The organism is Polyangium jinanense (assembly GCF_028435265.1).
Taxonomy (GTDB): Bacteria; Myxococcota_A; Polyangia; order Polyangiales; family Polyangiaceae; genus Polyangium; species Polyangium jinanense.
This window is the reverse complement of sequence record NZ_JAGTJK010000010.1, coordinates 115,343-173,013: the sequence shown is the minus strand read 5'-3', so window position 1 is coordinate 173,013 and position 57,671 is coordinate 115,343. Positions and strand designations below refer to the sequence as shown.

Annotated in this window: 43 protein-coding genes (1 of these 43 cut by a window edge); 26 read left to right on the top strand and 17 right to left on the bottom strand. The window is 68.6% G+C overall.

Features of this window, described 5'->3' with window-relative positions; all coding sequences use genetic code 11:
* Nucleotides 1-92: 92 nt before the first annotated feature.
* Nucleotides 93-1,238 (bottom strand): chorismate synthase, encoded by a 1,146-nt coding sequence (aroC, locus tag KEG38_RS21065; protein ID WP_272421534.1) that lies wholly within the window; start codon nt 1,236-1,238, stop codon nt 93-95.
* A 126-nt stretch (nt 1,239-1,364) separates the two neighbouring features.
* Between aroC and KEG38_RS21060 the strand changes: the two genes are divergently transcribed.
* Genes KEG38_RS21060 through KEG38_RS21045 form a run of 4 tightly spaced genes read left to right on the top strand, consistent with a single transcriptional unit; the run spans nt 1,365 to nt 5,766 of the window.
* On the top strand, nt 1,365-1,700 hold the full coding sequence (locus KEG38_RS21060) for a DUF167 domain-containing protein (RefSeq protein WP_272421532.1): 336 nt from the start codon (nt 1,365-1,367) through the stop codon (nt 1,698-1,700).
* Nucleotides 1,697-2,554 (top strand): diaminopimelate epimerase, encoded by an 858-nt coding sequence (gene dapF, locus KEG38_RS21055; RefSeq protein WP_272421531.1) that lies wholly within the window; start codon nt 1,697-1,699, stop codon nt 2,552-2,554. The genes KEG38_RS21060 and dapF overlap by 4 nt, the downstream gene beginning before the upstream one ends.
* Nucleotides 2,551-4,350, top strand: coding sequence for a GGDEF domain-containing response regulator (locus tag KEG38_RS21050; RefSeq protein WP_272421530.1), 1,800 nt, complete (start codon nt 2,551-2,553; stop codon nt 4,348-4,350). The genes dapF and KEG38_RS21050 overlap by 4 nt, the downstream gene beginning before the upstream one ends.
* Before the next feature lie 9 nt (nt 4,351-4,359).
* The gene (locus KEG38_RS21045; protein ID WP_272421529.1) at nt 4,360-5,766 is read left to right on the top strand and encodes a DUF4388 domain-containing protein; all 1,407 of its coding nucleotides are present in this window, start codon (nt 4,360-4,362) and stop codon (nt 5,764-5,766) included.
* Nucleotides 5,767-5,772: 6 nt separating this feature from the next.
* On the opposite strand, the gene KEG38_RS21040 is transcribed toward KEG38_RS21045, so the two are convergent.
* Nucleotides 5,773-6,681, bottom strand: a complete 909-nt coding sequence (locus tag KEG38_RS21040) for a hypothetical protein (protein ID WP_272421528.1) — start codon at nt 6,679-6,681, stop codon at nt 5,773-5,775.
* 61 nt (nt 6,682-6,742) lie between these two features.
* Here KEG38_RS21040 and KEG38_RS21035 point away from each other — a divergent pair, with 61 nt between their 5' ends.
* The 5 genes from KEG38_RS21035 to KEG38_RS21015 all read left to right on the top strand — a co-directional run bounded on the left by KEG38_RS21035 (nt 6,743) and on the right by KEG38_RS21015 (nt 12,552).
* The gene (locus tag KEG38_RS21035) at nt 6,743-8,377 is read left to right on the top strand and encodes a DUF1592 domain-containing protein (RefSeq protein WP_272421527.1); all 1,635 of its coding nucleotides are present in this window, start codon (nt 6,743-6,745) and stop codon (nt 8,375-8,377) included.
* Entirely contained in the window at nt 8,374-9,732 is a 1,359-nt protein-coding gene (locus KEG38_RS21030) for a DUF1552 domain-containing protein (protein WP_272421526.1), read from the top strand. Before KEG38_RS21035 ends, KEG38_RS21030 begins: the two co-directional genes overlap by 4 nt.
* Nucleotides 9,733-9,893: 161 nt before the next feature.
* Nucleotides 9,894-11,006, top strand: coding sequence for an alanine dehydrogenase (gene ald / locus KEG38_RS21025; protein ID WP_272421525.1), 1,113 nt, complete (start codon nt 9,894-9,896; stop codon nt 11,004-11,006).
* A gap of 127 nt (nt 11,007-11,133) precedes the next feature.
* Nucleotides 11,134-12,213 (top strand): isocitrate/isopropylmalate dehydrogenase family protein, encoded by a 1,080-nt coding sequence (locus KEG38_RS21020; RefSeq protein WP_272421524.1) that lies wholly within the window; start codon nt 11,134-11,136, stop codon nt 12,211-12,213.
* A gap of 6 nt (nt 12,214-12,219) precedes the next feature.
* Nucleotides 12,220-12,552, top strand: a complete 333-nt coding sequence (locus tag KEG38_RS21015; protein WP_272421523.1) for an antibiotic biosynthesis monooxygenase — start codon at nt 12,220-12,222, stop codon at nt 12,550-12,552.
* A 6-nt stretch (nt 12,553-12,558) separates the two neighbouring features.
* Here the strand turns inward: KEG38_RS21015 and KEG38_RS21010 are convergent, their stop codons facing one another.
* The 6 genes from KEG38_RS21010 to KEG38_RS20985 all read right to left on the bottom strand — a co-directional run bounded on the left by KEG38_RS21010 (nt 12,559) and on the right by KEG38_RS20985 (nt 18,187).
* Nucleotides 12,559-13,596 (bottom strand): trypsin-like serine peptidase, encoded by a 1,038-nt coding sequence (locus KEG38_RS21010; protein WP_272421522.1) that lies wholly within the window; start codon nt 13,594-13,596, stop codon nt 12,559-12,561.
* Between the two features lie 20 nt (nt 13,597-13,616).
* Nucleotides 13,617-14,714 (bottom strand): SAVED domain-containing protein, encoded by a 1,098-nt coding sequence (locus KEG38_RS21005; protein ID WP_272421521.1) that lies wholly within the window; start codon nt 14,712-14,714, stop codon nt 13,617-13,619.
* Entirely contained in the window at nt 14,707-15,612 is a 906-nt protein-coding gene (locus tag KEG38_RS21000; protein WP_272421520.1) for an ATP-binding protein, read from the bottom strand. Before KEG38_RS21000 ends, KEG38_RS21005 begins: the two co-directional genes overlap by 8 nt.
* A complete protein-coding gene (locus tag KEG38_RS20995) occupies nt 15,609-16,103 on the bottom strand; it encodes an HORMA-1 domain-containing protein (RefSeq protein ID WP_272421519.1) in 495 nt (164 codons plus the stop codon). Before KEG38_RS20995 ends, KEG38_RS21000 begins: the two co-directional genes overlap by 4 nt.
* On the bottom strand, nt 16,100-17,131 hold the full coding sequence (locus KEG38_RS20990) for a CBASS oligonucleotide cyclase (protein WP_272421518.1): 1,032 nt from the start codon (nt 17,129-17,131) through the stop codon (nt 16,100-16,102). Before KEG38_RS20990 ends, KEG38_RS20995 begins: the two co-directional genes overlap by 4 nt.
* 117 nt (nt 17,132-17,248) lie before the next feature.
* A complete protein-coding gene (locus tag KEG38_RS20985) occupies nt 17,249-18,187 on the bottom strand; it encodes an FHA domain-containing protein (protein WP_272421517.1) in 939 nt (312 codons plus the stop codon).
* Nucleotides 18,188-18,225: 38 nt separating this feature from the next.
* Here KEG38_RS20985 and KEG38_RS20980 point away from each other — a divergent pair, with 38 nt between their 5' ends.
* Nucleotides 18,226-20,811, top strand: a complete 2,586-nt coding sequence (locus tag KEG38_RS20980; protein ID WP_272421516.1) for a bifunctional serine/threonine-protein kinase/formylglycine-generating enzyme family protein — start codon at nt 18,226-18,228, stop codon at nt 20,809-20,811.
* Here the strand turns inward: KEG38_RS20980 and KEG38_RS20975 are convergent.
* Complete coding sequence (locus KEG38_RS20975) at nt 20,801-21,442, bottom strand: hypothetical protein (protein WP_272421515.1); 642 nt, start codon at nt 21,440-21,442, stop codon at nt 20,801-20,803. The two genes, KEG38_RS20980 and KEG38_RS20975, sit on opposite strands and share 11 nt — an antisense overlap.
* Before the next feature lie 216 nt (nt 21,443-21,658).
* Here KEG38_RS20975 and KEG38_RS20970 point away from each other — a divergent pair, with 216 nt between their 5' ends.
* Nucleotides 21,659-22,252 carry a Uma2 family endonuclease gene (locus KEG38_RS20970; protein WP_272421514.1) on the top strand — a complete coding sequence of 198 codons (594 nt, stop codon included), beginning with the start codon at nt 21,659-21,661 and terminating at the stop codon, nt 22,250-22,252.
* Between the two features lie 4 nt (nt 22,253-22,256).
* Here the strand turns inward: KEG38_RS20970 and KEG38_RS20965 are convergent, their stop codons facing one another.
* Entirely contained in the window at nt 22,257-22,892 is a 636-nt protein-coding gene (locus KEG38_RS20965; RefSeq protein ID WP_272421513.1) for a Uma2 family endonuclease, read from the bottom strand.
* Nucleotides 22,893-23,077: 185 nt separating this feature from the next.
* On the opposite strand from KEG38_RS20965, the gene KEG38_RS20960 reads away from it, so the two are divergent.
* The 6 genes from KEG38_RS20960 (at nt 23,078) to KEG38_RS20935 (ending at nt 35,154) form a co-directional block, all read left to right on the top strand.
* Nucleotides 23,078-26,584 (top strand): response regulator, encoded by a 3,507-nt coding sequence (locus KEG38_RS20960; RefSeq protein WP_272421512.1) that lies wholly within the window; start codon nt 23,078-23,080, stop codon nt 26,582-26,584.
* 423 nt (nt 26,585-27,007) lie between these two features.
* Nucleotides 27,008-29,290 carry a sulfatase-like hydrolase/transferase gene (locus KEG38_RS20955; protein WP_272421511.1) on the top strand — a complete coding sequence of 761 codons (2,283 nt, stop codon included), beginning with the start codon at nt 27,008-27,010 and terminating at the stop codon, nt 29,288-29,290.
* Nucleotides 29,291-29,390: 100 nt separating this feature from the next.
* Complete coding sequence (locus tag KEG38_RS20950; RefSeq protein WP_272421510.1) at nt 29,391-32,048, top strand: TonB-dependent receptor domain-containing protein; 2,658 nt, start codon at nt 29,391-29,393, stop codon at nt 32,046-32,048.
* 14 nt (nt 32,049-32,062) lie between these two features.
* Entirely contained in the window at nt 32,063-32,797 is a 735-nt protein-coding gene (locus KEG38_RS20945) for a hypothetical protein (RefSeq protein WP_272421509.1), read from the top strand.
* A gap of 395 nt (nt 32,798-33,192) precedes the next feature.
* Nucleotides 33,193-34,104, top strand: a complete 912-nt coding sequence (locus KEG38_RS20940) for a hemerythrin domain-containing protein (RefSeq protein WP_272421508.1) — start codon at nt 33,193-33,195, stop codon at nt 34,102-34,104.
* A gap of 363 nt (nt 34,105-34,467) precedes the next feature.
* Complete coding sequence (locus tag KEG38_RS20935; RefSeq protein ID WP_272421507.1) at nt 34,468-35,154, top strand: hypothetical protein; 687 nt, start codon at nt 34,468-34,470, stop codon at nt 35,152-35,154.
* Here KEG38_RS20935 and KEG38_RS20930 read toward each other — a convergent pair.
* Nucleotides 35,151-36,335: an acyl-CoA dehydrogenase family protein gene (locus KEG38_RS20930; RefSeq protein WP_272421506.1), complete on the bottom strand. Its 1,185-nt coding sequence runs from the start codon at nt 36,333-36,335 to the stop codon at nt 35,151-35,153. The two genes, KEG38_RS20935 and KEG38_RS20930, sit on opposite strands and share 4 nt — an antisense overlap.
* Nucleotides 36,336-36,470: 135 nt before the next feature.
* Here KEG38_RS20930 and KEG38_RS20925 point away from each other — a divergent pair, with 135 nt between their 5' ends.
* The 6 genes from KEG38_RS20925 to KEG38_RS20900 all read left to right on the top strand — a co-directional run bounded on the left by KEG38_RS20925 (nt 36,471) and on the right by KEG38_RS20900 (nt 43,012).
* Nucleotides 36,471-37,112 carry a TetR/AcrR family transcriptional regulator gene (locus KEG38_RS20925; protein WP_272421505.1) on the top strand — a complete coding sequence of 214 codons (642 nt, stop codon included), beginning with the start codon at nt 36,471-36,473 and terminating at the stop codon, nt 37,110-37,112.
* Between the two features lie 87 nt (nt 37,113-37,199).
* On the top strand, nt 37,200-37,631 hold the full coding sequence (locus tag KEG38_RS20920; protein ID WP_272421504.1) for a hypothetical protein: 432 nt from the start codon (nt 37,200-37,202) through the stop codon (nt 37,629-37,631).
* A gap of 189 nt (nt 37,632-37,820) precedes the next feature.
* Entirely contained in the window at nt 37,821-38,543 is a 723-nt protein-coding gene (locus KEG38_RS20915; protein ID WP_272421503.1) for a hypothetical protein, read from the top strand.
* A 200-nt stretch (nt 38,544-38,743) separates the two neighbouring features.
* On the top strand, nt 38,744-41,509 hold the full coding sequence (acnA, locus tag KEG38_RS20910) for an aconitate hydratase AcnA (protein ID WP_272421502.1): 2,766 nt from the start codon (nt 38,744-38,746) through the stop codon (nt 41,507-41,509).
* A gap of 11 nt (nt 41,510-41,520) precedes the next feature.
* Nucleotides 41,521-42,519 carry a WD40/YVTN/BNR-like repeat-containing protein gene (locus tag KEG38_RS20905; RefSeq protein WP_272421501.1) on the top strand — a complete coding sequence of 333 codons (999 nt, stop codon included), beginning with the start codon at nt 41,521-41,523 and terminating at the stop codon, nt 42,517-42,519.
* A 181-nt stretch (nt 42,520-42,700) separates the two neighbouring features.
* The gene (locus tag KEG38_RS20900) at nt 42,701-43,012 is read left to right on the top strand and encodes a hypothetical protein (protein ID WP_272421500.1); all 312 of its coding nucleotides are present in this window, start codon (nt 42,701-42,703) and stop codon (nt 43,010-43,012) included.
* A 6-nt stretch (nt 43,013-43,018) separates the two neighbouring features.
* On the opposite strand, the gene KEG38_RS20895 is transcribed toward KEG38_RS20900, so the two are convergent.
* From KEG38_RS20895 to KEG38_RS20870, 6 genes are all read right to left on the bottom strand, one after another.
* A complete protein-coding gene (locus KEG38_RS20895; protein WP_272421499.1) occupies nt 43,019-44,266 on the bottom strand; it encodes a CinA family nicotinamide mononucleotide deamidase-related protein in 1,248 nt (415 codons plus the stop codon).
* Nucleotides 44,267-44,333: 67 nt separating this feature from the next.
* Nucleotides 44,334-45,266, bottom strand: coding sequence for a formylglycine-generating enzyme family protein (locus KEG38_RS20890; RefSeq protein ID WP_272421498.1), 933 nt, complete (start codon nt 45,264-45,266; stop codon nt 44,334-44,336).
* Nucleotides 45,253-46,857: a carboxypeptidase-like regulatory domain-containing protein gene (locus tag KEG38_RS20885; RefSeq protein ID WP_272421497.1), complete on the bottom strand. Its 1,605-nt coding sequence runs from the start codon at nt 46,855-46,857 to the stop codon at nt 45,253-45,255. The genes KEG38_RS20890 and KEG38_RS20885 overlap by 14 nt, the downstream gene beginning before the upstream one ends.
* On the bottom strand, nt 46,854-47,690 hold the full coding sequence (locus KEG38_RS20880) for a zinc ribbon domain-containing protein (protein WP_272421496.1): 837 nt from the start codon (nt 47,688-47,690) through the stop codon (nt 46,854-46,856). Before KEG38_RS20880 ends, KEG38_RS20885 begins: the two co-directional genes overlap by 4 nt.
* Nucleotides 47,687-48,235, bottom strand: coding sequence for a cytochrome c-type biogenesis protein (locus KEG38_RS20875; RefSeq protein ID WP_272421495.1), 549 nt, complete (start codon nt 48,233-48,235; stop codon nt 47,687-47,689). Before KEG38_RS20875 ends, KEG38_RS20880 begins: the two co-directional genes overlap by 4 nt.
* A gap of 6 nt (nt 48,236-48,241) precedes the next feature.
* A complete protein-coding gene (locus KEG38_RS20870) occupies nt 48,242-50,470 on the bottom strand; it encodes a heme lyase CcmF/NrfE family subunit (RefSeq protein WP_272421494.1) in 2,229 nt (742 codons plus the stop codon).
* Nucleotides 50,471-50,635: 165 nt separating this feature from the next.
* On the opposite strand from KEG38_RS20870, the gene KEG38_RS20865 reads away from it, so the two are divergent.
* The 3 genes from KEG38_RS20865 to KEG38_RS20855 form a co-directional block, all read left to right on the top strand.
* Nucleotides 50,636-51,895 (top strand): LeuA family protein, encoded by a 1,260-nt coding sequence (locus tag KEG38_RS20865; RefSeq protein WP_272421492.1) that lies wholly within the window; start codon nt 50,636-50,638, stop codon nt 51,893-51,895.
* Between the two features lie 35 nt (nt 51,896-51,930).
* Entirely contained in the window at nt 51,931-53,358 is a 1,428-nt protein-coding gene (locus KEG38_RS20860) for a hypothetical protein (RefSeq protein WP_272421491.1), read from the top strand.
* A 365-nt stretch (nt 53,359-53,723) separates the two neighbouring features.
* Nucleotides 53,724-57,671: the 5' portion of an SIR2 family NAD-dependent protein deacylase gene (locus tag KEG38_RS20855; RefSeq protein ID WP_272421490.1), read on the top strand. The gene runs 576 nt beyond the window's last position; the window shows 3,948 of its 4,524 coding nt (coding positions 1-3,948); the start codon lies at nt 53,724-53,726; the stop codon falls past the right edge of the window.

Sequence of the window (57,671 nt, the reverse complement as noted above, 5' to 3'; positions counted from 1 at the left end):
AGCGCCTCCCAAGATGAGACCAATGCTCAGCCCGGAGGGGCGAGGGAGCCTCAGGGACGAGCAGGCTCAATGTTTCACGTGAAACGTCCCGGTCAGTACGCCGCGAGCTGAGCGCGGTACGTCTCCAGGTTGCGTTGGAGCTCGCCGAGGCTGTCGCCTCCGAACTTCTCGAGGACGGCGTCCGCGAGGGTGATGGCGACCATGGCCTCGCCGACGACCGAGGCGGCGGAGACGGCGCAGATGTCGCTGCGCTCGTGGGCGGCGTCGAAGGGTTCCTTGGTGAGGACGTCGACCGAGGGGAGGGCCGTCTTGAGGGTGGCGATGGGCTTCATGGCGGCGCGGCACGTGAGGGGCATGCCGTTGGTGATGCCGCCTTCGAGGCCGCCGGCGCGGTTGGTGGGGCGGTCGAAGTGGTGGGCAGGGTCGTAGGTGATGGGGTCGTGGACCTGGGAGCCGCGAAGGGTGGCGGCCGTGAAGCCGATGCCAAGCTCGACGCCTTTGATGGCGTGGATGCTCATGAGGGCCTGGGCGAGGCGGCCGTCGAGCTTGCGGTCCCACTGGACGTGGCTGCCGAGGCCCGGAGGGAGGCCGGTGGCGATGACCTCGAAGACGCCGCCGAGGGTGTCGCCCGCATGGGAGGCTTCGTGGATGGCCTTGCGCATGGCGGCCTCGGCGTCGGGGTCGACGCAGGCGAGGTCGGAGGCGCGGGCGCGGGTCCGGAGCTCGGAGAGGGGGAGGTCCGGGAGGGTGGCTGTGACCGGGCCGATGGAGACGACGTGGGCGAAGATGTCGATGTTGAGGAGGGAGAGGAGTTTGCGGCAGACGGCGCCGACGCCGACGCGGGAGGCGGTTTCGCGAGCGCTGGCTCGTTCGAGGATGTCGCGGAGGTCTTTGCGGTCGTACTTGAGGCCGCCCGCGAGGTCGGCGTGGCCGGGGCGGGGGCGGGTGAGGGGTTCGGGGGGCGAGGGGAAGGGGTCGGGGCCCATGCGGCCCGCCCAGTTGGCGTGGTCGCGGTTGTCGATGCGAAGGGCGATGGGTCCGCCGAGGGTCTCGCCGCCCCGGACGCCTCCGACGAGCTGGGCCTTGTCGGTCTCGATTTTCATGCGGCCGCCGCGGCCGTAGCCGCGTTGGCGTCGGCCGAGGTCGTGGTCGACATCCTCTGAGAGGAGGGGCATCCCGGCTGGGATGCCTTCGACGATGGCCACCAGGGAAGGGCCGTGAGATTCACCCGCCGTCATCCAACGAAGTCGCGACATGCCCCCACGCTAGTACAGGAAGGCAGGACCCAAAAGGATCGGGTGAAAGATCGAATTCAAGAACGGTATGGACGTCTCGGTTTGCGCTAGGATGCGCCCTACCGCGCGATGTCGAAAGCAACGAACCAGATTCCCGGGGAATGGGCGCGGCTCGAGATGAGCGAGCGCGCCGGCGCCGTGCGTTTCTCCGTGCACGTGCGACCGCGATCGTCCCGCTGTTCGATCCTCGGGGTCCGCGACGGCGCGCTCGACGTCGCGCTGACCGCGCCGCCCGCCGAAGGAGCCGCAAACGAGGAGCTGCGCAAGCTCTTGTCACGCGTGCTCGAAGTGCGACGCGCCGACGTGAACATCCTCGTGGGCGTGAGCAGTCGGAGCAAGCTCCTCGAGGTCAACGGCACGAGCTCGTCCACGGTGCGCGAGCAATTCAGCAAGGCAAAGCGATGAGCGGTATGCTCGCGTTCGAGAAGTGGGAAGGGCTCGGCAACGATTTTGTCGTCCTCGACGCAAGCTCGGAGGATGCGATCACGCCCGAGCAAGCACGCGCGCTCTGCGATCGACATCGCGGCATCGGCGGCGACGGCGTGCTGCTCGTGATCGGCGGAGCGACGCCGCGCATGGTCGTGCTGAACGCAGACGGGTCGCGGCCAGAGATGTGCGGGAACGGGCTCCGGTGCGTGGCCGCATTCCTCGCCGATCGAACGGGCGCCGAGGGGTTGTCGATGGTGATCGCGACGGACGCGGGTGATAAACCGTGCGCCATCGAGCGAAGGGGCGCGGGGTTTTACGACGTGACCGTGGACATGGGTCACGCGACAATGGGGCCGAGGCTCGAGGTGGAAGCCGAGGAGCGGCGGCACGGGTTCACGACGGTCGATGTGGGTAACCCACACGCGATCACGTTCGAGCCGTATACAGAGGGGGAGATCGATCGGGTGGGGCCGACGGTGGCAACGTCGCCGGCGGGAGGGATCAACGTGGAGTTCTGCCGGATGCTCGGGGAAGGGGAGCGGACCCGGATCGCGGTGACGGTCTGGGAGCGCGGTGTGGGGCGGACGCTCGCCTGCGGGACGGGCGCGTGCGCGGTGGCGGCGGCGGCGTGTGAGCAGGGTCGGGCCCGGAGGGGCGCGCCGATCGAGGTGCATCTGCCCGGCGGGCCGCTCGAGATCACGGTGGACGAGGCGCGGGCGCTCCGTATGAAGGGGCCGGCGCGGCGGGTGTTCCGCGGGACGTGGGAAACGAGCTTGGACCTTGGCCCGGGCCCTGCGGCTCCTCCATCGTGGGACGCGTCGAAGCCATGATGAACTCGATGCCGCCGATCCCCGCGTCGCGCCGAAGGCCGCTCGATCGGGCCGGCGCGCCCGCGCTCACCGTGCTGTGCATCGCGCAGGACGCCCCCGTACGCGAGCTGCTCCCGCGCGTCTTGCGCTTCGACAAGGTGCTCGTGACGGCCGATTTCTCCGAGGCGTTCATGATGGCGACCGCGGAGGCGCCGGACATCGCCTTCGTGGAGCTCGGCATCGGCGACGGGGCAGGCCTGAGCCTGGTGCACCACCTGAAGGCGCTCGTGCCGGACATCAGCGTGGTCACGCTGGCGACGAAGAAAAACCTCGACGCCGCGGCGAGCGCAGTCTCCCTCGGCGCGACGGGGCTGCTCTTGATGCCGCTCTCGGGCGACGATGTCCTGAGCTCGGTCTGGGGGATCAAGCAACGGCTCGTCGAGCGCGCCGAGCGGGATCGATTGGAGCGCGCCGCCGCCGTGAGCGCGCGCGCGACGGGGTGGATCGCCCGGATCGCCGAGATTGCGGAGGCGCCGGATCGGACGAGCGCGGCCCGGGAGCTCGTGGAGATCCTCATCGAGGTGACGGGCGCGAAGGGCGCCGCCGTGTACCTCGCCAGCGACACGGTGCCGCAAGAGCTCGTGCTCGGCGCCGCGAGCCCCGGGCTCGACAAGGCGCCCGAGGTCGGCACCGAAAAACACATCCTCGATACGTTCGCCACGCCGCGCCGTCTGCTCGCCGTGCCGCTCGGCTCGCGCAACGTCGCCGCCGGGTACGTGCTGCTCGACGAGGACAAGCCACGCGTCCCCGCCGAGCAAGGCGCCGATCCGCCGATCGATGGGATCATTCGGCTGCTCGCGAACGTGGCCGCGACCGCGATCGCCATGCTCGCCGAGCGCGAGCGCGCCGCCCGCGGAGGCGCCGCCATCAAGGACCCGACGTCGAGCGCATATTCGTTCGCGTATTACGTCGACGTGGCCGGTCGGGAGATCGGGCGCGCGCGAAGGTACAACCGGCGGTTCGCGATCGTGACGATGGTGTACGAGCCGATCCCGGGACAGCCGGCGCTCTCGCCGACCGAGTACGCCGACCGGCTGCTCGCCGCGGTGCACGACACGGATGTGCTCGCCCGCGTCGACGAGAACGAGTTCCACCTGCTCCTGCCCGAGACGAGTGGCCTCGGTGCGCACTCGGTCCGGCGTCGCATCGCGCGGCTCGGGACCGGGGAGAAGTCGGCGTCGAGCCGGGCGCTGCTCGTGGGAGCCGCCGCCTTCCCGCACGATGGGCAGGACCTCGGCAAGCTCCTGCGGGTCGCGCGCCTGCGCGCCGAGGCGAGCAAGACGTCGGTGGTGCACCGGCTCGATCCGGAGTCGACCACGGTGCCGGATCTGCTCGAAATGCTCATCTGGGAGACGGTGAACGCGGCGCCCGCGCGGCAGACGTCGGCGGTGCGGCCGATCGAGCTCGGGACGGCCGAGGCGCAGGCGCTCGCGCAATCGGTGGTGGCAGACGCGCAACGCGGCGGGGCGGCGACGATCGTGGTGACGAACCACGCGGACCTGTGCCTCGGCGCGGCCGTGCGCTCGGCGCTGGGGCACGAGGCGGACAAGATCGCGCTGCACGCGCTCGACCTCCGGGCCGTCCCGGGCTGCGAGCGGATCGAGGCGCTGGCGGTCATCGCCGAGCACGGGGCGTATGCGCTTGTGGCACGCAACGATGATGGCGTCCTGCGGGGCGCGCACGCGGCCGATCCGCTGCTCGCCGACGTGCTGGCGGAGCGTCTCGGCCGGGCCGCGGGCGTGCGGTTGATCGGATAAGGGAAGGCCATGTCGCGACGCGTACTTCTCGTGGACTCCGATGTCGACGCGCTCGGCGCGCTCGCCTCCGCGCTGCGGGCGATGGGCCTCGTGGTGGCGAACGCGAACAGCGCCGAGAGCGCGCTCGAGCAGGCCTACCAGAGCCGGCCCGACGTGCTGCTCGTCCCGCGCACCCCCGAACGCGGCGGCAACGTGCGCGAGGTCTTCAAGGCGAAGGCCGAGCTCGCCGACATCCCGGTGCTGTTCCTCGTCGACAAACTCGGCGACGGCGAGCTCGAGCCGGACGAGGTGATGCGGGTCGACGTCGACCAGATCGTCTCGCGCATCACGGAGGTGTCGCGGCGCGTGTCGCGACCGCCTCTGCCGCAGGACATCCGCGGCGACCTGGAGCAGGTGCCACTCGTGGACATGCTGCAGCTCCTGGCGATGAACCGTCGGTCGGGCACGCTGAGCATCACGACGGCGCGGGGTCCGGGCGAGGTGAAGCTCGCCGAGGGGCAGATCGTCGACGCGAGCTTCAGCCGTCGGACGGGAGAACGCGCGCTCTACCGGCTGCTCGCCGAGCGCCGGGGTCGCTTCGCGTTCTCGCCGGGCGAGCCGCCGAGCGCCCGCCGCATCCAGGCCTCCACGAACATGCTGCTGATGGAGGCGATGCGGCAGGTCGACGAGCTCAACGAGCGTCGCGCGAGCCTTTCGCCCGAGGGTGAGGTGTTTGCCCTGTCGGACCTCGCGAGCCTTTCGGGTCTGCTCGATGGGCCGGAGTCGATGCCGGACCCGTCGTCGATGCGGGGTCGGATCTTCGAGCTTTTGCAGATGCCGCGCAGCATCGACGAGCTGCTCGACGAGATCGACGGTCCGGACCTCGACATCCTGGACGCGCTCGGGCAGCTCAAGAAGAGCGGCAAGGTCAAGATGATCCCGCTCGCCACGCTGACGACGCCGCTGGCGACGCCGGAGCAGATCCCGGTGCTGCGCTCGCTGGCGACGCGGCTCGTGCGTCCCGGCTTTTCGGCGCCGCCGCGGCTGCTTCTGGCGACGAGCCCGCAGCGGCTGGGGGTTCTGGCGTATTCGATGCGTCGGATCACGGACGTGGTGATTTCACCGGAGCCTGCGTCGCGGGCGCCGCTGCCGCGCCCGCTCGGGACGCTGCGCCTCGGCGAGGGGGTGGAGGTGGCGGTGATCGGGCTGCCGACGGACGAGACGATGGCGCCGACATGGGCGCTGTCCCTGCCGGGGACGGCGGCCGTGGTGCGGGTGGGGGAAGCGGAACGAGCGGCGCTCGAAGCACATTGCGAGGCGGGGGAGGTGATGCTGCTCGAGGCAGATGGGCTGATCGGGCAGTTCGACCCGACGATTCCGGCGGAGCTGGCGGCTTTGCTGAGGGCGGCGCTGGAGGCGGCGGCGGGGGCGGGGTAGCCGGGTTCAGGGCATACAAATCCGCACGCTCGACCCATAAAGCCCCGCCTCTCCATCCACCATCACGCGATACACCTGCTCGCTCGTCCCTGCCGGGCACGAGCATCCCCCGGTCCACGGATTCCCCACGCGGCACGTCGGTTCCACGTCGTCCACCTGGAATGCGCCCCCGAACGTGCGCAGCGGCGCATCCTTGTTGCCGCACAGCACCAGCACGCTTCCGCCCTCCACGCCGTTGCACGGCAGCCGGATGATGGAACGCAGCCCGATCGCCTCGTCGAATCCCGCGGGGCACGCGCACGCCCCGCCCGCCATCGGGTTTCCCACGCGGCAACGCGCCGTCGAGCCGCACCAGCCGTCGAAATCGTCGACCTGGTACGCTCCGCCGAAATCGCTGTCCGGCGCGAGCGTGGGCGTCACGCAAAGCCGCAGCGTCGTCGCCGATCGCATCGGCACGCCGGGGCAGTCGCTTTGCACCGCAAGCGGGAGCTCGGACGCCGGGCTCGGGCAGCCGCATCCGCCGGTTTGAGCGTTTGCCGTGCGACACCCCGGGCATTCCGATGGGAAGGATTCGAACGCGCCGTAGAGGGGCAAGCAATCGGCCGGGTTCGCCACGAGCGTGCCATTGCAGTCGTAGGCGCACGTTCCGGCCACGCATTGGCCGCCGGGTCCACACGTGTTGTTGCACGCGCCGCAATGGGAGGCGTTGCTTTCGAGGTGCACGCATTTGCCATCGCACGTGGTCTCGGTCGAGAAGCAGCCGTGCCCGCCTTCGTTCGATCCTCCGGCGCCGCTTGCCCCCGCGCCACTTCCCCCCGCGCCGCCCTCGCCGCCGCTCCCACCCCCCGAGCAGCCCGCGAGGAGCAGTGCAAAAACAAGATTCGAGGCGGAGTGGAAAATTCGCAGCGTCGACACGGGCCGATCCTATCACGATATTGCTTGTGACGACTCCCTGGACTCTTGTAACCTCGAAAGCATGCGACAGGGGTATGCGCCTTTGCTGTGCGCGCTCGTGGGCCTCGCGAGTTGCGTGGGCATCATCGGGAACACGGACGACGAAAAGGCCGCCGCCGCGGCATTCGCGCCCGCCGAGCCGACGCTCCATCGCCTCACACGCCCGCAGATCCGGAACGCCTGGCTCGATCTCTTCGGCAATCCGCTCACGATGCCCGCGGACCTGCCGGTCGACGACGTGCTCTACGGCTTCTCGTCGATCTCCGCCGCGCGCAGCACCATCGCCCCCGTCGACGCCGAGAAATACGAGAAGGCGACGTACGAGGTGCTCGATCAAATCTTCGCCGATCCGGCGCGGCGCGACACGGTCGTCGGTTGCCCCGTGACGGCCGTCGGTGAGCCGTGCGTCAAGGATTTCATCGCCTCGTTCACCACGCGCGCCTGGCGCAGGCCCGCGTCCGAGGAGGAGGTCACTTCGCTCCAGGTGCTCTCGGCGAATGTCGCGACCGACCTCGAAGACGAAGCGCAGGGCCTCAAGTACGCGCTCGCGGCGGTCTTGTTGTCGCCGCATTTCCTGTTCCGCGTCGAGGTCGGCGAGCCGGCCCAGGATGGGTATCGATACACGAGCTGGGAGATGGCGACCCGCCTGTCGTTCCTCCTGCTCGACGCGCCCCCCGACGATACGCTTCGCGAGGCGGCCCGGCGCGGCGAACTCGCGACGGCCGAAGGCGTGCGGGCGCAGGCGTCGCGCCTGCTCGATGATCCACGCGCGCGCGGGACCCTGACGCGGTTTTTCCGCGACTTCATGAACATCGGCAAGCTCGACGCGCTCGACAAGCAACCGGAGAAATTCCCGCAGCTCTCGGCCACGCTCGGGCCGTCGATGCGCGTCGAGATGGAGCGCATGTTCGAGAACATCGTTTTCGAAAAAGAGGGCGATTTCCGCGATATGTTCACGACGCGCGACACGTACGTGAACGAGGATCTGGCGCGGGTGTATGGCATCGAGGGCATCACGGGGCCGGAATGGACGCCCGTCACGTTGCCCGACGATGGGCGACGCGCGGGCATTCTGACGACGCCCGGGTTCCTCGCGCTCAATGCGCACAAGACGCAGACGTCGCCGACCCATCGCGGGCGGTTCGTTCGGCTCAACCTGTTCTGCCAGGACATCCCGCCGCCGCCGCCGGGGATCAGCACGACGCTGCCCGAGCCCGAGCCGGGCAAACCGACGACGCTGCGGCAGCGGCTCGACGAGCACCGGACAAATCCGGAATGCGCAGGCTGCCACGAGCGGATGGATCCGATCGGATTCGCCTTCGAGAAGTACGACGCGATCGGCGCGTATCGCGAGACCGACGAGAATGGCCTGACGGTCGATTCGAGCGCGGTCGTCGACGGCCATTCCGTGGCGGGGCCGATCGACATGGCCGAGCTCGTCGCGTCGCTCCCGGAAGTCGGCGCCTGCATCGCGCGGCGGTTTTACGAGCACGCCGGCGCGCATCTCGCCGGCAAGGGGGACAAGGGCAGCGTCGAGGAGCTCGTCGCCGATTTCGTGGCGAGCGATTACCGGTTCAAGGACCTCGTCCTCGCCCTCGTGACCAACGACGGATATCGCTACGCCAGCAAGCCCTCGCAGGAAGAGGTGAAGCCGTGAGCCGCAAGATCGAACGCCCCTCTCGCCGCCTGTTCCTGCGCGGAATGCTCGGAGGCGCCGCCGTCGCCGTCGGCCTGCCGATCTTCGAGATGATGCTGAACGATAACGGTGACGCCTTCGCCAACGGCGAGGACATCCCGACCCGCTTCGGCCTCTGGTTCTTCGGCAACGGCGTCCACCTGCCCTCCTGGACCCCGCCGACGATCGGGCCCGATTGGACCGTGCCCGACGATTACGCCCTCGTCCCGCTGCTCCCGTACAAGGACTACGTCAGCGTGATCAGCGGGCTCTCCGTGAAGTCGCCGCGGCACCCGCATCATTCGGGAATGTCCGCCGTCTGCTCGGGCGGACCGCACCTCAAGATCGACGACGTGCGCGACACGATCGTGTCGACGATGAAGTACCCGAGCATCGATCAGGTGGCCGCACAATACTTCCAGTCGCTCGCCCCGAGCCCATACAAATCGCTCGAAGCCGCGGTGACGCGTTTCCGCGGCACCGACGAGGGCACGAGCTTCCAGCACCTCTCGCACAACGGCAGCAAGAGCGGCGAGACGAACGTGAATCCGTCGGAAGAATCGCCGCACGCGTTCTTCGAGCGCCTGTTCAACAAGGGCGCGGGCTCGCCACAAGTCGACCGCGCGCGGGCGAGCGTGCTCGACGCCGTGAGCGGGCAGATCAAGACGCTCCAGGGCCGTCTCGGCGCCAAGGACAAACAGCGCCTCGAACAGCATCTCACGAGCATCTCGGAGATCGAGTCGCGGCTGAACGTGCCCATCGGCGAGTGCAACAAACCCGACGATCCGGGCGGGTTCCCCGATCTCGCCTCGAACGAGCAGATCGCCGAGAAAAACAAGGCGATGACCGACCTCATGGCCCTCGCGCTCTCGTGCGGGCTCACGCGGTCGTTCTCGATCCTGTACTCGACCTGCGGCTCGGGCGCGGTGTTCTGGATGGTCGGCGCGACCGACGGGCAGCATTACATGAACCACACCGAGCCCGCGCCCTACACGAAACAAAAGGACGCGGTGCGGTTCACCATGGGCCAGCTCGCGTATTTCCTCGATCGGCTGAAGAACACGCCCGACGCGACCGGCAACCTGCTCGATCACAGCTCGATCTTCGTCTGCACCGAGCACACCGAGGGCTGGACCCACTCGCAGGACGACCTGCCCATGCTCCTCTGCGGCAAGGGCGGCGGCCGATTGCGCGGCAACTACCATTACCGTCAGGATGGCGGGAATGCGAGCCGCGCGCTCATGACCGCGCTGCGCGGAGCCGGGCTTCCGCTCACGGAGTTCGGTTACGAGGAAGGGTACGTGAAGGATCCGATCGTGGAGCTCGAAGCGTCGTGATCTGACGCGGCGCTTCCGCGCACCGCGCTAAATCCCTGGAAAGTCGCCACGACCGCCGCATCGCGTCGTTTGCGGAACTGGCTCCACGTGCCGTTCCTTCTGCTATGGTCGCGCGCGCCCATCGCGGCGCCCAAGCGTCGACCAAGTCGGGAGGAAGCATCGTGCTCATCGGAGTTCCGAAGGAGATCAAGACCAGGGAGTATCGCGTCGGGATGACCCCGGCGGGCGTTCGCGCCTTCGTGGGCCGCGGGCACAAGGTACTCGTGCAGCAGGGCGCCGGCGAAGGCAGCGGCATCAAGGACGAGGCCTACGTGCGCGCAGGCGCGACGATGGTGCCGACGGCCGCCGACGCCTGGAGCGCCGAGATGGTCGTGAAGGTGAAGGAGCCGCTCCCCGCCGAGTACGGGTTCTTCCGGAAAGACCTCATCATCTACACGTACCTGCACCTCGCCGCCGAGCCCGAGCTCACGAAGAAGCTCGCCCAGACGGGCGTCGCGGGCGTGGCGTACGAGACGATCGAGCTGCCGGACGGGTCGCTCCCGCTGCTGCGGCCGATGAGCGAGGTCGCCGGCCGCATGGCCGTGCAGGTGGGCGCGGCGTGCTTGCAGAAGGAGCACGGCGGCAAGGGCATCCTGCTCGGCGGCGTGCCCGGCACGCGGCGCGGGCGCGTGGTGATCCTCGGCGGCGGCGTCGTCGGCAAGAACGCCGCGACGATCGCGGTCGGCATGGGCGCGCAGGTGACCGTGCTCGACGTGCGCGGCCAGACGATGGAGTACCTCGAGGACGTGTTCGGCGGGGCGATCGAGACGCTCTACTCGAACGCGGACAACATCGAGGCGTGCGTGTCGCGCGCGGACCTCGTGATCGGCGCGGTGCTCGTGACGGGCGCGAAGGCGCCGAAGCTCGTGACCGAGAAGCTCATCTCCGAGATGGAGACGGGCAGCGTGGTGGTCGACGTGGCCGTGGATCAGGGCGGCTGCATCGAGACGTGCCGGCCGACGACGCACGACAACCCCACCTACGAGGTGCACGGCGTCGTGCACTACTGCGTGGCGAACATGCCGGGCGCGGTGAGCCACACGAGCACGTGGGCGCTGACGAACACGACGCTGCAGTACGGCCTCGCGATCGCGGACAAGGGCGTGGCGGCGGCGGCGCGCGCGGATCGCGCGGTGCTGCTCGGCGTGAACACGTTCGGCGGCGCGGTGACGTACGGGCCGGTCGCGCAGGCGCACAACCTCGAGTACGTGCCGGTGGAGCGCGCGCTCGGCTGATCGGAAGCCGAGCGCATCGCGCGGAAGATCGCGAAGCGATCTTCCCTCGGGGGGGTGAATGGGCCGGGCTTCGCCTGGACGAGAGGGGGACGCGAGGCGTCCCCCTCGGGACGAGAAAGGGAGAGCCGTGGGATCGCAGCGCAAGAAGATCGCCATCATCGGGGGAGACGGGATCGGGCCGAGCGTCACGCACGAGGCGAAGCTCCTGCTCGAGATCTACCGAGACAAGGCGGGCTTGCCGCTCGATCTCTGGGAGCTCGACCTGGGCGCCGATCGCTACCTGCGCGACGGCGTGACGTTCCCGAAGGAGATCCAGATCGCGGTGCAGCGCGAGTGCGCCGCGGTCCTTCTCGGCGCGCTGGGAGACCCGCGCGTGCCCGGTCTGGAGCACGCGCGGGACATCCTCTTCGGCATGCGCTTCGGCTTCGACCTCTACGCGAACGTGCGGCCCGTGAAGGCGCTGTCCGATCGCCTGGTGCCGCTCAAGGGTCGAGGCGCGAAGGACGTGGACATGGTGGTGTTCCGCGAGAACACCGAGGGTGTCTACGTCGGCATGGGCGGTCAGTTCAAGCGCGGCACGCCGGACGAGGTCGCGATCAACGAGGACCTCAACACGCGCAAGGGCGTCGAGCGGATCGTGCGCGCGGCGTTCGAGTTCGCCAAGCGCACGGGCAAGAAGCGCGTGTGCATGGCGGACAAGTCGAACGCGATGCGCCACGCGCACGAGCTCTGGCTGCGCGTGTTCGACGAGGTGCGGCGCGAGTATCCGGAGATCGAGTCGCGGCACCTCTACGTGGACGCGCTCTGCCTGCTCATGATCCAGGACCCGTCGCAGTTCGAGGTGCTCGTCATGAACAACCTCTTCGGCGACATCGTGACCGACCTCGGCGCAGCGCTGCAAGGCGGCCTCGGGATGGCGGCGAGCGCGAACGTGCACGCGTCCGACCCGACGCGCGTGGCGATGTTCGAGCCGGTGCACGGCTCGGCGCCGCCGCTCGCGGGCAAGGACATCGCGAACCCGTTCGCGGCGATCCTGACGGTGGGCATGATGCTCACGCACCTGGGATGGCCGGACGAGGAGACGCGGATCGAGCGGGTGGTTGCGGCGGCGATCGAGGAGAAGGCCTGCACCGTGGACGTGGGCGGGACGCTCGGCACACGCGCGGCGGCGGCGTGGGTGCGGGAGCGGGTGGCGAAGGAGCTGTAGGGCAGGATGAGCGGTCCCGGGCCGGGATTCGTGGTGCTGTATCGGTGGAGGCTTCATCCCGGGAGGGAGGAGGCGTTCATCGAGGCATGGTCGCGGATCACGGCGCATTACCGGGAGAAGGGCTCGTTCGGGTCGCGGCTGCACCGTGGATCGGACGGGCTCTTCTACGGATACGCGCACTGGCCGAGCGACGCGGCGAGGCAGAAGGCGTTCGCGGAGGCGGAAGATCCGGCCGACGCGGAGCAGATGCGGAGCGCGGTGGCAGAGCGGTTTCCGGAGATCCGGCTGGAGTCCGTGGCGGATTATTTGGTGCTGCCGGGGGCGGGGTCGAGAGAGTGAAGGACGTCACGGCTGGGCGCGCGGATCGAGGATGCCGCGGGCCGTGAGCGCTTCGACGACTCGATCGATGCGGATGCCTTCGTTCTTGTAGAGGGGTCCCTTGGTTGGATCGCCCTTGATGCCCTGCGCGTGCAAGGCGACCACTTGCCAGAGCTCGTTGCAAACGGGCGAGCCGGAGGAGCCGGGCAGGGTGTCCGTGAGGTATTGGACCCGGGATTGATCGACGTGCACGACCTCGTTGTGTACGAGCCCGATTTTCTTCAGCTGACCCCCGGGATGCTGGACGATGTAGACGAAATCGCCGCGCGTCACGGGTTTGGATGGATGAACGTTCAGCGGCTTGTAGGTGTCCTTGAAGGGTTTCTTCGGCTTGAGGATGGCCCAATCGTCGGCTTCTTCGCCCTGGATGGTCGAGACGTCGCCTTCGTATTTGTCGACGACGAGGGGTCGGCCTGAAGCGTCAAGCTCGAAGTTGAACCAGATGTCGACTTCCTTCATCGGCCGACCGCTCGCGTAAAGCACATGATGGTTCGTCAAGATCGTATTCGGAGCGATCAGGAAGCCTGAGCCGAACGCGGAATGGTCGTCTTGGCTCGTCGTGCTGAGTCGTACGACCGAGGGTGCGATTCGCAGGCCCTCGTGGAAGAAAGACATTTCCAGGAAGGTCGGCTGCTTCCCGGTGATGACCTCCTGTCCGCTCCACACGATGCGCGCGTTTGCCGGGGGGGCGGCTTCTATGGGTGCCGGATGCGGGCCGAGGAGGCGATCGAGCCGGCGGTGGTAGGCGGTGATCGAGCGGTCATTTCTGGCATTCTGCGCGAGCTTTCGCGTGTGGCCTTCGGCCGCGGCAGCTTCGAGCGCCTCCTTCCAGATGTCGCGTGGCGACTGCTTGAAATTGATGCGGTGCCTGTCAATGCCGGATCGGTCGATCATGCTGCGATCCGTGCCATAGGCGCGAACCAGGATCTCGTAGAGCTCGACGGCTTCGGGTTTACTCCAGTCGTATTCGGCGCCGTCGAGGAAATGGGCTGAGGGCTTGGTCATTGGGGGGTCTCCATCTAGGTTCAAGGGGTGCCGCTCGCGAGTCGTTTGATCTCTCGATGATGGGCGGTGATGTCCGGATCCTCGAGGGCATGTTGCACGAGCGCGCGGAGGCGACTGCCGCGCGCAGCCACCTCGAGCGCTGCTTTCCAATAGTCCCGCGGCGTGTGGTTGACGTTGAGGTGGGACCGATCGACCCCGCTGCGCGCCAGGATCAGATCAGCCATCGGCGCCCCACCGTAGGCCTTCACCATCGTCACGAAAAAATCGACCGCGGTGGCCTTTTTCCAATCGTATTCTGCGTCGTCGAGGAACGGCTCTTCGCGCAAGCCGTCGTCCGCGAGCACGATTGCTCGCTGATAGCGCGGCGACTTCTTCACGGCATACTGATAAGTCACCACGCCCCGATACATGGTGGGGTTGATCAGCGTCCCGAGCCTGAATGCGAGGCCCACCGGAACGGCGGTGAAAAGGTGGATCGCCGTGCGGTTGGGGAAGAGCGCTCGGAGGCGCGCGATCCCGAGGTTGAACGCCTCGACCACCTCGGCCAGGGTGCCACCCGTCTCCAGGGCGTCGGGGTGAGGCTCGACGAGTGCAATATCGAGATCGAAAAGGCTCCGCGGAACGATCTCGGCCGTCTCTTCGGGCGAGATCCGGGCCGACGTGGAGACGCGGATCACGATCGGGCCCTTGTCCGTGGACCCGTGCTCCGGGAGTTGCATCGGCTTGAGCGCGCTCCGCTTCGGGGATGGTTTGTCCGGAGTGTTGACCCACTTCGACTTGGAATGGTTGAGCTGGTAGAGGTCGATCTCGAATCGATTTTCGACCAGGTACCCCAGATGAATCGCGAGTGGGATCGGAGCGAACCCGAAGTAGGCAAACCCTTTTCGCCCTGCGAGCTGGGGTTTCAGGGTCTCGTCGAAGAGCCGCTCCTGCTCGGCCTGTAGGGCCGACCAGTCGAGCTCGTAGGAATCCCCGAGCGTCGCGCGAATCGGCGCAACTTCTGCGGAGTCCCACCCGGCCGCGCTCTGCGACCTCGGAAGGGTCCTCTTGATCTCCTCGGGCCCGATGGCGCCAAGCACGGGTTGCGTAACGACGAGGAGGCGATTGGGATCAGGCATCGGTACGTTCCTCTCGGGTCACGAGCGGGGATGGTTCGATATGTACGAGCGCTTCCAGGAGCACGGCCGCTCCAAACGGACAATCGCAACGCCAAGCCTGTCGCAGGGCCGATCGCCCGAGGCGCATGGTGAGGTCGGAAAAGCTGAACGGTACGCCTCGGCGTGCGCTCGTCGCTTCCACGAGCGTTTCGAGCTCATCCTCCGTCGCCCGTGTCCCCATGAGCAGCCGCTCCAGAAGGGCGCGTCGCTGCGTGGCATTTGGTCGGCCAAACCGGAGATGCAACGACGCGCGCCGCATGACGGCGGGATCCAGCGCGCTCGACCGATTCGTGATCAAGAGGACGGCGAGCGGGGTCCTCTCGCGTCCGATCGCGTCGACCTCCTTGATCAGGGCATTCACGCCTGCCCGGTCCTCGTGGTGCGCATGCATCTGGTCGCGGGCGGTCGCGAGGTCGTCCGCCTCGTCGATGACCAAGAGCCCGCATCCAACGTGCTTGGCTCTCGCGCGCGCCTGGCTGAATGCATCGGTGATCCGTGTGGAGAGTTCGCCCACGAGCCCGTGACCGCGAATGTCCGACGGCGTCTCCATGGCGATGACCTTCCGATCGAGCTCCCGCGCGAGCGGCGTCCCGACGGACGTGGCCAAGGCCGTTTTTCCGCAGCCGACATCGCCGGAGAGGAGGATCAGCGGTGAGCCCCAACCGAACGTGCCGACACCGGGCAAACCTTTCGGGTGGTGCGTCTTTTGCCATTTCTCCACCCGCGCCGCATCGAGCCACAACGAGAGCTCGTCGAGCAATTGCTCCTTGTACCCGTCGATGCCCATCAACGCGTCGTACCGGGCTGCGGCGTCCTTGGACGGGTGGGAAACCTCGGACAGTCGAAGGCTCGTCGTCACAGATCACCCACCTTGCTGCGCACAAACCCGAAGCCGTCCCTGGAGAATGCTCGATCCTGGCTGGTGTTCCCCTGGACGAGGCTTCCGCCGGAACCCCACCCGCGCTCCCTCAACCAGGCGAGCACCTTGTCGAGGTTTGGCGCATCACCTCGATAAGAGACGCACAAGATGACGCGCGTGTTCCGGGGCAAACCGTAGAGATCGAATCCGCCGCCCTTGGAGCCTTCCGGCACCGTTCCGTCGTCTCGAACCTCGTAGTGCAACGCCCGGTCCTTTCTTCCGTCCGGCAGCATGAACTGGAGCTGGAAGCTGTTGACCACGTTGTGCAGCACGGCGAAGCTCAGCTCGTCGAACCATTCCTTGATGGTCTCGCGCGCGACGAAGCCCGCGTTTGCCACTTGCATGAAATCCTCGAGGACGTTGTGCAGGACCGCGCGGGCCCGCGCCTCGGTGAACGTGCTGGCGTGCGAGGCGGTATAGCTCTTGATCACGGCGCCTCCCCATGGTCCTTGATGGCATTGCCGAAGAGCGCGACGAGCTCCTCCCGGACCGCCGTGTCGTCGCCGGCCAGGTCCGCCGCGATGACCCGCGCCATTCCGTCGCGGGCCTCCTCGAACCATTCGGCGAGCTCCTGGAGCTTGATGTTCGTCCAGGAGGCGGGGACGACGTTGTTTTCCGGATTGACCGGATCGAGCACGGTCCAGAGGCCGCTGCTCGGAGTGAGCGCCGGGTTCCTGAAGTCGCTGAAATCCACCCGCTTCCGCTGGCGAACGATGTGCGCAATCCGCCCGAACCAGCGGCTCAACGTCTCCGTGTACGTCTCGTCGACGCTGTGCTCGTCGAAGGCCTTGGCGCACAGCAAATCGATGAGCATCGTCGGCACCTCGTCGAGGACGTCGCTCTGCGACTGGCGGAGCTCGCGCCACCATTTGACGAGGCGCACGCCCTCGTTGAACTTGACGCGGCCGTCGAGGAGGTTGCTCGCCGCGGTGCGCATCGTGACGAAGTCGATGTGCTTCTGGACCGACGTGAGCCTGCGCTCCCCGTCGCCGCGCAGGAGCACCTGCGCCTCGTCGTCCCCGTCGACGGCGAGCATGGGAACGATGTCGTACGACAGGCTATTGCTCTTGAAATCGAGGCAAATCGAGCTCTTCGTCGTGCTCCGCCGCGTGTTCGGGTAAATGGCCTTCGCGTACCGCTCGAACTTGTCGAGGAGGGTATGAATGCCCTCCCCCTCCTTGGTTTGCGGGGAGACGACGAACGGCAAGTCGACGTCCTGCCCCTCGACCTCGTGGTTGCCACGCATGTGGCGCCGGAGCCCCGTTTTCTTGGCGAAAGAGCCGGACCACGGCGTGGAGCGCACGACGAGGCCGTCTTCGACTGCCTTTGCCTTGATGCGCTTTCGAATGTCCTCCGCCTGCGTCCGGATCGCATCCGCGGTCGCCTCCTCCGGCTTGATCCAATCCACGAAATGCGTGAGCGCGCGATGCGACGCGCTCTTGGTGCTGAGCTTACCCATCGGTCCCTCCAGGGCCACGACATCGTCGAATCACGACGTATCGGGGAGGCGAGGATAAGAGGGACGCACCCGTCCGCAAGGACGGAGGGTATTTCACTCTATTTCAACGCGGGCTGCCTACGACTCGAGGACCTCGACGCGCGAGGTGCCGATGCGGAGCTCCCGCCGCCTGCGCTCCACGATACCCGCCGGCCGCTCCACGCCCACCTTGCCGAACGCCTTGCGCACGCGGCAGATGGTCGTGTTGAGGACCTTCTCGTCGACGTGGAGGTCTCGCGTCAGGGCCTCGAGGTCGTACCAGCCTTGCTCTTCGTCCGGCAGCGCCCCTGCCGCGGCGTCCTTCAGGCGCTCGCGAGCGAGCTGCAGGAGCGCGTCGAACACCGTACGCTCTCCCAGCGACATGACCTCATCGCCGTGGACAATGTCGACGGACACGTGCTCCTGGTTTCGGCTCACATGAAACCGGAGCGACAGCGTGTTCAGGGTGAGCGACGTTCGCGCCTTGTAGGTTCCAGCGACCGGGGATGTCGGCGGGACCAAGAGCTCCCAGGTTTCCCCCGCGACGGTGATCTGCTCCGCGTCCCTCGCTGGACGTCGCGATCCTTCGATTGTCTCGACGAACCAATGCCCCTCGGAATCCTCGACGATCGAGAGAACGACGTTCGCCGCGTCCGGAAGCACGAGCTGCCCGTCCTCCGCCGCCCGCACGTCGGCCGTGCTCGTCGAGCGCGCGAGGACCACGGGCCCGCGGCCGTCGACGAGCTCCCACTGTTCGGCGTCGGCGCCGAATCGAAGGACGTTCCCCTGGGAGAGGATTTCCCGCTCCTTGGGACGAAGCGCTTCTCCGTCGACGAACGTGCCGTTCGTGCTGCCCAGGTCACGCGCTTCCCAGCGGCTCCCGTTCCACGAAATGGACGCGTGGTTATGCGACGCCGCGGGATCGGCGAGATGCAACGTGCAACGCGGCCCGCGGCCCACGATCGAGTCCGCGGCCAGGACCACAGTTCTTCCGGAGGATGCGTGCTTGAGAACCCCCATCTGACGGCTGGAAGCCATGCCGTTCTTTCGTTACCGTGTCAACCTCGGAAGTGGCCATGCGCGAAGAGCTTCGTTTCATCGCGGACAAGTATGGATTTGGCGAGGACGCGCTCCACGAGCTCGAACGGCTCTTCGACGGCGTGCTCCCCCGCGTGCCCACACACCGCGTCGATGTTCGTGGAGCCGAACACGCCGTCTCAGCGCCGCTCGCGCGAAATGATTACAGGGAGCGATACGAGGACATCGGTCCGATTGGCCAGGGCGGGTTCAGCGAGGTGCGCGAGGTCTGGGATCGCCACGTCGGCCGGCGGGTCGCGCTCAAGGTGCAGTCGCCGTCGCGAAGCCTGCCGGAGGACTGCGAGCGCTTCCGACAAGAGGTCCGGATCACGGCACGGCTCCAGCATCCCGGTGTCGTCCCGATTTACGATTGGGGCGAGCTGCCCGATGGTCGGATCTGGTTCACCATGAAGCGGGTGCGCGGCGAGACGATCGGCCATCGCATCGCGAAGCTTCACCGCCTGCGAGGCGCCGAATTCTTCCAAGCATTGCGGCGCCTGCTCGATGACTTCCGCCGGCTCTGCGAACCCGTGGCCTACGCCCATGCGACGGACATCATTCACCGAGACATCAGTCCGCAAAACCTCATGGTCGGCGACCTCGGGGAAGTGCACGTCATGGATTGGGGCCTCGCGCGGGATCTCTCCCGCGTCGAGTCGCCCGGGGCGCATGCTGCATCGGGAGTTCGGCGGTCCGATCCTTCGGAGGGAAGCGTGCGCACACGCGTCGCCGGGACCCCTTTTTACATGCCGCCGGAACAAGCGCACGGCGAGATCGCGGCCATGGGGTCGGCGAGTGACGTGTATGCCCTCGGCGCTGTCCTTTACGAGATCCTGAGCGGCCGCCCGCCGTATGCGTCTCGACCGGGAGCGCCCGAAATGCCGGAGAGGATCGTCGAGCGTGTACGCAAGGAGCCGCCCTCGCCCATCGAGGACGTCGCTGTCCCGGAGGCCCCGAAGGAGCTGTATTCGTTATGCCGCAAGGCGATGGAGCGCGTGCCATCGAGCCGTTTCCCCGATGCTGGCGCGCTCATGACCACGGTCCGCGATTGGCTCGACGGCGCCGACCGACAGGCGCGCGCCCGTCGTATCGTGGCGGACGCCCACCACGCGCACCGAGCGAGGATCGAGCGCATGCGCGATGACGCGAACAGACTCCGGGCCCGAGCCCGGGAGATCCTCGACCGCCTGCGGCCGTTCGACCGTGTCCAGGAGAAGGCTGCGGGCTGGCAGCTCGAAGACGAAGCGGCCGCCATCGAGCGGGATGTCTTGCGCGAGGAGATCAACTGGACGCAGAAGCTCCGGTCGGCGCTCAACGAAGCGCCGGACCTCGAAGAAGCGCACGCCGCGCTCGCCGCGCATTACGCGGACAACTTGCGTCGGGCCGAGGCCGACCATGATCGCCCCGCCGTGACGAGCTTTGCCGCGCTGCTCGAAGACCACGCGGCCAAACTGTCGTCCGACGAACGCGCGCGATACGAGGCGCTGCTCCAGGGCGATGGGCGGCTCACGCTGGTCACCGATCCACCCCTCGTGCGGGCCGTCATCAAGCCGTACGAGCCCGTGAGCCGTTATCTCGTCGCGAGCGAGGAGAACGCTTACATCGCGACCACTCCTCTCCGCGAGCTGCGCCTACCATGCGGCAGTTACCTCGTGCGACTCTCGGCTCCTGGCTATCGCGACGTCGCCTATCCCGTGGCCATCGGCCGTGGTGAGCATTGGGACGGTGTTCGTCCGGGAGGCACTGAGGCGCATCCGATCCGCCTTCTGCGGGAAGACGACCTCGGGCCCGAGGACGTCTACTTACCGCCGGGGTGGTTCGTCGTCGGCGGAGACCCTCACGCAGGAGAAAGCATGTCCCGGCGGCGCGTGTGGGCGGACGGGTTCGTCATCCGGAGGCATCCGGTCACGAACGGCGAGTACGTCGCGTTCTTGAACGATCTGGTCGAGGAAGGGCTCGTGGATCTGGCGGAGCGGCATTGTCCGCGCCGATCACCGGGCGCAGCGTTCAATGGCGACGCGCAGCTGGCGTACACGCGCGACCCGCGCACCGGGCGCTACGTGCTCGAGGACCCCGAGGCCGAGCTCGCGCGGCCAGTCGTATGCGTCGACTGGTATTCGGCGAACGCGTACGCCGCGCACCACGCGCGCCGGACGGGTCTCGGCTGGCGGCTGCCGAGCGAGCTGGAATGGGAAAAGGCGGCGCGGGGCGTGGACGGTCGATTCATGCCGTGGGGCGATCAGATCGAGCCGACGTGGGCGTGCGTGTCGGGCAGCCACGCCGAGCGAAAGCACGTCATGGCGGTGCATAGCTATCCGATGGACGTGAGTCCATACGGGGTTCGGGGCACCGCAGGCAATGTCCGCGACTGGTGTATCGAGCCCTGGAGCCTCGACGGCCCGCGCGTCGAGGGAGACATCTTGCAGATCGAGCCCACGACGGAGGACGACACCGACCGCGCGGTGAGGGGTGGGGCTTGGATCTCGTCGGGAGACATGATGCGGCTCTCGGTGCGTTATGCCGAGCGTCCGACGAGGCGACACGGCGTTCTCGGTTTTCGCCTCGCGAGGAGCATCAGGGGTTGAGGCCCAGCGAGGGACCGATCCCGAAGGTCGTGGAGTAATGCCAGGCGCAACCGCCGATGTCGTTCGGGTCGAGGCTCGGCGCGCCGCGCTCGTCTTTCACGAGCACGAATTCCAACACGTCGGGGATTACCGCGAAGGCTGCACCGGCGCTCCACGTCTTGTACCACGTGACCCGCTCCAGTATCCCTCGCGCGTCCTGCTCGATGAGGACGCCCATCATCTTGGTGCTGTCGTCGGGGTCGACGGCTTTGTAAAGGCGGCTGCGGGCGCCGGAGGGAGTGTAAATCCCGCGGCAGAAGCTCACGACCTGGGGTATCTCCAGCGGCGTCGACATCACGCCGAGCATCCCGTCGATAGCCTGCTCGGTCTCCTCGATGCGACTCGAGCGTAGGGTGAACGACGAGACGTCATCCACGAAAATCGCGATATTGCCGCCATGGTATTCGCGATAGGAGGCGTATTGCGCGGTCGCGCGATCGTTCATCACGACAATCCGCAGGAGGTCGCCGCGGCCGTCGTTCGTTTCGAAGCGAACGCCGCGTACGATTTTGACATCAACAGGGAATTGCTCCCATATCTTGGTTTCGCCATCGCCTCGGGGCGCGTGGCCGTCGCTGGGAAGCTCGGGCATGCTTGAGTGTCCTTGACAGGGAAGGGAAATGCTGCGCGCTGGCCGGAACCTCGCAGCACGCGTGGGCGATCGCGTATCGCCCGCGCTCGGAAGGTACGACATGACCAACCGTGAGACGATTTCAGTCTATTTCATCGTGAAGCTGCTCCACCGCCGGCAGCGACGAGGACACACGCAGGTCTCTGGCAGGTCCCGAGGCATGGGGTAAAGTGAGGCATGGGGCACCCGGCGGAGAAGCTGCATCCGGCAACGTACGCGGACCTCGAGGCGGTCCCGCCGCATCAGGTCGCCGAGCTGATCCAGGGCACGCTCTACGTGTTCCCTCGGCCTGCGCCGAGGCATGCGTCGGCACACTCGTCGCTCGGCATGCAGCTTGGTCCTCCGTTCCGGTTTGGCGACGGCGGTCCCGGCGGATGGTGGATCCTCGACGAACCCGAGCTGCACCTCGGCGGCGACACGCTCGTCCCCGACCTTGCCGGCTGGCGTGTCGAGCGGATGCCTGAGCTACCCGAGACGCCGTACTTCCCGCTCGCGCCCGACTGGGTCTGCGAGGTGGCGAGCCCCTCCACGGCGGCGATCGACCGGGCGAAAAAGATGCCGGTGTACGCCCGCGAGGGCGTGCAGCACCTCTGGATCGTGGACCCGATCGAGCGGCTGCTCGAAGTCTTCGCCCTCACCCCCGAGGGGTGGCTCCTGCGCGGCGTGCACCACGACGACGCCAAGGTCCGCGCCGTGCCCTTCGATGCGATCGAGCTTGACCTTTCCAAGCTTTGGAACAAGCCCGCGCCGCCGGCGGGCTCGTCGACGTAGCACCTCAGCTCGCGCCACGCTCCGTGCTTGGCTCGCTCTCCTCGCTGCCCTCGGCCGCAGCCTCGTCGGCCTCTCTCCAGAGGTTCGCGAGATCGAGCTCCAGCCCTTCACACCCAGGCACGGCCACGCGCTCGGTGGAGGCTTGGAGCGCGATCGTGTACCGCCCATCCGCGCCGAGCTCCAGCACCTCGAGGAGCCGCACCTCGGGGTCGAGGAGCCAGTACCAGCGCACGCCGAAGCGCGCGTAGTCGCCGAGCTTCTCGACGCGATCACGACGCACGTCACGCGCTTGCCGGGAGATCACCTCCACGACGAGGAGTGGAGCAACCCGCGAGAGGGAGGCTTGCCAGTTCACCTTCGAGCGAGGCGCGTACACCGTCACGTCGGGCTTGCGACCGCGACGCGGGGACACGCCGAGCTTGTGCGAGGAGCCGAGCACCCGCCCGCTGCGAGGAGCTGCCCAGTTCCCGAGGACACGGATCAACCAGCCCACGATGAGCTCGTGCAGATTCGTCGGCACCTCTTCCTCCACCAGCGCGCCGTCGACGAGCTCGCCCGGCTCGTCCTCGTCCATGTCGGCCCACTGCTCGAGCGTCATCGGTTCCGGCCAAAGCACCTCTGCCATCGCGATCGCCACCATGCGACGCAGCATACCTCGGCGTGTGAGATGCGGCTTCACAAACCCTATGTCGCCAAGAGGGGGCTTCTGGTTGCGTAAAATCGACCGCGGATCGCGACCGAACCCCCCGCATGCATCGCCACAAATTGGAGCTGCCGCGCCGACCCGTGATACGGCCCGAACCGATGGGCGCGCAAGCTACCGCGTTGGACCGAAATGAAGGCGGCCGTCCCGAGGCCATGGGCGTCATCACGCTCGAGGGCATCGCACCGCCCGTAGCGCCAGAGCGGCGTGCCGAGGCGCCCAAGGACCCTCGCCCGGCGTCGTCTCCCGAGCGTCTCGGCGGCGTCCGGGCCGATTTCGTGGCCACCCTCGGCCGACGGGTCGTCGAGCTCCGCACCGCCGTCACCAAGCTCGCCGAAGAACCCGCGTCCCCCGCGCGTCGTGATGATCTGCGCCGCCGCGTGCACGCCCTCGCCGCCGCCGCGAGGCTCCTGCGCTTCAACAAGCTCGCCGAGGAGCTCAAGAGCGGCGAAGCGCTCGTCGATCGCGTCGCCGAGCGCGGTAAGCTCACGGACGACGAGTGGAAGGCGCTGCGAAGTTTGCTCGATCGCCTGCCCGAGCTCGCGTGGGGCGAGGCCTCGCTGGGCGTGCCCGAACGGGAAGCCGCGCCAAAGTCGGCGAACAGCGGCCCGCGCACGTTGCCCTCGGCCGAACGGTCCGCCGACAAGCCCGCGAGCGCGGCCGCGCAGGGCATCCCGCAGACCGTGCTGTTCGTCGGGCCCGAGAAGCTCGCCGAGGCCCTCGCGAAGGATCACGCCGAGGGAGCTCCCTCGTTCTTCGAGGTCGAGCGCACCGACGATCTCGTCGCCGCGCCCGATCTCGCGCGCGCGCTCGCGCCCGACGTCATCGTCATCGACGCGGACAAGCATGGCGCGCGGGAGCTCATCGCCTCGCTCCTCGCCGATCCTCTCATCGAAGGGGTCCCGCTCCTTTTGCTCGGGCGCTTCTCCCGGCCCGACGACGCCGCGCTCTACGCGGCGCTCGGCGTCACGCGGACCTTGCCGAAGCCCGTCTCGCCCGAGGCCCTGCGGAAAGCCTGCGCCGAGGTGATCGCGGCCCAGGTGCGTCGCGACATCGCCCGCGCGCCGATCGGTGAGGTCACGCTGGACGATCTCGGCGCGCGCCTCGCCGAAGAACTACGTCGAGGCCTCTGCGACGCGGCGGACGCGCGCGCTCGCAGCACGCGGGTCGAGCTTGGGGAGGGCAGCCAGGTGCTCGCCGCGCTCTGGGGTGCGGTCGCGCGGATCCGCGACCTCGTCACGATCGAGTCGCAAGGCAAGGTGCGGTTCGCGCCGAGCGGGCCGGAAGGGGCGCTCCCGTTTGCGCCGTGGCTCGGTGGTCCCGAGCAGGCAGGTCAGGCGACGCGCGTGCGGGCGCTCGGTGAAGCCCGCGGCGCGCGCGTGCCCACGCTCGATCGGCTCCGCGTGGTCGTGGCCGATGACGACGCCGCCGTCACCTGGTTCCTCGCCGGCGTCCTTCGCGCCGCGGGGGCCACGGTGTACGAGGCCCACGATGGCGAGCGCGCCTTCGAGCTCGCGTGCGAGGTCTCGCCCGACCTCGTGGTCAGCGACATCATCATGCCGGGCCTCGACGGCTTCGCGCTTTGCCGCGCGCTCAAGCGTGACTTCGCGCTCCGTGACGTCCCCGTCGTGCTCCTCTCCTGGAAAGAGGACCTCCTCCAGCGCGTGCGCGAGCTCGGCGCCGGCGCCGACGGCTACCTCCGCAAGGAGGCCAGCGCCGCGGCGATCGTGCAGCGCCTCCGCGAGATCCTGCGGCCGCGCCTGCGCGTCGCCGAACGCCTCGCGCAAGGCGGCGAGGTCCGCGGCCGCCTCGACGGCCTCACGCCCCGCACGTTGCTCGCGCTCGCGTGCGCCCATCGGCCCGCCTCCACGCTCACCGTGCGCGACGCCCTCTACCTCTACGAGGTCGAGATCCGCGACGGCCGCCCCGTGCGGGCCACGCGCACCACGGCCGATGGCTCCTTCGAGCGGGGTCCGGGTGTGCTCGCGCGTCTCCTCGGTCTCGGCGCGGGCCGCTTCGTGGTCGCGCCCGTCGACGAGGACGTCGCGCGCCTCTCGGGAGCACGCCCTGACCTCGAAGGCTCCCTCGCCGAGCAGCTCGTCGCGCCGATCGCCTCGGCCCGCGCTGCACAACGCCTCCTCTCGGGCGCCTCGCTCATGACCGTCGAGCGCGTGGAGATCGACCTCGACCTCCTCGGACCGGCCGAGCATGCGACCCCCGAGCCCTTGCGCTCGCTCCTGCGCTCGATCGCGTCTGGCGCCTCGCCCCGCGCGCTCGTCGCTTCCGGCAAGGCCGCCGCGCACCTCGTCGAGGACGTCCTCTGCGACGCGGCCGCGCACGGCGCGATCACCGCCGTCGTCGGCGAGGCCGGCGCGGATCTGCTCACGCCCGCCGTGCACCGCGAGTCCGAGCGGCTCCGCGGCGTGCGCCGTCCGCCGCCTCCGGCGCTCATCCCCGCGCTCGCCGACATCCTGCCCGAGCCTGCGCCGAGTACGCCCGAGCCCATCTCCGCGATCATCGATCGCTCGGCCACGCCCGGCCCGGTCCTCGCCCGCGAGGAGCCCTCGCTTTCCCCGTCGATCCTCACGCTCCAGCCGGACGAGGTCTTGTCGGTCGAGGTCGGATCGGTCCTCGACTTCGCGCACATGCCTGCCGAGGAGCGGACGCTCGACGTGCGGCGGCCGGTGGTGGACGTGAAGCAGCCGTCGCCCACGCCGGGCCCGGTGGCTCCGCGGAAGGCGATCGAGCGCCTGTCCATCCCCGTCCTCACGCCCGCGCCGATGGCCGTCGCCGCGCCTGCGCCCGTGCCCGTGCCCGTGCCCGTGCCCGTCGCCGCGCCCGCTGCCGCGCCCGCTGCCGCGCCCGCCCCCGCCGCGCCGGTGGCCGCTTCCGCCCCCGCGCCCGCCCCTGCGCCCGCCCCGCGTGCCACGGCGGCGCGGCCGATCCCGACCTCTCTCGGCACCCTCGTCCCTCCGCCGGTCGAGGATCTCCCGCCGCCCCCGCGTGGCTCCTTGCCTTCGGCCCACGCGCCTGCCGCTCGCACGCTCGATCCCGACGTCGAGAGCCGCCCGAGCCGCTTCCGCCGCAACGAGAAGGTCAGCCGTGATTCGGCGCCGCCCTCTCGCCGCGAGGGCAGCTCACGCACCCGCGTCAGCGCCTGGATCCTCTTCGCCGTCGCCGGCACCGTCTTCGCTGTCGGCAGCCGCCTCGCGCACCAGCGCGTCGCCCCCGCGCCCGCGCCCGCCGCGCTCCCCGCCCCGACCGTCACGGCCGACCCGCCCGCGCCCGCCCCCGCGCCCGAGCCCGAGCCTGCCGCGGCGACCCCCCACGACCGCCGCGAGGGCGACACCGCCGACTTCCCGGTCATGCCCCAGGACCTCCCCCTCCGCGCCGAGGACAAGGTCCCCGCGGGTCAGGGCCTGCTCGAAGTGATCGTCGGGCCCAGTGATTCGATTTACGTCGACGGCCAGCTCGTCGGAACCGGCCCCGTCGTCCAGGCGAAGCTAGCCCCCAAGAAGGACCCGTACGAGATCCGCGTCCGCCTCCGCGGCGAGGAGCGCGTCCGGTTCGCCCTCGTCAAGGAAGGGCGCTTGACGCGCCTGCGCATCGCGCCGCCCTGGTCGCGTTGATTTCCACACCCCGGTGCCGCTCCGCTTTCCAGCACGGCAACTCGCGAAGCCGTTCCGTAACTTGCGCCTCGCCTTCGCGGCGATCGCGAAGGACTTTCGTTCCCGTTTTGGCGACATCGCGGCGGTCGCGAAGGACTTTCGTTCCCGTTTTGGCGACATCGCAGCGGTCGCGGAGCTCTTTCGTTCCCATTTTGGCGACATCGCGGCGGTCGCGAAGCTCTTCCGTTCCCGTTTCGGCGGCATCGCGGCCCTCGAAAGCCGCGGCCGAGCTCCCGTCGTGGCATCGCGGCGGTCGGGAACGCGCCTTTGCGACGACGTGACGCCCTCGCGACCCTCGCGCACGCTTCTTTTGGTGACCTTTCTCATACATTCTCCCCCACAAGCCCGCTTGACGCGCCTCTGCATCGCGCCACCCTGGTCGCGTTGACGCCTTCCGCCCCGCTCGTCCTCTCGTCCCTCCTTGCCCTCGCCCTCGGCGCGAGCGCCTGCAGCCCCAGCAAGGGCCAGGAACAGGGGACGCCTGCGCCCACCACCAGCGCTGCCGCCCCCCAGCCGCCTGCGCCCGCCCGCGTCGTCGCTGACCTCGTCGACCAGCTCCCCGGCTGCGACCTCGAACATCGCGGCCTGCTCCTCGACACCGGCACCGACGCCATGGTCGGCCGCTTCGCCTGGACCGGCACCTCCCCGCGGGGCGTCGAACCCATCGAGCACGACGCCTCCACCTGGATGCGCGTCTCGAACCGCACCCTGCGCGTCACCTTCGTCCTGCCCGAGGCGAGCCCCATCTTCGTCGCCGCTCGCTCCATGGGCCTTGGCGCCCGCGCGGCCACCGTCTCCCTCGACGACCAGCCCCTCGGCACCCTCAACTTCCAGCGCGACCAGATCCGCATCGCCACCACCGGGGCCACCTCGCTCCCCGTCGACCCCGGCGTCCACACCCTCACCTTCCGCTTCATGGGCCGCGCCAAATCCGGCGATCCCCTCGTCGACCTCGACTGGATCCGCATCGGCGTCCCCGACGAGAGCACCGCCACCTACGGCCCGCCCACCCTGCGGGACGTCCTCCTCCGCGAGGCCGCCCTCTCCGCCGTCCCGCACCGCTCGATCGCCCTCCGCGGCCCCGGCGCCGTCCGCTGCACCCTGCGCCTCCCACCGGGGGCCCGCCTCCGCACCTCCGTCGGCGTCCTCGGCCCCGGCGAGGCCGACGCCCGCGTCCGCCTCCTTCGCGATGGCCAGAAGCCCGTCGACGTCCTCACCCAGCACGTCACCGGCGGCGACAAAGCCACCTGGACCGACCTCGACGTCCCCCTCGACCCCCAGGGCGGCCCCCTCGCCACCCTCGAGCTCCGCGCCGAAGGCACCTCCCAGGGCGCCCGTGTCCTCTTCGGCGATCCGGTCATCGTCTTGCCGGCCGCGCCTCCGCCGTCCACCGCCAAGACCCGCGCCGTCGTCGTCGTCGTCATGAACGGCCTCGACCGCGACAGCCTCCCGCCCTGGCATGCCGGCCCCACGCCGCACCTGCCGACCCTCTCCGACCTCGCCCTCACGGCGACCACCTTCCATCGCCACCGCGCCCCGACCACCTTTCCGGGCAGCGTCGTTGGCTCCCTGCTCACGGCCATGCCCCCGCGCGCCCATACCCTCACCGATTTCGGCGCGCGTATGCCGGCCTCGAACACCACGCTCGGCGCCGTCGCCCACGACGCCAGCATTCGCGCGGCCATGTTCACCGGCGTCCCCGCCACCTTCAAATCATTCGGCTTTGGCGAGGGCTGGGAGCATTTCGTCGAATATCCCCCCTACGGCAACGACCCGGCCACCGCGCCCCTCGACGCCGCCGCCACCTGGCTCACCGACGTCCTCCGCCAATCGCCCGAGGCGCGCCTGCTCCTCGTCGTCCACGCGCGCGGCGGACATCCGCCCTGGGACGTCTCGCCGAAGGAGCAAGCGCAGCTCCCGCCGACGCCCTACACCGGCGTCATCGAGCCGCGTCGCGGGGCGCAGCAACTCGCGACCATGCGGAAAAGGAGGGACAAGAAGGACGCCCTCTCCGCGCAGGACCAGGAGCGCGTCCGCGCCCTCGAAGGGGCAGCCATGTCCGCGCAGGACCGCGCCCTCGGTGGCCTCGTCGCCGCCTTGAAGACCGCCGGCCTCTGGGAGAGCACCGTCTTCGTCGTCACCGGCGACGTCGCCGCCGGCGCCTCCTCGCTCTACGCCGAGGGCGACGACCTCGCCGAGCCGCGTCTCACGCTCCCGCTCTACGTTCGCTTCCCGGACGCCCGTTATGGCGGCGCCCACGTCAATCTCCCCACCGAGGTCTGGGACGTCAGCCAGACGGCCCTCTCCGCGCTCGGCATCTCCTTCTCGCGCCCTGGCCTCGGCCGCGACCTCTCCGCCGTCGCCTCGGGCCTCGAGGACTCCTCCTTCGAGCCGCAGATCGCCACGCTCGACGACCGCTTCTCCGCCCGCTGGGGCGAGCTCATCATGACGGGCCGCTACGAGGCCGTTCCGTTCCTCTGCGACCTCGAGCTCGACCCCACGTGCGCCTTCAACCGCCGCGAGACGCTCCCGCTCGCCGCGCAGGCGCTCTTCCGTCGGGTGATGGCGCGCGATCAGTCGACCCGGTCGGACCTGCAGAAGCGCGAGCCGGCGACGATCGACCCGGACACGGCGGCGGCGCTGCGGGTCTGGGGGACGATCGAGTGAGATCCGCCGCGCGGCGTGATTTTCGCATTCCGCTCCCCGCCCTCCCCGTGTAAAGCACCCTCTCTGAAGGGGCCCGACGGAGGATCGGTTGAGGTTCGTTTTGTCTCGATGGTCACACGCCATCGCCCTAGCTGCGGGCCTCCTCGCCACGCGCCCCGCGTTCGCCCAGCCGACCGCGGCTCCCAAGGCGCCGTCGGGCCAGGCGAACGTCACCCTTCCGACGGTCGTCGAGCACGTCGATGCCGTCTATCCGCCGGACAAGCTCGCGCAGGGCATCGACACCACCGTCGAGGTCCTGGTCACCGTCGAGCGCAACGGCACCGTCGGCGACGCCCAGATCGCGGTCTCCGGCGGCGAAGCCTTCGACGACGCGGCCCTCGCCGCCGTCCGTCGCTGGCGCTTCAGCCCGGCCACACGCGACGGCGTCCCCATCCGCGCGCGCATTCGTGTCCCCTTCCATTTCGCGCCCGAGCCGCATCCGCCCGTCCCCGTCCCGCCGGGCGTGCCGACCGTCACCACGCCCCCGGACGCCGCGCCTCCGCCCGGCCCGCCCGCGCCCGCGGAGAAGTCGCCCCCCGCGGACAAACCGCCGCCGGACAAACACCCGCATTCCCACGGCGAACAGCCGGCCGAGCTCGACTCCGGCCTCGCGCTGCCGCACGCCGTCGCCGAACCGGGCAAGCCCATCGAAATCCACGTCCAGGGCCGGCCGAACCCTCCGCGCCGCGGCGCCTCCGACTTCCGCCTCGGCCGCGCCGTCCTCGACAGCGCCCCGCGCCCCACCACCGCCGACCTCCTCAAATCCGCGCCTGGCTTCCACGTCATGCGCCCCGAGGGCGACGCCGTTGCCCAGCGCGTCTATCTCCGCGGCTTCGACGCCGATCATGGCCAGGACATCCAGTTCACCGTCGGCGGCACGATTCCCATCAACCAACCCTCCCACATTCACGGGCAGGGCTATGCCGACCTCAATGTCGTGATTCCCGAGACCGTGCGCAGCGTGCGCGTCCTCGAGGGCGTCTACGATCCGCACCAGGGTGATTTCGCCGTCGCGGGCAGCGTCGATTTCGACCTCGGCGTCGAGGAACGCGGCGTCCACGCCACCGCCTCGTACGGCTCGTTCAATACGAAGCGCCTCGTCGCCATCTTCGCGCCTGCCGGTCAGTCCGAAGAGACCTTCGGCGCGGCCGTCGTGCGCACCACGGACGGCTTCGGCGACGGCGTGCGCGGCAGCATCTCGGGAGGTTTTACCGGACAGTACCGATTCGAGCTCCCGGGCGACCTCTCCGCCCTCGTCCACCTCTCCGCTTATGGGGCCCGCTCCAGCGCCGCGGGCGTTCTCCGCCGCGACGACATCGACCGCCGGATCATCGCTTTCTACGACGCCTACCCCGACACCTCCGCCCGCTCGCAATCCGCCGCGGCCACCCGCACGCAGGCGAGTGTTTCCCTCCAGCGCACCGGCGACGACAACTCCGAGGCCAGCTTCGGCCTCTGGGGCGCCTACGCCACCTATCGCAGCCGGCTCAATTTCACCGGCTACACCCAGCGCTCGCGCCTCCGGCCCACCTGGGCCGGCCGCGGCGACCTCATCGAGCAATCGAACGACGACGGCGGCTTCGGCGCCCGCGCTTCGTATCGCACCCGCCGGTACGAGGCGGCTTCCTGGCTCAAGGCCCAGCTCACCCTCGGCGCCGACGCCGAGGCCCATTCCATCGAGCAGGCGCAAAACCTCCTCGAAGCCCCGCAAAACGAGACCTGGGACCGCCGCGTCGACGCCACCGTCCGCTCCCTCCGCATCGGCGCCTTCGCCGACGCCCTGTTCACCTTCTCCCGCTGGGCGCGCCTGCGCGGCGGCCTCCGCGCCGACCTCATCTCTTTCGATATCGACGATCGCCTCGGCAACCAGATCCCCGCCTTCCGCGAAGAAACCCATTTCGTCGGGTATCGTCGCACCGCCGCCGGCATTGCCTGGGGCCCGCGCGCCACGCTCGAGGTCGACCCCTTGCCCTCCTTGCGCCTCTTCGCCGCGTATGGCCGCGGCTATCGCTCCCCGCAGGCCCGGCAGCTCGAAGAAGGCGAGCAGGCTCCTTTCGCCACGGTCCACAGCTACGAGGCCGGCGCGCGTGTCCAATACGAACGCGCTCGCCTCTCGGCCACCCTCGTCGCCTACGAAACCCGCCTCTCCTACGACCTCGCCTTCGACGCCGAGGAAGGCCGGCTCGAGCGGATCGGCCCGACCACCCGCCGCGGCCTCGTCGCCTACCTCCAGGCAAACCCCCTGACCGGCTTCAACGCCTCGATCAGCGCCACGTTCGTCCGGGCCACCCTCGATTCGCCGCCGCCGCCGACCCCAGAAAACCCCACGCCGCCCTATGTCGAGGGACAATCGCTCCCCTTCGTTCCGCCCGTCGTCGTGCGGACCGACGTCTCCTACCGAAAAACCCTCGGCACGTTCCTCGGCAAACCCCTCGTCGCTCGCGCCGGGTATGGCGCGACCTTCCTCTCGCCGCGCCCGCTCCCGTATGCCCAGGAGGCGCGGCCCGTCTTCGTCGTCGACGCTTCGCTCGGCTTGCGCCGCGATTTCGTGGAGGTCGGCGTCGATGCCACGAACCTGCTCAACGCTCGGTACGCGGACACCGAGTACGTCTTCGTCTCCGACTGGCGGACGAGCGACATCCCCTCGTATCTGCCCGCGCGCCACATTTCCGCCGGATCGCCGCTCACGATCCTCGGCAATTTGACCTTCCACCTTTGAGCCGGAGGTCCGTCATGCGATGTCTTCTGCGCTCGTTTTTGCCGTTTGTCCTTGCCCTCGCCGGCTGCGGCACCGGCACCGGACAGCCCGACGTTTCGTTCCCGGCGGTCTTCGTCTCTGCCGCGACGAACGAATTCGTCGTGGACGACGTCGACGTCATCCTGGACGAGGCGCGTGTGGCCTTCGGGCCGGCTTATTTTTGCGCCAGCGCCTCGGGCTCGGCCACCCTTTGCGAGGCGGCGGTCGGGGAGATTCGGCGCGTCACGGCGATCGACGTCCTCGGGGAAGGGGAGACGCCGCTCGGCACGTACGCGGGGTTCGCGGGGGACGTGCGCAGCGCCTCGTACGATTACGGGATTCACTGGTTCTTGCCAGAGCAGGAGGCCCAGGCTTCGCCCGAGGCGCCGGGCGGGCATTCGGCACGCGTGCGGGGCGTGGCCAGCCGCGCCGGCACGTCCGTCCGGTTCGAGGCCGACATCGACGTCGCCCCGCTCTTTCAAGGCCAGCGCGCCGTGCCGACCACGAAGGTCGAGGGTACGGTCACCGAGGCGACCTCGCGGCTCGAGGTCCGGTTCGACGTCGCATCCTGGCTTTCCGCCGTGGATTTTGGCGCGGCGCTCGATGCCGGCGCCGATCCGTTCGTCCTCGGACCGGGTGCGCGTGACCACGACGCCGTCGTGATCCGCATGGTTTCGACCCACCCCCCGTCGTTCGACTTCGTGGAGGGCGAGGCGCCGGCCGCGCCCTAGCCGTCTGCTCCTTTGTTGCCCGCGCGCGCGCTGTGTGTGCGCCTCGGGTGCGCACCTCCGTGCCACCCGCCGCGATCGACTGCGCCGACCGCGCGCGGTCACGGCTCTTCGGATCGCGCCTACCGGCGCGCGGGACGAGCGGGGTACGAGCCTCCGCGGTGCGCGGCTCGCGGTCGCCTCCGCCTCGGCTCGTTGCCTCGTTTTGCTCGTGCTTTCGCTCGGGTCGCGGCCTTCCGTCGGGGACCTAGACGGCCATCTTTCGCCGTCCGTCCCTCGCATTTCTCGGGGCCCTCGGGGGCTTTGGCATGCCACGCGCAAGGAGCCGCGAGCACGAACGAAGGGCGGCGCCTCGGCGAGGCGCGGCACGCCGAGAAGAACGGATTGAGGAGCTCGACATGAAGGCGACCGACCTACTCAAGCAACATCACCGCGAAGTCGAAGAGTTGTTCCGCGAGATCGAGGGTGCCGAGGACGAGGACGAGCGTGCCTCGCTGCGCGAGGAGCTCGCCAACGCGCTCGCGGCGCACACGGCGATCGAGGAGGAGATCTTCTATCCGGCGGCGATGGAGTCGCTCGGCCCGAGCGGTCGCATCCGTGAGGCCTTCGAGGAGCACGCGGTCGCGGACTTCGCGCTCTACCGGCTGATGTCGGTCAGCGTGGGCGACGAGACGTTCTCGGCCAAGCTCGGCGCGCTCAAGGACATCGTGATGAACCACGTCGAGGAGGAGGAGAGCGAGCTCCTGCCCCAGGCGGAGGGGGAGATGGAGCGTGAGCAGCTTGAGCAGCTCGGCGATCGTCTCCAGTCGCGGTTCTCGGAGCGCCTGGCGGAGGGGCATCGCCCGATCCTGGAGCGGAGCCTGGGCATCGCGGCGCGGCAGGTGGCCACGCAGGCGCCCGGGGCGAAGAAGGCGGCGGCTCCGCGCAAGCGCGCGCCGGCGAAGCGCCAGGCGATGCCGAAGCGGGCGGCGGGGGCGGCCCAGCGTGGCGCGCCCCAGCGCGGCGCGGCGAAGCGTGGTGCGGCCAAGGCGGCGGCGCCGGCGAAGCGTGGCGCGGCGGTCGCGCAGAAGCGGAACGGCGGGGCCGTGGCGGGCGGAGCTGCGCGGACGCAGACGCGCAAGACGGCGGCGGCGCAGAAGGCGCCGGCTGCGCGCGGGCAGGGAGCGTCGCGGACGCAGTCGCAGAGCGGCGGGGCGGCGCGGGGCGGCCAGGCCGGCGGCGCGCGAGGGGCGCAGAAGGGGATGGCGCGCGGTAGCAGCGCGCGGGGTCAGGCGGGGCCGGCGCCGCGCAAGCAGCGGGCGCGGGGCTAGGGTTTCGTGTCCTCGTGGATGGCGGGTTCGGGGGGGCCTGCCATCGACGAGCGCGTGACAATCGCGGGTGGCGGGTTCGGGGGGGCCCGCCGGCCCGCGAGCGTCGAGGCCAATCGTGAATGACGGATCGGGGGGGTCCGCCATTCACGAGCGCGGAGCAAAATCGTGAGTGACGGGTTCGGGGGGGCCCGTCACGCGCGGATTGCATCGCGAAACCGCGCAGAAAATTTCGCAGAACAAAGATTGAATAAACCCAGGGATCCGCATTCAGCATTTATCGCGGCTGGACGGTTGTTTTCGCTTGACCGAGCGAACCATTTCATGTGCTTTTGGGGGCCTCACCCTTGTCTTCACGGAGGTCCCATGACCCGGATTGCTTCTTATTGCATTGCGGCAAGCGCCCTTTTCCTCCTCGCCCCGAGCGCCGCGCTCGCGCAGGAGGGTGAGGCGACGCCGCCGCCCGCGCCCGAGGGGCAGGCTGCGGCGGCAGCGGCGCCGGCGGCCGCGCCTGCGCAGGCTGCGCCGGCGAAGGCCGAGCCCAAGGAAGATCTCAAGGACAAACCCGCGCCGAACTCGATCTATGCCGAGGGCCTCGGGGCCGGGCTTTGGTACTCGATCAATTACGAGCGCCGCGTCATCGACGACCTCGGCGTGCGCGTCGGGTTCAGCTACATCTCGATCGGGGCGACGGTCTCGGCGGGCAACTCTTCGTCGAGCGCGAGCGCGAGCCTGTTGACCTTCCCCATCACGGCCAGCTACCTCGGCGTTCGCAGCGGCAAGCATGCGCTCGAGGTCGGCGGCGGCGTCTCCGTCACGTATGCGACGGCGCAGGCCTCGAACAGCTTCGGCTCGAGCGCGTCGGGCTCGGGCGTGGGCGCGTATGGCAGCGCGATGGTCGGGTATCGTTTGCACCCCGTGGACGGCGCAGGCTTCAACTTCCGCGTCGGCGCGATGGCGCTCATCGGCCCGGGGTTCAACGTCTTCGGCGACGACCCCACCGCCTTCGGCGTCCTGCCGTTCGGATACATCAGCCTGGGCGCGAGTTTTTAGGCTGACTCCCGCGGCAGAAGCAGCGGATTGAACGGCGCTTCCCCCAGGCCCACGCGCGCCGCGTACTCGTAGGCGTCGTCCGTCGCGGCGATGTGTTGCGCGGCCGCGTGAATGTCCCGGAAGCACCGATCGAGCACCGTACCCGCGTAAATCGCGCTCGACCCGCCCGCCCGGAATGCAAACGACGTCACGTCCGCGGCGACCTCGGTCGTATACGTCGTCGCCGCGCGCACGGCCGCCCAATCATCGGGCGATAGCACCCGGCCCGCCTCGGCCCTTTGCATCGACAGCTCGATCACCTCGCGCGCGAGCGCCCGCGCCGCGTCGAGGGCCGCGCGCTTTCGGCCGAGCTCCACCCGGAAGCTCGATTGCGCGGCCAGCGCCTCCCCGTTCCAGGCCTTGATCCGGCGCGGCGCGACGATCGTGATCTCTTCGAGCGCCCGCCGCGCCACGCCAAGCGCGAAGCCGATGTGCCCCGGCGCCACGAGCGCGATGAACGGCAGCTCGAAATAGGCCTGCCCCCGCTTCCGTGCCGCCCCCGGATACGAGCACGTAAAAGCCTCCTCCACGAACACCGACTCCATGCGGTAATGGTTGCTCCCGCTCCCGCGCAAAAACGCGGTGTTCCACGTATCCTCGATCGTCACCCGCGACACCGGCACCGCGACCTGCACGAACGACGGCGGCCCGACCTGCGCCGGCTCCTCGATCGTCGCGGCCGTGTACACCCAGCTCGCGTGCCGGATTCCGCTGCCGAATCCCCACCGCCCCGTCACCTCGAATCCCCCGCGCACCCGCCGCGCCTTCCCCATCGGCACCTGCAGCCCGGCCGACGTCGTCATTCCCGCGGCAAAGATCTCACGCGTCGCCGCCTCCGGCAGATAAGCGCCCATCATCCCGTTCATGATCGCCCCGATCATCAGCGCCCAGCCTGCGGACGGGTCCGCGTGCGCCATCGCCTCGTACACCACGAGCTGCGTCCGCCCGTCCGCGCCTTGCCCGCCCACCTCCTTCGGCGCCGCGAGCGCGAACAGCCCCTCCTTTTTCATCACGTCGACCACGGCCGGATGCAGCGTCGCGCCCTCGTTCGACGCGTCCGCGTGGGCCTCCGCGACCGGGCGCACCCGGGCGACGGACGCGAGCAGGCTGGTTTCGAGCACGTTCTCGGTTCCCTTCGTCATGACGGTTCCCTCCGGCGACCGGGGTTCTTGGCCGGTCATGCCCATGTAGACAACGACAACATGCCAAAGTTTCCGCCGTCAACATCGAATGTTGCGACTGTCAACATCCGCCTCGGACGTGCTAGGCTCGGGGCCGTGCCTCGACGCCCGCCTCGCCCGTATCACCATGGGGACCTGCCTCGTGCCCTTCGGGAGGGCGCGCTCGCGCTCATCGAGGAGCGCGGGCCGATGGGGTTCACGCTCCGCGAGCTCGCGCGCCGGATCGGCGTCTCGCATGCCGCGCCGTACCGGCATTATGCCGACAAGCAGGCGCTGCTCACGGCGCTCGCGGCCGAGGGGGCGCATCGCCTCGCGGACGCGGTCGACGCCGCGCTCACGGCGGCGGGCCCCGACCACCGCGCGCGTTTCCTCGCGGCCGCGCATGCGTACGTGCGTTTCGCGATCGACCACCCCGGGTATTTCCAGGCGATGTTCTCCGCCGACACCGACCCGAACGACCCTGCGTACGTGAACGGCCGCGAGCGCAGCCTCGGCCTGCTCTATCGCTACATCGCCGACGCGCAGGCGGCGGGGTATTTCGGCGAAGGCGAGGCGCTCTCCTACGTGATCCCCGTCTTTGCAATGCACCAGGGCCTCGCGGTGCTGGCGATGTCGGGCGCATTCACCCCGCTCGGCATGACCGACATACGCGCCGCGTCGGACCTCGCGCACGGGCGCCTGCTCGACGGGCTCACGCGCGCGCCCGAGGCGAAGGGCAAGCTGCGCACGAAAGCGTGAGGGGCGCGCCCTTGCGATCTTCCGTGATCGCGCCGTGCCGTGCCATCCTGGCATGGCATGGTGCGCACGAGGATCCTTCTGTCTTCGATGGTGGTGGGCCTCATCTCGGCGGCGAGCGCGTGCTGGCTCGGCGACTACCAGCCGCCCACGGGCCACGCGGGCGGCCCGGCGCAAGGCCCCGAGGTCCGCTGCGGCGACGACGTCTGCGGCCCCTCCGAGGTTTGCTGCGTCGAGCAGGGCGACGCCCCCACGGCCGCGTGCAGCCCTGCGAACGCCTGCATCTCCCTCCCGATCCCGTGCGACGGCCCGGACGACTGCGCGCACGTGGGCGGCATCTGCTGCGGCCTCTGGGACGAGGTCGCATCCAAGTACACCGCCGTCGAGTGCTCGGACGCCTGCAGTAGCAGCGATCGTGTCCCGATCTGCCGACTCGACCGCGACGACGCCGATTGCCCCACGGGCCTCGATTGCAAAGAGGAGCGCCTCTTCGGCCCGGGGTTCGGCTACTGCGCGCCCTAGCATACGCCTGGTATCCCCGCCCCGTGACATCCGGCCACGCCCGTCTGGAAACGGCCGTTCTCAGGGCCCCCGCGTCCCGCGGCAAACGCCGGGCCCCGAGCCCTTTCTACGATGGCCTTGCCCTTGCACAGAGCGGGGGCACACGCCAAGTAGCCACTTTCCAACGCCTTCGCCTCGGGATATCCCGCCATGATGCGCATCTCTACGCAGCTTCTCGCCGTGGGCACCGTTCTCCTCTCGACCTTCCACGCGAGCCTCGCCCAGGCGCAGTATTACCCGCCGCAGCCTTACCCGTATCAACAGCCTTACCCGTACGGGCAGCCCGCTCCTTATCAACAACCCTACCCGTACGGGCAGCCCGCTCCTTATCAACAGCCCTACCCGTACCAGCAGCCGAACCCCTATCAGCAGCCTTATCCGGCGTACGGCTCGCAGAACTACCTCGACACCGGCAATTCACGCAAACCCAAGCACCAGCTCACCCTGCGCGTCTCGCCCGGCGCGAGCTTTCATTTCATTCCCGGAAGCTCGGCCCAGCCGGCCTTCGCCCTCGACGCGGCCCTCGGCTTCCGGGCCGGCGTCGCCTCCTATACCTCCATCTGGACCGAGGCCGGCTACGCCTACGACACCCAGGGCCCGGGCCATTTCGTCGCCGTCGGTGTCGGCCCGCTCTTCGGGACGAACCAGACCTCGGTCGGCATCCTCGAAAAACTCGTCATTGGCGACGTCGCCGGCGGCCTCGCCGTCGGCCCCCGGACGAGCCTCGTCCTCATGCTTTACAATGGCGGCCTCGCGGCCGAGGTCGGCCATCAATGGATCTACAGCAACGTCGCGGGCGCCGGCCACAACGAGCTCCGCCTCCAGGTCTCGGTCGACCCGATCACCTTCTTGATGCGTTTCATGGGCCGGTAGCCCCCACCCCGAACGGATCGAGCCCCCGGCGCACGCCCGGGCCGTCCTTCAGCCCCAGGCACACTCCGCCCCGGCAAAACCCCCGTCACGCGCCTTTCTGCGCTCCCCCCTTGCTCTCCGACCTTTTTCCTGAGAAGCCTTCCGCCGCGCGGCCTCCGGATCCCTTGTCACTCTCTGTGCCGCCCCCCAAGGTGACGACCATGGCAGACAGCTTCGGTGCGAAGAGCACCCTCTCGGTTTCCGGCAAGTCCTACACGATCTTCCGCCTTCGGGCCCTCGCGAGTGATGCCGAGCTCGCGCGCCTCCCGGTCTCCCTGCGCATCCTCCTCGAGAACCTCCTCCGTCACGAGGACGGTCGTGTCGTCCGCAAGGAGCATGTCGAGGCCGTCCTCCGCTGGGATCCCAAGGCCGCGCCTTCCCAGGAGATCTCCTTCCACCCCGCGCGTGTCCTCCTCCAGGACTTCACCGGCGTCCCTGCCGTCGTCGACCTCGCCGCCATGCGCGAGGCGTTCGCGGGCATGGGCGGCGATCCCAACCGCATCAACCCGCTCTCGCCGGCGGACCTCGTCATCGACCATTCGGTCGAGGTCAACTACTTCGGCACCCGCGACTCGCTCGTTCGCAACGCCGAGCTCGAGTACCAGCGCAACGAGGAGCGGTACGTCTTCCTCCGCTGGGGCCAGCAGGCCTTCGAGAACTTCCGCGTCGTCCCGCCGGACACCGGCATCTGCCATCAGGTCAACCTCGAGTACCTCGCCCGCGCCGTCATGACCGACGCCGAGGGCCGCGCCTTTCCCGACACCCTCGTCGGCACCGACTCGCACACCACCATGATCAACGGCCTCGGCGTCGTCGGCTGGGGCGTCGGTGGCATCGAGGCCGAGGCCGCGCTTCTTGGCCAGCCCGTCACCATGCTCGTCCCCGAGGTCGTCGGCTTCAAGCTCACGGGCAGCCTGCGCGAGGGCGCCACGGCGACCGACCTCGTCCTCACCGTCACCGAGATGCTTCGCAAGAAGAAGGTCGTCGGCAAGTTCGTCGAGTTCTACGGCCCGGGCATCGCGTCGCTCTCGCTCCCCGATCGCGCCACCATCGCCAACATGGCGCCCGAGTACGGCGCCACGATCGGCTTCTTCCCGATCGACGGCGAGACCCTTTCGTTCCTGCGCTTCACGGGCCGTTCCGCGGACCAGGTCGCGCTCGTCGAGGCCTACTGCAAGGAGCAGGGCATCTTCCGCACCGAGGGCATGCCCGACCCCGTCTTCAGCGACACGCTCGAGCTCGACCTCGGCGCCGTCGAGCCCTCGATCGCCGGCCCCAAGCGCCCGCAGGATCGCATCCGCCTCGCCGCGTCGCGCACCGGCTATCGCCGCAGCTTGCACTCGATGATCGAGAAGAGCTTCGGCGACATCGACGCGGCCACCGTCGCGAAGTGGTGTGACGAGCCGAGCGCCGACAAGCCCACGGATGACGCCGTCGCGGCGCGCATGCTCGTCCGCGACAAGGTGCTCAAGCCCGTCACCGTCGAGGAGGGCGACACCTCGTACAACCTCCGCCACGGCTCGGTCGTCATCGCGGCGATCACCTCCTGCACGAACACCTCGAATCCGGCCGTCATGCTCGCGGCGGGCATCCTCGCGAAGAAGGCCGTCGAGCGTGGCCTCTCGGTCAAACCGTGGGTGAAGACCTCGTGCGCGCCCGGCTCGCAGGTCGTCGCGGATTACTACGAGGCCTCGGGCTTGCTCCCGTACCTCGAGGCGCTCGGCTTCCACCTCGTCGGTTACGGCTGCACCACGTGCATCGGCAACTCCGGCGCGCTCCCCGACACGATCGTCGACGCGATCAAGAAGGGCGACCTCGTCGCGGCGAGCGTGCTCAGCGGCAATCGCAACTTCGAGGGCCGCATCAACCCGAGCGTGCGCATGAACTTCCTCATGTCGCCGCCCCTTGTCGTGGCCTACGCGCTCCGCGGCGACATGGACTGGGACCCGTACTCCGAGCCGATCGGCAAGGATCGCAACGGCACGCCCGTCTACCTCCGCGACATCTGGCCGACGTCGGAAGAGGTCCGCGAGACCATCCGCTCGGCCGTGAAGAGCGAGCAGTTCAAGACCCGGTACGACAATGCTCTCGTCGGCGACGTCGCCTGGCAGAAGCTCAATGTCCCCGCGGGCAAGACCTTCTCCTGGGACGACAAGTCCACCTACGTCCGCAAGCCGCCGTTCTTCGAGAACCTCGGCAAGCAGCCGCAGCCGCTCACGGACATCGTTTCCGCGCGTGTCCTCGCGCTCCTCGGCGACAGCGTCACGACGGACCACATCTCGCCGGCGGGCAACATCTCGAAGACGAGCCCTGCGGCGCGTTACCTCATGGAGCACGGCGTCCAGCCGGCCGACTTCAACTCGTACGGCGCGCGTCGTGGCAACCACGAGGTCATGATGCGGGGCACCTTCGCCAACATTCGCATCAAGAACGCGCTCCTCGGCGGCGAGGAGGGGCCGAACACGCTCCACCTGCCCGCGGGCACGAAGCTCAGCATCTACGACGCGGCGATGAAGTATGCCGAGGAGAAGGTGCCGCTCGTGGTGCTCGCGGGCGTCGAGTACGGCACGGGCTCCTCGCGTGATTGGGCGGCGAAGGGCACGAAGCTGCTCGGCGTGCGCGCGGTCATTGCGAAGAGCTTCGAGCGTATCCACCGCTCGAACCTCGTCGGCATGGGTGTGCTCCCGCTCGAGTTTGCCGCGGGCGAGGACGCGCAGACGCTCGGCCTCGAGGGTCGCGAGACCTTCGACATCAAGGGCATCGCCGAGGGCGTCACGCCCTTCAAGAAGCTCGAGGTCGTGGCGACGAAGGCGGACGGCACCAAGAAGACGTTCACGGTGACGGCTCGCATCGATACGCCGAACGAGGCGGATTACTACCTGAACGGCGGCATTCTGCAGTACGTGCTCCGGCAGATGGCGAAGTAACATCGGCGCCCATGGCGCCCACGAATCGGCTCTCGTGCATCTCGCTCCTGCTCTCCGCCGTGCTCGCGACGAGCGCCTGCGGCGAGGACGAAACGGGCGAAACGCGTCACACGCTCGTTGCCGTGACGCATGGCGAGGGCCGGTTCGTGGCCGTCGGGTACGACGACATCGAGCGCGCCGACAACCTGCCCTTGCTCATGAGCTCCGCGGACGGCCTTTCGTGGACGCGGCACGACGCTTCGCTTCCCAGGCAAGAGCTCCACGACATCGCGTTCGGCAATGGCGTCTTCGTCGCCGTCGGCGGCACGGCTCATCCCACCGCGACGGGCGCGTCCATCCCGGTCGCGCTCACCTCGGACGACGGCGTCGCGTGGACGCGCATCGATCTCCCCACGACCGAGCCCCTTCGTCATGTCGCGTTCGGCGGCGGCCTGTTCGTGATCATCGACCATGCCGGCCAGACGTTCGTCTCGACGGATGGCCGGAACTTCACGCCGGCGGCGGCGATCCCCGACGGATACTCCATCAGCGGGATCACCTTTGGCGCGGGCCAGTTCGCCCTCTGGGGCTTCCATCCGGGCGTGTACCTCTCGCCGGACGCGCAGGTCTTCAGCGAAAAACCCCTCGTCGACGTGCAGGAGGTTCACTGCCTGCATTTCGCGGCCGGCCAGTTCCAGGGCATCGGCATAACCTCGGAAGGCCCGGACGAACAGCCGACCGTGACGAGTTTCGTCGTCACGTCCGAAACGGGCGACACGTGGGCTGCGAAGGTCGGCAGTTTTCCGTGCCATGGTTTGGCCGAGTCGAACGATGTCCTCGTCGCGGGCTCGGGGGATCAATTGTATCGATCGGTCGGAGGCAGCGACTTCGCGGTCACGCATACGGCTGCGGAGCGGCACAACCGGCTCGACGTGACGGTGGGGGACGGCGTCTTCGTGGCGGTCGGGGTCGACGAAATCGACACGAGCACGGACGGACAAACCTGGACCGTGACGCCGATCCCGCGATAACGCGATCTATTTGAAGGTTGTAGACCGCATTCGGCGCGGACAGCACGGCGGCGTCGCGGCCGAACGTGAGCGAACAGCTCCCGCGGCCGTTCGCGGCGTAATACACGGCCTCGCCCTTCGAGATGTTCATCTTGGCGCGTCCTTGCGGAACTCCGGCGGGCGATGAGGTGTCCTGCACGCCATGAGGCTCCACGCTCACGCTTTGCGCGGCTTTCTCGTCGGTCGGCGGCTCGGGAGGGCGCGCTGGGTCTCCGGGCAGATCACGACGCTCTCGTGGCTCGCCAGAGGCACGCTGGGCCTCCTCGCGCTCCTGATGATCCTCGGGAACCAACTGGATCAGGATATGCGCGCGAAGGGGCTCATGCCCGTGCAGATCGAGCCCCTGCCGTTTGTCGGGGCGCACCCGTGTATCTCCCCGAGTGACGTGGAAGAGCCCCCGCCCGAAGAGGAGCCCCCCTGCTCGCGAAAGGGCAAACGCCCGGACGCGCGCTGAACGCCGCTACTGCGCCCGCTCGGGCAAACCGAGCGCAATCCGGCGGAGCAGATCCAGCACGGCATACGCCGCGGCGATCTGCACCTCCTCGCGTTCGCCCTGAAAAACCTTGCTCCGCACGACCGTGCCGCCCGGATGCGCGACGGCCCAGTACACGAGGCCCACGGGCTTCTCCGCCGTGCCGCCCGTCGGGCCCGCGATGCCCGTCACCGACACGCCCACGTCCGTCTCGCAGACGCGACGCACGCCCTCGGCCATCTCCGCCGCCACCTCGGCCGACACCGCGCCATGCCAGCGCAGCGTGTCCTCCGAAACCCCGAGCAGCCGCGTCTTCGCGCTGTTCGCGTACACCACCGCGCCGCCGACGAGGTAATCGCTCGCCGGATAACGCGTCAGCATGTGCGCGATGAGCCCGCCCGTGCACGACTCCGCGAGCGCCAGCCGATAGCCGCGGCTGCGCACCGCGCGGCCCACCATCTCGGTGAACGCCTCGTCGCCCTCGCCGTACACCACGTCGCCGAGCCGCGCCTTCACCTCGGTCGACGCCCGGATCGCAAGGTCCCGCGCGACCTCTCGATTCGCGCCCCGCGCGTGCACCTTCACGTCGACCTCGGGGAAATGCACCCGATAGCCGAGCGTCACGCCCGCGTGCGTGCCCTCGATCCCCGCGAGCGCCTGCCCGACGAGGCTCTCGCCGAGCCCGTACGTCCGCAGGCGCACCTGGAACGTGTTGTTCGGCGCCGACGGCCGGATCCGCGGCAAGACCTGATCCGTGAACATGCGCTTCATCTCGCGCGGCACGCCCGGCAGGAAGAAGAGCGGCGTGTCCCCGAGCGGGATCGAAAACCCCGGCGCCGAGCCCACGCTGTTCGACAGGACGTCCGCGCCCGCGGGCAGGTCCGCCTGCTTCTCGTGGCCCGCGTTCATCGTCTTGCCGCGCGACTCCACGCGCCGCCGAATCGCGAGCAGCGCGCTCTCGTCACGCACGAGCGACACGCCCGCGGCCTTGGCCGCCGCCGCCGCCGTGAGGTCGTCCGTGGTCGGCCCGAGTCCGCCCGTCACGACGACCAGCCGGCGCGTCTGCGCCAGCGTGCGCAGCGCCGCGACGATCTGGTCCACGTCGTCGGGGATCGCGTCGATCACATCCACGGTGAAGCCCGCGGCCGTCAGCTCCGCGGAGAGCCACGCCGCGTTCGTGTTGACGATTTCGCCTCGGGTGAGCTCGGTACCGATCGAGAGAATCGCGGCGGTCATTTAGGGGCATGCACTCTATCCCATCACGCGCCCTTGACGAGGGGCTCGATGGCGAAAAAGCCACGATTCAGCGCGGAAGGGCAGAGCCCTCGGCCGCCACCGCGAACGGATACACACACCGGAAGCCCACCTCGGCCGAGCGCGTGCTTGCCGCGATCTCCAGGCGATTCCAGCTCCGAAGCGCGCTCGCCGCGCCGTCCCCGAACGACCCGCCCCGCGCCTCGGCGAGCGCCGGGCCCTCGGCCTCGCCCGCTTTGGGCGCCGCCCACTCGGCCACGTTGCCGGCGAGATCGTACGCTCCCTCGGGCGAAGCGCCGTCCGGATGCGAGCCCGCGATCTCCGGCCCCGTCGCGCCCTCGCCGCAAGGACCACGCACGAGCCCCCACGCCGCCCGCCGACAAACCGCGCCCGTGTCCCCCCAGGCATAACGCCGACCCTTGGGACCCGCGGCCGCGAAGGCGAGCTCTTCCGGCGTGGGGAGCGTGCCGCCCGCCCAGGCGCAAAACGCGCGCGCCTCGGACAAACCCACGCGGGAGAGCGCACGGCCAGGCTCACCCGAGAGCGGGACGGGCGCGCAAGCGGACGCGGCCACGCAGGCGGAATAACGCGCCTCCGTGACCTCGTAGGCGTCGAGCGCGAAGGCCTCCATCGGCACGGCGCGCGGCATGACCTGGCCTTGCGCTTCCCAGTCACTCGGGCCGATCCGCAAGAGGCCGGCCGCGATGCCCACGGCGCGCGGCGTGGCCACGCACCCGGCCTCCGTCACGACGAGCCCTGCCGCGCATCGCGAGGGTTTGCCCGCGCAACGATCACCCGCGAGGGTTTGTCCTTCCCCGCAGCAGCGCGCCCCGAGCGCGATCATCCCCGGCGCACACCGTGCCGGCGGCGCTGCGCGCTCCCGCGCCACGAGCACCACGGCGACGGCGAGCCCGATCGAAAGGGCGAAGAGGCCGATCGTCCGGACAACCGGCCTCGCCCCGCGCGCTTCAGGCCGAGCCACCCTCGCCGCGGGCCTCCCCTCGGGGTCGTCGCGTCTCGCCGCGATCGCGCCTGCGCTGCTCGGCGCGCGCGGCCTTCACCTCGTCGAGCCGCGCCTCGATCCGCGCGAGCGCGTCGAGCAGCGCGGCCTTGAGCCGACCGTACGTCTTCGGACCGATGTCGCCCTTCTTGTGCGCCTTCTCCAGCGCGACGAACTCGCCGAGCAGCGCCTCGCGTGCTTCGAGCAGATCGTCCTTCGCCTCGTCGGGCACCGTGCCCTCCGAGCGCTGGCGGATGGTGTACGCCGCCGCGAGCGCGGCTGCCGAGAGCGCGAAGAACAGCGCGAACCAGCGCGTGTTTCCGGGCACGGGCAGGCCCGTGATGGTGATGTCGAGCCCGCCGATGCCGCGCTCGCCTTGTATCGCCTGGCGCATCGTCACCATCACCTTGCGGCCGTCGCGCCCGGTCTGGCGTTGCGCTTCGGGGAAACCGGCGACCGAGAGGCCCATGGTCTTGTTCGCCTCGGAGAAGATCCGCACCTCGCCGACGCGTGGCGGGAGCACGACGTGGAAGGTTTGTCGGTCCTTGCCTTCGAGCGGGATCTGGTAGCTGAACGAGGCCTCGTGCCGCCCGGGCGCGATCGTGCCCGAGAGCCACGGTCCCTTCTTCGGCTCATCGACGAACCGCACGTCGGTCATGCTGTCGGGGATGCGGAACGCTTGATATCCCTCGGGCAAACCGACCTGCGCGTCGCCCTTGCCCGGCACCCACGCGACCTTGCCGATGTTGAAGACGTTGAAGAGCTGCTCGACCTGGAGCACGCCTTCACGCAGCGACACGAACACGAACGACTGCGCGCCGACGAGCGCGTTGTTCACGTCGTCGGTCGCTTCGTATGCATGCAAAACGACGCGCTTGCCGGCCTTGTCCGAGAGCGCGAACGGCTCCGTCGCGTACGTGCCGAGGCCACGCTGCGTGGTCACGCGGTAACTCGTGCCCGCGCCGACGGGCAGGCCATCGAGCCGCGCCGTGCCTTGCGCGTCGGTCGTGACCTCGCGGCGCTCGCGTTTGTCGCCTTGCGCCACGCTGCTCTTGAGGATGCCGATGATCGCGGTCGCGTTCGGGATCGGGCGCTCGTCGGCGTCGTGGATCGAAAAGACCATCGTGCCCGGCGGCAGCGTCTGATCCTCGACCGCGGTGTCGGGCGGCGCCTCGAAAAACCCGCTGTTCCCGCGGCGCGTGTCGCCATGCGGGTTCGCCCCGTGTGGCGCTTCGCCGGGCCCGTGGGGATCCATCCCCGCGCCGTCCTCGACGCTCGGATGCCCCGGCGGAAGCTCGCCGACGTCGGGATGTCCTTCGGGAAGGGGACCGGCCGTCTTGCCGGCATCCCCCGCGCCCGCGTCGCCGGGCCCCGCGTCGGGTTTGTCCGCGCTGGGCTTTTCCTTTTCGGCCTTCGCGTCCGGCTTCTTCGGGGCCGCCGCCTCGGCCTTCTTCGGCTCCGCCGGCTTGTCCTCACCCGCGGCGGTCGCCACGTGCGGCAGCGAGATCGCGGCAGCAGCGATGGTCAGGGCCGCGCCGAGGATCCCAAGACGGGTTCGTCGGATCGTGCTCACGACGCCTCCGCCTCCTCGTCGGCCTTCTTCGCCTCGCGGGACTCCTGCGCGGGCTCGGGCGCGGCCATGCGCGCTCCGCATTTCTTGCAGAACAAAGCGTCCTCGTCGTTCTCCGTGCCGCACGCGTCACACGCGCGCTGCGCGGCGGCCTCGTCGCTCGCCTGGGCGGGCTTCTTCGCCTTCTTCTTTTTCTTGGACTTGCGCGGGGCCTCGTCGGCCTCTTCCTTCGCCGCCGGCTTCGGCTCGGCCTTCGGCGCGGGAGCCTCCGCGGCCTCCGCTGCCTCGTCCGTCGCGCCGTCCTCGTCCTCGTTCGTCTCTTCGGGCTCGGCGTCGACCAGGCCGAGCTGCTTCAGGCGTCGCTGCACGAGCGCCTCGGCCCGCTCGCGGCCCGGCGCGGCGCTCTCATCGAGCGCTTGAAGCAGGCGCTTCGCCTCGGCGCGGTACTTCGCGACGAGGGCGCGATAGTCCTCCTCGCTGATCTTGCCGACGCTGCGCTCGAACTCGAGGTCCTTCAGCGCGCGGATGACGGCGCGCTTCTGTTCCTCCTCGGCGCGAGGCGGCGCGCCGATCGCGTAGGCGTCGGCGCCGGCGAGCGGCGTCTCGCCGAGCAGCGTGCGCAGGCTCGCCCAGAACGCCGCGATCACGAGGACCAGCACGCAGCCCGCGAGCACCAGGATCGCGGTGGAGACATCCACGAAGACGCCCGCGGCGATGACGAGGGTCGTGATCAGGCCCGCGACGAACAGAGCGAGCCGAGCCAAGCTGGGATCGGACTCCGGGAAGAAGGCCCGGAACACGGCGCGGATGAGCCCGACAGGGATCACGATCCTCATTCGTCGTCGAGCTCCTTCAACTCCTGATCGAGCTTGTCGTCGTAGGCGTCACGCGTGTCGTTCTTGGCCTGGCCCTTCGTTCGCGCGGGCGCGGCCGTCGCGGCGGCGAGACCGCGGCGCTGCCAGCGCCTGAGCACGACGAACACGAGCCCGGCACCGGCCACGATCGCCGTGATGGGCACGACCCAGAGCGCGCGGCTCGCGCCCTGGTTGCGCGGCACGGCGAGCGACTTCGGCCCGTACTGCGACACGTAGACGTCCTGCGCCTGCTCGACCGTCTTGCCCTCGGCGAGCAGCTCGCGGAGCGCCGTGCGTCGCTGGTGCGCGATGTCGCACGGGCAGGTGCCGAGCGTCTCGCGCGGGCATCCGCAGGTGCAGATGAGGCTCCAGAAGAGCTGGCGCTCGGTCTCGTTCTGGATCGACACGGTCCCCGTGCCGCCCGTGTGCTGGCCGTGCGCGAGGTGCGGATCGAACGTCAGCCACGCGGCCGCGAGGCCGGCCGCGGTGAGCAGCGCGAGGTGGAGCGGTGTTCGTCGAGTGGTCATTCGGAGTTACTTGGCGGGAGCGAGGGCAGCGCCGGGAGCGGGCGCAGGAGAGGGCGCTTCGATCGCCGGCGCGGGCGGGGCGCGCGGGGCGGCCGGCCCGCCGTACGCGAGGGAGGGGCCGCCCGCGAGGAGCAGGGCGAAGATGACCGAGGTCGCGACCGAGGCCGCGGCGCGGATGTAGCCGAACGCGCCCGCCTCCTCCAGCGCGACCTCGGGCCACATCGACACCATCGCCCCGAGGATCAGGATGCCCACGCCGATCCAGATGAAGTTCACGAGCGGGTTCACGTGGAACTGGAACGAGGCGACCTTCGTCGTCGGGTTGACCATTCCTACGATCACGTAGAGATCGTCGCGGATGGTCATGTGCTTGGCGACCTCGGTCGAGGGCTGATCGGCGCCGGTCTTGTAGATGAACTTCGCCGGCGTGACGCGGCCGATGGGCCTGCCCTGACGGACCACGTCGAGGTCCGTGAAGATCATGCGCTTCTCGTTGTCGACCTCCATGCGCGGGCCGACGTACGTCATGGAGTAGTAGTCGACCTGGGCCGTCTCGCCGGGCGACATGCTGAGCTCCTTGTCGACGCCCCAGGCGCGGCCGGTGAAGCCGAGGAACATGAGCGCGATGCCCACGTGCACGACGTAGCCGCCGTAGCGGCGGCGCGACTTCGCCACGAGGTTGAAGAGCGAGGTGAACAGGCCCTCGTCGCTCTTGTTCCGCTGCCGCGCCGCGACGCCGCGGTAGAACTCCTGCACGACCACGGTGATGTTGAACGCGACGAGCATCACCGTGACGAACGGCAGCTTGCCCGAGACCCACGCGAGCGCGCGGCCGAGCGTGCCCTCGTAGATCGGCGCGGCGTCGTAGAACGCCGGGTAATTGAAGCGCTTGCCGACGAGGAGGTGGAGCGTGCCGACGACGAGCATCACCGCGACGGGCCAGCGGAAGCTCTTCAGGAAGAGCTCCGGGCTCGTCTTGCGCCAGCCAAGGAGCGGTGCCGCGCCCATGAGGAAGAAGATCACGAGCGCGAGCGGCGGGATCCAGGTGTTGTAGAACGTCGGGCCGAGCGTCGACTCCTGGTTGAGCAGCCACTCGCTGATGCGTGGCCACGTCGTCGCCGTCGCGATGAACACCGTCAGGCTCAGGAAGCCCCAGTTGTTCAGCACGAACGCTGCCTCGCGGGACAGGGCTGACTCGAAGGCGCCCTCGCTCCGAAGCCTCGGCAAACGCCAGACGATGAGCGAGATGCTCACCGCGGCGATCACGCCCATGTACCAGACGAAGAAGATGCCGATGCCGGACTGGGCGAAGGAGTGGACCGACGAGATGAGGCCGGAGCGCGTGAGGAACGTGCCGAAGATCGTGAGGAAGAACGTCGCGCAGATGAGGAAGACGTTCCAGATCTTCAGCATGCCGCGCCGCTCCTGGATCATCGTCGAGTGCACGTAGGCGCTCGCCGTGAGCCACGGGAGGAACGCCGCGTTCTCCACGGGATCCCAGGCCCAGTAGCCGCCCCAGCCGAGCTCTTCGTAGGCCCAGAGCATGCCGAGCGCGTTGCCGATCGAGAGGAAGAGCCAGGCGAAGAGCATCCACTTGCGCGTGGCCACGATCCACTCGTTGTCGAGCCTTCCTGTGGCGAGCGCCGCGATCGCGAAGGCAAACGGGATCGCCGAGCTCGTGAACCCGATGTAGAGGCTCGGCGGGTGGATGATCATGTAGAAGTTGCGGAGCTGGTAGTTCAGCCCGCTGCCATCCATCGGCGCGCCGCCCGCGCTCGTCGTGAAGGGGTTCGCCGCGAAAATCATGAGGATCGCGAAGAAGCCGATGATGGTCATCAGCGTCGCGATCACGAAGGGTTGGAGCTCGAGGTACTTGCGCCGGAGCCACGCCACGCAGCCCGCGGAGAAGCCGGACGTGAGGAAGAGCCACCAGAGGAGCGAGCCGTCCTGGCCGCCCCAGAGCGCCGCGACGAGGTACGGCGTGGTCATCGAGCGGTCGCTGTATCGAGCGACGTAGCTGATGCGGAAATCGTGGCTCACGAAGGCGAACGCGAGGACCAGGACCGAGAGGCCGACGAGCGCCACGGTGCCGTACGCGCCGAGCCGAGCCGCCTGGAGCAGGCGTGGCCTGCCGGTGCTCGAGGCGAGCGCGACGGCGAACGTGTACGCCGCGGCGATCAGGATCGCGTAAAGAACGCCGGTTCCGAACTCGGGGAGCGATTGCCAGATCGACATGGCGGGGGGCAGAGCTTAGGCCGGCCACGGAGCCGGGGCCACGTCTACGCGCCCTATTTCCCGAGGACGCCTCGTTGCCGCTCGTCGGGCGAGGCCACGACGACGCGAGGCGGCAAATACGCGTCCCCTCGTCCGACGGGAGCGAACGCGATTATACTTCTCCACATGAGCGCCACGCCCGACTTCCGATCCGACGACCTCATCTACGACTGGAACGAGATCGGGCGCAAAGGACGCTTGATCCCCCGGGACGTCACGTTCTTCGACGAGACGCTGCGCGACGGTCTGCAGAACCCCTCGGTCGCGGATCCGAACATCGAGCAGAAGCTCCGGCTGATTCACCTGATGTCCAAGATCGGCATCCACGTCGCGGACATCGGCCTGCCCGGTAGCTCGAAGCGCGCGTTCGACGATGTCCTGCGCATGTGCCGCGAGATCACGGACAACCGCTTGCCGCTCGGCGTGGCGTGTGCAGGTCGCACCGTGGTCTCCGACATCACCCCGATGATCGAGATCTCCCAGCGCGCGGGCATCCCCGTGGAAGTCTACTGCTTCATCGGATCGAGCCCGATCCGCCAGCTCGCGGAGGACTGGGACCTCGACACGATCGTCAAGCGCAGCGCCGAGGCGATCGACGTCGCGGTCAAGGCTGGTCTGCCCGTCGCGTACGTGACGGAAGACACGACACGCTCGCGTCCGGACATGCTGGCGACGCTGTTCAAGATGGCGATCGATCACGGCGCGTCGCGGCTCTGTCTCTGCGACACCGTGGGTCACGCGACGCCGGACGGCGTGCGCAACCTGATCTCGTTCACGAAGGCGATCATCGCGGGCCATGGAGCGGACGGAAAGGTCCGCATCGACTGGCACGGTCACAACGATCGCGGGCTCGCGCTGGAGAACGCGCTGTGGGCGCTGGAGTTCGGGGCGGACCGGGTGCATGGGACGGCGCTCGGGATCGGCGAGCGCGTGGGGAACGCGGCGATGGAGTTGATCCTCCTGAACCTGAAGCTCCTCGGCCTCCTGGAGCACCAGGACCTCACGCACATGCTGGAGTACTGCAACACGGCGGCGGAGGCGGTGGGCTGGCAGATCCCGATCAACTACCCGCTTGTCGGTCGCGACGCGTTCCGCACGGCGACGGGCGTGCACGCGGCGGCGATCATCAAGGCGCAAGGCAAGGGCGACGCGTGGCTCGCGGATCGGATCTACTCGGGCGTGCCGGCCGGCATGTTCGGGCGGAAGCAGGAGATCTGCGTGGGGTACATGTCGGGCGCCTCGAACGTGAATTTCTGGCTGCGGCAGCGGAGGATCGAGCCTTCGAAGGAGCTCGTGGAAGCGATCCTGAAGAAGGCCAAGGGGTCGAGCCACATCCTCTCGGACGAGGAGATCCTGGCGGTCGTCGACGAGGTGAACGGGCGGTAGGGCGCGGCCTCGAACCGGGGCATCATCGCCCCACCATGCGCGCTCGACACCACGCTTCCATCCTCGTCGTCCTCCCGCTTTCTTTCCTCGTCGCCTGCTCCTCCGAGAGCCCCACCCACCTCGCAGCCGGAGGCGCCGGAGGGAGCGGAGGCTCGTCGAGCTCGATCGGCTCCGGCGGCGCCGGCACGGGCGGCAGCGGGAGCACGAGCGCGACCACGGGCAGCGGTGGCGAAGGCGGTAGCGGCGGCGGAGGCGGCAGCGGCGGCGGCACGTGCGTGGGCGATCCGAGCTGCGTGTGTCCTTCCAAAGGTCCGATCGCCGGGTACGCCGAGCACGACGGCCTGCGCGCGATCGACCCTGCTCATTTTGATCTCGTCGACACCGGCACGTTCGCCGAGAACGCCGCGCTGATCGACGGGCTCGGTCTTCCGTTCGTCACGCTCGAATCCATCTCGCTGAACCGCACCGGCACGAAGCCCGACGCGGCGCTCGCGGCGGACCTCGCGACCGTCGTCGGCTACCAGGGCGCGTTCGAGTGGGAGGCCGGCGATCAGAACGTCACGTACTGGGTGCCGCAGGGCCTCACGGGCGGCACGGTGGGCGCGCGCGAGTACGTCGTCGTGTCCTGGCATTACGACGAGGCGCACCTCGCCGATGATCCGAACCCGCCCGCGAGCGGGGACAAAGGCGTGCGGCTCTCCTTCGCGAACGTGAAGACCCTCGGCGGGGATGTTCTTTACCGGCACGTCCTGCTCGTCGCGCCGGATGCCACGAAGGGGCTCGTCTCGGTGGACATTCATGCCGGCGGGATTGCGCTCTTCGGGCCGTGGCTTTTCGTCGCCGATACCTCGCGCGGCATCCGCGTGTTCGATACGACCCGCCTGCTGTCCGTCTCGACCTCGGAGGCTTGCGCGTCGCAGATCGGCAAGGTCGGCGCCGAGGTTTGCGCGTATGGGTATGCGTATGCATTGCCCCAGGTCGGCGCGTACTTCTACCCGGCCGGCACGGACGCGAGCTGCCGCGCGAGGTTCTCGTACCTCTCGCTCGACGCGACCTCGAACCCGCCTTCGCTCGTCGCGGGCGAATACGACAACGACCCGGCGGTCGGCATTTACAGCAGGCTTTTGCGTTACCCGCTCGATCCGGAGGCCCAGAAGCTCGCGACGGACCCGAAGGGCGCCGCGCACGCGACGGGCGCCTGGTATGCGGGGAGTCGTAATGTGCAGGGCGCGGCGAGCGTGTCGGGGAAGTTTTTCCTGAACGCCACCCGTTACAACGGCGCGCTTTTTACAGGCGCCGTGGACCAGGCCAGCAAGGTGTACCAGGCCTCCGATGGGAAATGGGGGTGGATGCCGGAGGGCATTCACCACGTTCCGGCGAGTGATCGGATGTACATCAACACGGAGGGGCACGCGAACATGCCCCGGATCGTGTTCGCGGTGAAGGCTTCGGCGATCCCCTGAGCATGTGTGGTCCACCGGACGGTCGAGGGACCTGGGGGAACGGGTTCAAGGTCGATCCGGGAGGTCGATCGACCTGCTCGAACCGGTTGCAGACGTGGTGGAGGAGGTCGATCGACCTGCTCGAGCCGGTTGCAGACGGGGTGGAGGGGGTCGATCGACCTGTTCGAGCCGGTTGCAGACGGGGTGGAGGGGGTCGATCGACCTGTGTGAACCGGTTGCAAACGTGGTGGAGGAGGTCGATCGACCTGCTTGAGCAAGCTACAGGCCGGTTGGCAGGTCCTCCGGGCTCGCGGGGGCCGTGTGCGTTCCCCTTCTTCTCCCCCTACATAGTAGGAGAAGAGACGGGTCGGGACGCGATGACGAGGTTGGCCAGCAACATTCCGTGGAAGCGGTTCTGGGTGCCGCGCGAGACGTCTCCCTCGTTGTGGAGTGACTACTTCGCAGACCCCGAAGGGGAGTACGGCAAGCACATCAACCCGCATGCGAAGACGCTCGAGGAGCTGGAGGACAAGCCGTGCGTCGCGTTGCTGGGGGAACCTGGGATCGGCAAGTCCTACGTGGTCGAAGAGTACCGCGACCACGTGCGCGCACGTGGCGGTGTCGAGGCAACGCTCTTCGTCGACTTCAGGTGGCAGCACGACAAACTGGAGAAGGAGATCTTCGGGACGGATCCGTTCAAGCGATGGCTCGCGAACGCGTCACCGCTGACGCTCATCCTCGACAGCCTCGACGAGCACCCGAAGGGGCCCCTCCATGTCGCGTCCCAACTCATCCATCACCTTCAGCAAGGGTCTGCTTCGTCGCTGAGGCTTCGTGTTGCGTGTCGCTCGGCGGAGTGGCCGGCGGTGCTCGACGAGCAGCTCCCGCGCATCTGGAAGAGCAGCGAGCAATCAGAGCCAGCGGTCTTCTACGCGCTCGCCCCGCTCCGCAGGGTCGACGTCGCGCTGGCTGCGGGGAAGGATGGGGAGCGCTTCCTTGGCGAGGTGGCCAGGGCGAACGCCGAGCCACTGGCGAGCAAGCCGATCACCTTGGGCTTCCTCCTTGCAGAGTACCAGCAGCACCGGAAGCTGCCGCGTTCACGCGTCGAGCTGTACGAGGAGGGATGCCGAAGACTCTGCGAGGACCCGAGCCCCTCGCGTGGAGATGCCAGGCGCACCGGCGTGCTCCATAGGGACGAGCGTCTGGCGCTCGCATCGCGGATCGCAGCGGTCAGCATCCTGGGCCGCCGAAGCCTCATCCATTTTCGAGGGCCGGACCGTGGAGCGGTCTCCTCGGATGTGGTCAGGATCGACGAGCTGCTCGGTGGCGTGGAGCCGAGCCAGGACGGCGACGTCCCGGTGACCGACGCCGCCATGAAGGAGGTGCTCAATAGCGGGCTCTTCCGGCCTGGGGGAGCCGGTCGTGCAGGATGGGCACATCAGACCTACGCGGAGTTCCTGGCGGCCCGATTCCTGAAGATGCGAGGGCTCACTGCGGAGCAACTCGTGCGGGAAGTCTCGAATTCGACGATGGGTCGGACGGTCCCGGCGCTGCGCGAGACCATTGCATGGCTGGCGAGCATGGACGGCGATTTCCGCCAGCGTTTGCTTGGCATCGATCCAGAGCCGTTGCTCGGTAGTGATTTTGCGATGGTCGGAGCTGCCGAGCGGGAGGCGCTCCTCCGTGCGCTGCTGGAAAAGATCGATCGTCGAGAGATGCGCGCGGACCCCATCATGTACGATCGCCGGGCCCAGGCGCATCTCGTGCACCCGCGGCTCGCCGAGCAGCTCCGTCCCTACATCACGGATCGCAATCATTATGTCATGGCCCGGCGGGCAGCCATTCAGATGGCTGAGGCGGGGTGCGTTGCCGCGCTGCAAGACGAGTTGGCAGATCTCGCGCTGGATGTCAGTGAGGATTACGGTATTCGCTCGGACGCGGCAGACGCAGTCGTGCGCGTTGGCAGTCGGGAAACGAAACGGCGGCTCAAACCGTTGATCGGGGGCAATTGTGGACCGGACCCAGACGACAAGCTGAAAGGATCTGCGCTGGAGGCGTTGTGGGCCGACGACCTGAGCGCCGCGGAGCTATTCGCGAGTCTGACGCCGCCAAAAAGGGAGTCGTATAGCGGCACATACGTGGCTTTTCTGCACAGGCTCGAAGACACGTTGCCAGCGGCTCTTCTGCCGGATGCCCTGCACTGGACATTGGGGCTGCCCCCAAGACATGGCGATGATTTGTCGTACGCGTTTGAATCGCTGTCGGAGGCGATCATGGTACGCGGATGGGAGCATATCGATGATCCCCAGGTTCGGCCCGCGTTTGCCCAAGCTGTTCGTGAGCGGCTTTTGCACTACGAAGGTATTTTCGGTCATCGTCCTTATCATAAGGGAGATGCTCCGGATGTCTCGAATGACGACCGTAGGCGACGCCTGCTCGCCAGCGCCCTCAACAGCCTGCCGCCCTGGGGCGAGCACGACGCATCCGTGTTTGTAAGCGATGGATTCGTTCTGCCTCGTGACGTGCCCTGGGTCATCGAACAGCTGAGGACGGAAACTGCGCCATCAATACGTGTTCGGTGGGCGGCAATCTTGGCGCAATTTACCTCCACCAGAATGTGGAGCTTCGAGGTCGCAGATCCAATTATTGGTGCCATCCTGGAGATGGAAGAACTACGCCAGGCGATGCCTGACATCCCTCCGCTGGTTGTGCTGGGTTCTCCAACCTCTCGGTGGATGCGTCGCGCGTACCGGCAAGACGCAAAGGTGAGAGGTAGATACAGGCGCATGTTTGCGGGCCGCTCCTCGAGGAAACGTCGCGAGCGTCCAAAGGCCCTTAGACGCATTCGAGAATGCATGCGTCGATTCGAGGCGGGTGAGGACGACGCTGGCTGGCAGCTCTTGGGCTGGATGACCGTTGGCACGGTTGGGGAATCGGATGCAGGTACTTATGAATGGGATGTGACTAATTTTCCCGGCTGGAAGCGCGCCGATGCCGAGACGCGGGATCGTATTCTGGACATCGGGCGAGCGTACCTCTTACGGACGAACGAGCGTGCTGACGAGTGGCTCGGTCTCGATGGATTTCATCGTCCCGCGGCAGCCGGATACCGATACCTGTGTTTGCTACACCAGCTCGATCCTGCGTGGCTCGATCAGCACAGCGAAGCGATCTGGCGGAGGTGGTCTGCTATCCCGCTCGAATTTTTCCTGCAAGGTGGGGGATACGAGCAGAACCGCCAAATCGTAGCGCGCGCCTACCGAGCGAGGCCAGTACGCGTGCTGGAGGTCTTGGGCATACACCTCGAACGCGACCACGAGCGGTGGGATCATGTTTCCGTGCTCAGTCGCATGAGCGGCTGCTGGGACCAAACGCTTGGACAATTCCTGTTCAAGTTCGTGCAGCGAACGGAGCTGAAGGCATCCTTCTTTGGCCACTTGCTGAATGAACTCATCGCGCACGATGTCGACGGCGTGGTGGATTATGCAGCGTCGATTCTCACGCTACCTGTCCCTCTCGAAGGGGCCGCGCGGCTTCGCATGCATGCGGCGGCGCACGCGCTCATGGTGTACGCGCAGAATGCTGGATGGCCCGCCATTCGTCCGCTCTTACGCGCGGATCCTAGCTTCGGTCGAGAGGTGTTCCTGACCGCCGTCGATGCAATAGACATCAGGTTGCGGCGGTCGGATGCGTGGGGAAGAAAGTTGACGACCGCCGATATCGCGGAACTCTACACCTGGCTCGAGCACGAGTTCCCGGAGGATGAAGGTGCTGAGCATCGATCGCGAGGTCTTCATCCAATCACACCCAGAGATATGGTGGTGGAATTGCGAAATGGGCTCCTGAACGTGCTCATCTCACGCGGCACCCCCGAAGCCGTCGCGGCTCTGGAACAGATCCAAGTAACGTTTCCGCAACGGGATTGGACGCGGGTGATCCTGTTGGCTAAGGAAGCTGCCGCTCAAGGGACCTGGACACCGCGGAGCCCACGTGAGATCGTCCAACTTCGGCCAACACCAGTACGCGCCACTTCACCGACCATGTCCTCCACGCCCACTGTCGCACATGGAGTCGTCTTCCCTCCGCCTCTCATCGAAGCGTACCGGCAAAACAAGCTTGCTGTACTCTTCGGCTCAGGGTTGTCGCTGGCGAAGGACGTGAAGGGAAACTTTCCCAAGTGGAGCGAACTGCCAGATCGCTTGCTCGATCAGGTGGAGCGGCTGGGTGTCTGGCTGCCGGATCAGGTCGCGGCGATGCGCACGTTTTTCCGAAGCGGGCATCGCTCGCTCGAAACCATGCTCAGTGCGCTCGATACCGCGAGGACCGAGCTTCGT

What these genes read in the sequence shown, in the direction of transcription:
- aroC (WP_272421534.1), bottom strand. Translation starts at nt 1,238, where the DNA reads ATGACGGCGGGTGAATCTCACGGCCCTTCCCTGGTGGCCATCGTCGAA.
- KEG38_RS21060 (WP_272421532.1), top strand. Translation starts at nt 1,365, where the DNA reads ATGTCGAAAGCAACGAACCAGATTCCCGGGGAATGGGCGCGGCTCGAG.
- dapF (WP_272421531.1), top strand. Translation starts at nt 1,697, where the DNA reads ATGAGCGGTATGCTCGCGTTCGAGAAGTGGGAAGGGCTCGGCAACGAT.
- KEG38_RS21050 (WP_272421530.1), top strand. Translation starts at nt 2,551, where the DNA reads ATGATGAACTCGATGCCGCCGATCCCCGCGTCGCGCCGAAGGCCGCTC.
- KEG38_RS21045 (WP_272421529.1), top strand. Translation starts at nt 4,360, where the DNA reads ATGTCGCGACGCGTACTTCTCGTGGACTCCGATGTCGACGCGCTCGGC.
- KEG38_RS21035 (WP_272421527.1), top strand. Translation starts at nt 6,743, where the DNA reads ATGCGACAGGGGTATGCGCCTTTGCTGTGCGCGCTCGTGGGCCTCGCG.
- KEG38_RS21015 (WP_272421523.1), top strand. Translation starts at nt 12,220, where the DNA reads ATGAGCGGTCCCGGGCCGGGATTCGTGGTGCTGTATCGGTGGAGGCTT.
- KEG38_RS21010 (WP_272421522.1), bottom strand. Translation starts at nt 13,596, where the DNA reads ATGACCAAGCCCTCAGCCCATTTCCTCGACGGCGCCGAATACGACTGG.
- KEG38_RS21005 (WP_272421521.1), bottom strand. Translation starts at nt 14,714, where the DNA reads ATGCCTGATCCCAATCGCCTCCTCGTCGTTACGCAACCCGTGCTTGGC.
- KEG38_RS20990 (WP_272421518.1), bottom strand. Translation starts at nt 17,131, where the DNA reads ATGGGTAAGCTCAGCACCAAGAGCGCGTCGCATCGCGCGCTCACGCAT.
- KEG38_RS20985 (WP_272421517.1), bottom strand. Translation starts at nt 18,187, where the DNA reads ATGGCTTCCAGCCGTCAGATGGGGGTTCTCAAGCACGCATCCTCCGGA.
- KEG38_RS20980 (WP_272421516.1), top strand. Translation starts at nt 18,226, where the DNA reads ATGCGCGAAGAGCTTCGTTTCATCGCGGACAAGTATGGATTTGGCGAG.
- KEG38_RS20975 (WP_272421515.1), bottom strand. Translation starts at nt 21,442, where the DNA reads ATGCCCGAGCTTCCCAGCGACGGCCACGCGCCCCGAGGCGATGGCGAA.
- KEG38_RS20970 (WP_272421514.1), top strand. Translation starts at nt 21,659, where the DNA reads ATGGGGCACCCGGCGGAGAAGCTGCATCCGGCAACGTACGCGGACCTC.
- KEG38_RS20965 (WP_272421513.1), bottom strand. Translation starts at nt 22,892, where the DNA reads ATGGTGGCGATCGCGATGGCAGAGGTGCTTTGGCCGGAACCGATGACG.
- KEG38_RS20945 (WP_272421509.1), top strand. Translation starts at nt 32,063, where the DNA reads ATGCGATGTCTTCTGCGCTCGTTTTTGCCGTTTGTCCTTGCCCTCGCC.
- KEG38_RS20940 (WP_272421508.1), top strand. Translation starts at nt 33,193, where the DNA reads ATGAAGGCGACCGACCTACTCAAGCAACATCACCGCGAAGTCGAAGAG.
- KEG38_RS20935 (WP_272421507.1), top strand. Translation starts at nt 34,468, where the DNA reads ATGACCCGGATTGCTTCTTATTGCATTGCGGCAAGCGCCCTTTTCCTC.
- KEG38_RS20930 (WP_272421506.1), bottom strand. Translation starts at nt 36,335, where the DNA reads ATGACGAAGGGAACCGAGAACGTGCTCGAAACCAGCCTGCTCGCGTCC.
- KEG38_RS20920 (WP_272421504.1), top strand. Translation starts at nt 37,200, where the DNA reads ATGGTGGTGGGCCTCATCTCGGCGGCGAGCGCGTGCTGGCTCGGCGAC.
- KEG38_RS20915 (WP_272421503.1), top strand. Translation starts at nt 37,821, where the DNA reads ATGATGCGCATCTCTACGCAGCTTCTCGCCGTGGGCACCGTTCTCCTC.
- acnA (WP_272421502.1), top strand. Translation starts at nt 38,744, where the DNA reads ATGGCAGACAGCTTCGGTGCGAAGAGCACCCTCTCGGTTTCCGGCAAG.
- KEG38_RS20905 (WP_272421501.1), top strand. Translation starts at nt 41,521, where the DNA reads ATGGCGCCCACGAATCGGCTCTCGTGCATCTCGCTCCTGCTCTCCGCC.
- KEG38_RS20900 (WP_272421500.1), top strand. Translation starts at nt 42,701, where the DNA reads ATGAGGCTCCACGCTCACGCTTTGCGCGGCTTTCTCGTCGGTCGGCGG.
- KEG38_RS20895 (WP_272421499.1), bottom strand. Translation starts at nt 44,266, where the DNA reads ATGACCGCCGCGATTCTCTCGATCGGTACCGAGCTCACCCGAGGCGAA.
- KEG38_RS20880 (WP_272421496.1), bottom strand. Translation starts at nt 47,690, where the DNA reads ATGAGGATCGTGATCCCTGTCGGGCTCATCCGCGCCGTGTTCCGGGCC.
- KEG38_RS20875 (WP_272421495.1), bottom strand. Translation starts at nt 48,235, where the DNA reads ATGACCACTCGACGAACACCGCTCCACCTCGCGCTGCTCACCGCGGCC.
- KEG38_RS20870 (WP_272421494.1), bottom strand. Translation starts at nt 50,470, where the DNA reads ATGTCGATCTGGCAATCGCTCCCCGAGTTCGGAACCGGCGTTCTTTAC.
- KEG38_RS20865 (WP_272421492.1), top strand. Translation starts at nt 50,636, where the DNA reads ATGAGCGCCACGCCCGACTTCCGATCCGACGACCTCATCTACGACTGG.
- KEG38_RS20860 (WP_272421491.1), top strand. Translation starts at nt 51,931, where the DNA reads ATGCGCGCTCGACACCACGCTTCCATCCTCGTCGTCCTCCCGCTTTCT.